Here is a 57,671-nt window from a genome sequence, read left to right as displayed (position 1 = left end):
CGCGACCATGCCCATCAACTCGAGCTGAAGGCAAAGTCAGGGGAGCTGGCTGATGCGGGCGGTATTTACGCTGAGCTGGAAGCGGAATACGCGGCCCTGAAAAACCACCTCAACAAGTATTTGGCCTAAATAGCCGCCGGTGCCCGGGCAGGCGGCTAATCCGCGACTCCCGCCGGCATGCCGCGCGCTGACCAGGCGGGATCATACATGGCGAAAAAAGTTCGATAAAACAGGATACGCATCACCTCCGCAGCGCTCAGGGGTTTCTGCGGAAGGCGGGCCATGGCGCGGGTGATTGGAATCTGCGTTTTAAGGATTTCCAGGGTTTTTAAAAATTCGATCACCTGGCCCTGATGGTTTGCGGCGCCTGCCTGGGTTTCGCGTTTGAGCCGGTTTTTGCGGATGTCCTCCGCCGTGGCATTGATCAGGGCGTCGCGGCTTTTTGGAAAAAAACTCTGGGTGCGGATGAGCTGATGAAGGGTTTCGTATAATACCGCGCTTTCCTCAATGGCTTCCGCCGCCAGGGTTTTTCGGATATGCTCGGGCAAATTGACCTTGAGCGTGTTTAAGCGGTCCTGGTGGGCCTTGATTTTTTCAGTCATTTCAGCCTCTGCCGTATGCCAGAAATTCCAGCTCACCCGCTTGAAAGTGACGGCCGGCTGGCTGGGGTTTTTTTTCTTAAGCCGGATGATTTCCGGAATCAGCTTGGCGGTCCGGTAAAACAGGTGTTTTCCGGTAACGATGTTAAAGGTGATGCCGATGGCGGCATACCAGTCCTGTATGTAAAAGAGCCGGAATATCCGCTTGCCGCAGATTTCATACAAAACCGGGTTGGAAAAGACCTGCGAGGGGGTCATAAACGACGGAGTGCCGGCCATCAAAGGCTGGTCCAGGTCTTTTGCGCGACGGTGCGGAAATGATACGGCGGTCTCCAGGTCAATCAGGCCCAGGTCATAGGTTGAGGGATCGCCTAAAATGTGGTCTGCGCCGTCGAAGTTTTGGGCCACGAATATGTTGTCCGGCTTTAAATCCCGGACCGCCACCGCCTTTTCCTTTAAGCGGCCGAGCAATTCAAGGGTATTTATGATGAGGGCCTGCATTTTTGACCGGCTGGCTTCAAACATTTTCTGCGTTACATGGTCCTCAACCAGATGGGCGTATCTCTGGCGTGTGTTTTCGCTTTTGTCGAGCTCAGCGGAAACGGCATTTTCAATATCTTCGGCCGTACCGGCGGAATACCCGGCGGACTGGATATCCGGCGTGCGCTCGGCCAGCCGGTCAAAGAACCATTCCTCCCGCAGGTAGTCCGGTATTGAAAGCAGCCCCTCCGTATATTCAACCACCCGGTCCAGATGCTTCATGTATTTGCCGTACAGCCGGTTGAGTTCGAAAAAAAGATCAGCCTGATCCGGGCCGTAAATGGTTTCAAAGGCATCCACATTGAATACGGCTTCGCGGTTTTTATAAATAAACTTGGGAACTTGAGATTTTATTTCATGAATCCCGTGGATCACCTGGTTGAGGAACGCGTATCTGGAGAGCTCCATGAAAAACGCCAGGCGATTGCCGATTTTCAGGTGGTTCTGAAGCCCGGGCTCCCGGAGAAGCAGCCGGACATAATCATCCTCGGTCTCTAAAAGCGTTTTCCTGGACTGCTGGACCTGGGGAATTTTTTTAAGAATGCCGGATATGGAAGGCGACAGGCAGGCCACATCCGGGGCCAGTTGGCTGGCGATCGCCTTTTCGGTCCGGATGAACTTAAGGTAGATATCAAAGTCCGGAAACGGGCGCGGCGGGATTTTTACCACCAGCAGGTCATCATAGATGACCTTAAAGCAGATGCTTTTGCTTTCAACCGATTCGCCCAGCTGACGGATGCTCATCCGTCGGGTTTTCAACTTGCCCCCGCATTCGGCCAAAAATTCATAGACCTGGTCGGCCTGGGTGTCATCGGCCACCGGCCGCAGTTCGCATGTCGCGTTTTGCTTTTCCACAAATTCGGTCTGCAGGCGGAATATATTGAGAAAAAATTTTACAACAGTTTCAATGTCAGCCATGTCGCTCGCCGGAGTGCTCTGCGATTAAGTGTTGGTTCAGGTTTTATACGCTCAATTTAGGATTAGCTTACTTGCCGTGGGGGTGAGAGTCAAATTGAATTTCCACAGAGACGCGCGCAGGCTGAGATAGGGTTTGAAAAGCTGTTTTTCATAAGATGTTTCTTTCGGTTATTTGCTTGACCCGGTTGGCGGGTTTTCCTATAACCAAAGCATTATCTGAAAAAAATAAAGAAATGAACCTCTTAACGCCTAACCCGCCTTTTAGGGAGGCATTTGCTTATGCCGGTACTCACCCTGTATGAAGGGCAAAAAAAACTGAAGGCCTTTCGCATCAAGCCGGATATGCCGGTCACCATCGGTCGGCTGCAGAAAAATACGATTGTGCTGGACAACCCGGCGGTATCGAATTTCCATGCGGAAATTGAAAACGAGGGCAAGCAGTTTTTTATTACCGACTATCAGAGCCGAAACGGCACCTTCGTCAATAAAGAGCTGGTGATTTCCCGGCAGCTCAATCACGGGGATCAGATTGCCATCAACCCCTACACCCTGGTTTTTGGGGTTCTCCAGGGGGAGGGTGTCGAGGCCGCAGAGCCCGAAGTCAGTCAGGCGACCATGCATATCGATACTTCGGACCACCGCTCCCGCCTGGCCAGGAGTCTTCCCGGGATGACGGAACCGGATGCCCGAAAAAACCGGGTCGGATGCCTGGCATTTTTAAACGGGGATCATGACCCCTATGTGCTGTCCGGTGCGCTGACCCGGATCGGCAAATCAGCGGATTGCGATATCGTGGCCAGGGGGTTGATGGTGGGGCATACGGCGGCTGAGATCGCCAAAACCGAAGAAAACGATTATGTGCTGAGGTTTGTCGGCGGCCCCAGAAAGGCGCGGGTGAATTATCGGGCTGTTTCCGCTGAAGTGCGGCTAAGCGAGTTCGATATTATCGAAATCGGGGCGACCGCCATGCAGTTTCATTACTGCAAAGCCGGGAGCGCTTCGGAAAGCTTGCAAACAAAGGAAATCTCACTTGATGATCTGGCAGATGCGCCGGATAAGAACGGCAAAAACCAATGAAAGCATGACGGCTTCGCAAAAAGTCCAATATCTTTGTTGCGCTGCATCCCTCAAAATTTCACGTACGAGTAAGTACGCTGCATTCCGCGGGATTTGCGCGCCGCGATCTTGAACTTTTTTCTTTGCCTTCCCAGAATCGACTTTTTACGAGTCCATCAAAGCATGGCTGGTTGAGATAAAATAGCGGGGATGCGGATGGCCGATCCACGAAAAAATGCGAATTCCGGCCGGCCAGGGGATAATACCGGGCGGTTGACCAGTTTTCAGCGGTTCTATGAAGCGCTCCTCTGGATTTTTATCGCAGGTATTTGTCTGACAGTTACCGGCCTGATGGTAATCCAGCGGATGCAGTTTGCCGGGGCGGCACAGTTGGGGGTGGTCCTATGGGCCGTGGTCATTCTCCTTAGCCTTGGGATGGCGCTGGTGCTTTATCGCTGGTTTATCGCGCCGGCCAAACAGATTATCTGGTTCCTCCTGGCCCGTCCCCGCACCGGGGCGCGCCAGCCCATGCGGGCGGTCCCTAAAACCTGGAAGCCATGGTTTCATACCATTGAGCGGCTTTATGCGAAAATCGACGAGCTGGAAGCGGAAGCCGCCGAAGCCAGCCATCACAAACAGTTGGAAAAGAATCTCCTCCGGCGTTTCTCCTGGGTGTTTGAAAGAAATGAGCAGTTAACCCGGGAGCTCACGGAAAAAAACAAAAACCTGCAGCAGGAAATTGAAAGCCACAAAAAGACCGCGCAAAAGTTAAAAGAGCATCATGACCGTCTGGATGAAATGGTCCGGGAAAGGACCCGGGCGCTTACCGAGGCCAATGAAGCCTTAAAATCCGAAAAAGTAAAGGCCGAAGAACTGGCCAAGCAGGCGGAAGCGGCCAACCAGGCCAAAAGCCAGTTTCTCGCCAATATCAGCCACGAGATCCGGACCCCCATGAATGCGATTCTGGGGTTTACGGACATGCTGATCGATACGCCGTTAAATGATAATCAGCTCGACTATGCCGGAATAATCCGGACCAGCGGGGAGACGCTTCTTGCCCTGATCAACAATGTGCTGGATTTTTCAAAAATCGAGTCCGGCGAGATCGAACTGGAGTCCGTTGATTTCTCCCCGGAACTGCTGGCCTATGATGTGTGCGAATTGATCCGGCCGAAAATCGGGGAAAAACCGATCGAGCTGGTCTGCAAAATTGATGAATCCATGCCGCCGCATCTGCGCGGCGATCCCTTTCGGTTTCAGCAGATTTTGATCAATCTGATGGGAAATGCGCCCCGTTTCACCGAATCCGGCGAGATTGCTTTGTCCATGTGGGTGGAGACGGAAAAAGACCATCAGGTGAAACTCCATGCCCGCATTTCAGATACCGGGGTCGGCATCCCGGAAGACAAGCAGGTTCGAATTTTTGAGCCGTTTCAGCAGGCGGACAACTCCATATCCAGAAAATTCGGGGGCAGCGGCCTGGGGTTGAGCATCTCCCGGCAGCTGGCCGAACTGATGGAAGGCACGGTCTGGCTGGAGAGCGAGCCGGAAGTGGGCAGCACCTTCCATTTTACCGGCTGGTTTGAAAAATCGGAAAAAGCCGCCCCCTGGTGGGATCTGACCGCCTCCCTGGTGGATCAACAGATCCTTATCGTAGACGACAACCAGGTGAATCTGGATATGCTGGCGCATGCGGTGACCTCGGCCGGCATGAAAGTCTCGGACTTAAGAAGCGGCATGGAGGTCCTGCCGACCCTGGAGCGCGCCTTGATCGCCGGAAACCCCTTCAACTGCGTGATGATTGATATTCATATGCCGGGCATGAGCGGATATGACGTGGCCCGGGAGATCCGCTCATCGAAAAATCCGAATATCTCCCGGCTGCCCCTGGTTGCGCTTTCCTATATCACCGAAAGGGACCCGGATCTCTGCCGGGAAGCCGGATTTGATGAATCCATCATCAAGCCGGTGCGGCGGGAGAAACTCTTTCAACTGCTAAACGAGCTGATCGGCACCGGCGCCGGCGCACAGCAGGCGGCCGGAAAGGCAGCAGAAAAAGGCCCGCAGGCCGGCGCTCAGGCCCCGGCCGCCGCATTGACGGACAATCGTCGGATTCTTGTGGCAGAGGATAATGCGGTGAACCAGAAGTTGATTAAGACCATGCTGGAAAAAGCCGGGTATGGGGTGGAAATGGCGGAGAACGGCCTTGAGGCGGTAAAGAAATTTTCTGAGCGGCCAAAAGATTTCTTTTTGATTTTAATGGATATCCAGATGCCCGAGATGGACGGTTTTGAAGCGGTCAAGGAGATTCGCGGCAAGGGGTTTGATCATATCCCCATCATTGCCCTGACCGCCCATGCGCTGGCCGGCTACCGGGATGAATGCCTGGCCGCGGGCATGGATAATTATCTGGCCAAGCCCATCAAACGCCAGGAGCTTTTTGAAATTATCAATAAACACCTGCCCTCCGGCACCTGATCCCCTGTTTCCGATTTCCAGGCTCTTGAATAGTTATTCCAGCCGTTTTTCAACGGGCAAAACGATGGCTTCCAGATGCTCATGGGCTGGTTTGGCGTATTTAAAGGCCTTCAAGTCCTCAAAAATCGCGTCCACCTTTTCATCCGGTACCTGGGCCTGATAAACGGTGGTATTTCCGGGAAATACCTGGGTGCCGTAGTGTTTGCCGTCCCGGTCCTTTCCTTCCCGCATGGCATATCTGGCAAAATCACGGATTTCATGATTGTCCAGGATGGCTTCAACGGAATCCGAGTGTTCAAAATGAACGGTTATGTGCATCAGCTTCATGGCAGCTCCATTAAATCAGATACAGTATAGTCCCTGCCGCTATGAGAATCAGGAAAAGCAAAGTGCTTATGCCCCGGTTGGCCAGAATTTTTCTCTGAAGCGCATCAAACAGGGTATAGACCGCGGGAATCACCAGCAGCGTAAGGGCGGTGGCCGCAAACATCCCCATGGAAATACATACCCCCATGGGCGCCCGGGCTTCCCCCCCGGCCCCAAAGCCCAGGGCAATGGGCATAATCCCCAAGATGGTGGAGATCGCCGTCATCAATACCGGCCGGAACCGCACCATGCCCGCCTGCCGGGCGGCTTCCATGACTGAATAGCCCCGGGCAACCAGCACATTGGCGTAGTCCACCAGCAGAATGCCGTTTTTGGTGACCAGCCCCAGAAGCATGATGACCCCGATAAATGAAAAGATATTCAGGGTCATGCCCAGCGCATACAACGCCCCGAAAGCACCGATGCCTGCCAGCGGCAGCGTCATCAGGATGGTCAGCGGGTGAAGAAACGATTCAAATTGTCCGGACATGATCAGAAAGATAAAGATCACCGCAAAAATGAGGGCAACCGACAGGTAGAAAAAGGATTCTTTAAAATCCTGGGACCGACCGGTAATGTCCGTGCTGAAATCCGCCGGGAGCTCGTTGTCCAGGAAGTTCTGAAGTTTGCCCAGGGCGGTCCCCAAAGCGACGCCGGGCGGCAGCTGGGAGCTGATGGTAAGCGCCCGGCCCCGGTTGAAGTGATGGATTTCACTCGGCCCGACCCCTTCCTGGATTTCAACCAGATTTTCCAGAGAGACCATGTTCCCCGATTGATTCCGCACATAAAGACGGTAGATGGCATCCGGCACGTTATGCTCGGTTTCGATTTCCGGGATGACTTCGTAGCGCTCCCCCATTTTGTCGATTTCCGATATTTCCGGTTCACCGAAAATGTAGCGCAGGGTGTTGGAGATCTCCGCCACAGTTACCCCCATCTCTTCCGCCTTTTCCCGGTTCACGAAAACCCGCACTTCGGGTTTGTCAAGCTTCATATTGGAACGTACCCCCACAAATTCTTTCTGGTTGCGCATCCATTGCATAACGGTTTCCTGCTGCCGGGCCAGTTCATCAATATCCGGGTTTTTTAGCACCACTTGCAGCGGTGCTTCCGCGCCCACCGGCCCGCCGGATTCGAGGACATATCCGCGGCCGCCGGCAATTGGGGCAATTCTTTGCCGCACCGCCTGCATGATGGCCTGTTGACTCCGTTCCCGTTCGGAATGATGGCTCAGCCGGACAAAGAAAATGCCTTCATTGGCTTTCCCCGGCCCTTGGCGGGACAAGCCGATGGCCATGAAATAGGAGCGGACCTCCTCGATATCGGCAAGGATATCCTCGATCTGGCTGCCGTACTTGTCGGTATTGCTGACAGTTGACCCCTCAACAGTTTCATAGGAGATCACGAATTTGCTTTTGTCAATATCCGGCACAAACTCGGATTCCAGCCGGTTTAGAAAGAAGATGCCGGCGGCAAAAGCCATTATCGCAATGATAACGGTGATCCATCGGAACCGAAGGGCGGCATTTAAAAGAACCCGGTACACCCTTTCGATTTTGCCGAACGCCCAGTCCGTGGCCCGGAGCAGCCGGGGCTTCCGGCCGATAGAGACCGCCTTAAGGTACCGGGAGCAGAGCATAGGGGTTAACGTCAGTGCTGTAAAGGTTGAGGCGATTACGGTGACGGTGACAGTGATGCCGAATTCAAAAAAGAACCGGCCGATCATGCCCGGCATAAAGGCCACCGGCACAAACACGGCGATCAGGGACAGGGTGTTGGCAATGGCGGCAAACGCGATTTCCGTGGTCCCGGTGCGGGCGGCCGGCTTGGCTTCCGCCCCGTATTCCATGTGCCGGTAGCAGCTCTCCAGCACCACAATGGCGTCATCCACCACCAGACCGACGACCAGGATAAAGGCCAAAAGGGAGAGCACATTTAGTGAAAATCCGGCATAATAAATGATGGCCATACCCGCAAGGAGCGAGATCGGAATGGCGAGGCCCGATATGATGGTTCCCCGCAGACTGCCCAGGAAGAATAGGATCACCAAAGCCACCAGCAGTGTGGCCATGAAAATGGTGGTGATCAAATCATTGACGTTTTCTTTCACATAAAGCGAATCATCCGAGGCAACGGCATGGGTCAGGCCGGGCGGAAACTCTTCGGCGATCCGATTCAGCTCGGATTTGATCCGCTCCACCACCTCGACCATGTTGGCGTCAGACTGTTTGATCACGCCCAGTCCGATGGATTTTTCCTGTTTGTATCGGGCGACGTTGCGGTCGTTTTCCACGCTGTCAACGGCCTGGCCGACATCGCTTAACCGCACCGGCGCGCCGTTTCGGTACGTGATGATAATGTCATTAAACGGCTCTGCCGAGGCAAACTGGCCCTCGGTTTTAACAAGAAATTCGCGTTCCCGGCTTTCGATGCGGCCGGACGGGATATTTACATTTTCGGCCTGGAGCTTTCCGATGACGTCCTGCACGGTCAGATGGTGGGCGGCCAGCTTATCCGGATTAAGCTTAACGCGGACCGCGTATATGCGCGCGCCGCCGATAAGAATCTGCCCGACCCCGGGCAGACGCTCCAGTTGATCCTTGATCACGGTGTCGGCGTACTCGGTCATCCGCACCGGATCCCACCGCGTATCCCCCCGCAGGGCCACCCACATGACCGACTGCGCGTCCGGGTCGACCTTTCGGATAATCGGCTCCTGAATGTCATCGGCCATATCCGGCCGCGCCCGGCTCACCCGGTCCCGCACATCCTGGGCGGCGAAATCAATGTCCCGGTAAAGCTCAAACTGCACCGTGACAATGCCGACTTGCTCCCGGCTGGTGGCGGTGATCTCCTTGATCCCCTCAATGGTATTGATTTCTTCTTCTAAGGGTTCGACCACCTCGGTTTCGATGACTTCCGGGTCCGCACCCGGCAGGACAACGGATACGTTGACAATGGGGAAATCCACATCCGGAAACTCCCGGACGGGCATCTGGTTGTAGCCGAATATGCCAAAGATAAATATGGCCAGAAACATGACCGTGGTCAGAACCGGCCGCCTGATGCAGAAATTCCAAATCATAAGGGATTATTCCAATCGTTTCGCATCTTGATCTCTATTTCAATTTTTCTCGCAGACTGTATCGCCTTCACTGACCGCGATGTGCCCGGATTGAATGATCGTATCCCCGGGTTCGGCGCCTTTTGTGATCTCCACGATGCCGGGCTGGCGAAGGCCGATGTCAACATCCCGGCCAACCGCCTTATCCGATTCGACGATATAGACCATGTAGCCGGTCCGGGTGGGGACCAGGGCCTCTTCCGGGACCACCGGCCGTTGTTTTAATGTATCCACAATCAGATCAACCGAGGCAAACCCGCCGGGCGCCAACATGCGCTTCGGGTTTTCCATGTAGGCTTTGACCATGAGGCTGCGGGTGTCCTGCCGGATGATGGGACTTACGAAATAGACTTCGCCCGCGAATGCTTTGTCCGGAAATGCCGGGGCGGTCAGCCTGATGGTTTGGCCGGGCCTGGCCTGGCCCAGATATCTTTCCGGGATGGTGAAGGCAATTTTAAGGCGGTCGGTTTCCACCAGCGGGGCCAGCTGGGTGCCCACATCCACCCATTCGCCCGGATCCACGAATCGCTCACCGATGAAGCCGGCAAACGGAGCCTTGATTCGCGTATCCGACAGAGTTTCTTCAATGCCTTCGATTTCCGCTTGAAGCCGATCCACCCTTGCCAGAAGCGCCTTGTACCGGGCCCGGGCTTCATCCCGGGATTCCTCCGTGCCCAAGTCCTGTTTGTATAAACGCAGGCGGCGGTCGTAGACAAGCTTGGCGTTTTCAAGATTCGCCTTGGCTTCTTCAAGGGCTGCCAGCTGCCCCTGCAGCCGGTCTTTAATTTTATCATCATCCATGGAGAAAAGCAGTTCTCCCTTGTCCACCCGGCTGCCCTCCTCGAAGTGAACCGCCTCGACAGTGGCATTGACTTCCGGCCGGATCATGACCTGCTGAATGGCCTCCAGGGTACCGATGGCCCGAACCTTTCGCTCAAGATCCATCGCTTCAACCGTTGTGGTTTGAACCGGCACGCAATCCTTGTCCGCGGCTGCCGCAGCAGCAGGCATCCAGGTGATAAGAACCAGGACGGTTATGCAGGCAAGGAGGGGTTTGGCTATTATATGGCCGACTGCCGGATGTTTTCCGGCAGGTACCGCTAATGCCGGCCCAATTGCTTTTTTAAATTGGATTTTCAAAAACTTAGTAGGTCTTGTCATCAGGCAGCTCCTTTGCCGCTAAATCGGTCTGAAATGTCCCCGTGGCCAGCTCAAGCCGGATCTGGCCAAGCTGATATGAATAATAGGCCTGGGCCAGCCGGTTTTCCGCCTCGTTTAATGCGGTAAACGCATCCACCTGGTCCACCGCGGTCACCAGACCCTGTTCGAACTGGGCGGTGACCTGCTGATAATTCCGCCTGGCCGCCTTGACCTGTTCCTCGAGTTGCTGAATTACTTTTTTCTGAGTGCGGATATCCAGATAAACGCTTCGCACCTGGTTGCGGATTTCCTTTTTCAGTCGGCTCATCGCCTCGTTGGCCTGGGTGAGCCCGGATTTGGCCTTATCCACCTCTGCGGTGGTCCGCCAGCCGGTAAACAGGGGATAGGACAGCTTCAGGGTGGCCTGCCAGTCGTCATATTCGCCGTAAAACAGCTCCGATTCATCGGTCTGCGTGTATGTGCCCTCCACGCTGATGTTGGGAAAATAGTCCGCCTGTTCGAAATCCACCCGCTTCTCTGCCACCCGCACTTCCTCTTCCGCCTGCTGAAGATCCTTTCTATGCGTGAGTGCGGTCTTATATAAGTCGGTCATAGCCGCCGGCGTGAATGTTTTTTCAGACGGTTCAATGAGTTCGCCCGGCACGTTTTCCAGCCCGATCTCTAAAGCCAGGTTTTCCAGGGCGATATCATACTGGTTTTTCGCCCGTTCCAGGTGCTCCTGGGAGGAGGCCAGCTGAACCTGCGCCCGCAGCACGTCGGTCTGGGTCAGGACCCCCACCTCAAATCTGGCTTTTGCCTGGGACAGCTGCTTTTCAGCCCGCTCCAATGCGCTTTCCGCGATTTCAATGGCCCGCCGGCCCAGTAAAACTTCATAGTAACGGGTGCTGACATTAAAGAGAATTTCTTTCACCCGGCGAATATGGCGGAATTTGGAGCTCTCAAAATAGTATTCGGCAATCTTTCGGCCGGACCAGACCTTACCCCACTGATAAATGTGCTGCTCCAGTTTTAATGTCAGGGTCCCGTAATCCCGGGGGGCGCCAAAGCTTCCCAGAGAGGTGCCGCCAACGGAGAAATCGGTCACCTTCTGGCGGGTGTAGCCGGCCTCCGCGGACAGTTGGGGATAAAGGTTGGATGTGGCCACTTTGATATCCTGCTTTTCCTGGACCAGCTGTTGCTCTGAAATGGCCACCTGCTCATTTTTTTGCAGCGCGGTTTGGTAGGCCTGCTCCAGTGTAAAGGGCGTTTTTTGCGCTTTCTTTTCAGCCCAGGCCTGGCCGGTCAGCAGCATGAAAAGTATCAGGCATGTGCCGGCCCGGCAGATTGTCTTATGCATTAAAGCCATGCTCTCCCCTTATTATTTTGATTGATTGGGTTTGACGGAATCATTTTCAGGTGCGAGCGCCTTGCGGCAGAATTCCTGCAAACTGTCCGCCAGCTCCGGAATCTCCAGCGGACTCAACAGATTCATGTGCATCAGACCGAAGGTCAGGCCGTTTAAAATATGGGCGGTGTTCTGGATATTGGATGTGGCTACACTGCCGTCCGCGATGCCGGTTTCAAGGCATTGTTCTATGATTTCAATGACCTGCTCTCCGACCGATTTCACCAGCGCTTTGAGTCGGCTCTCTTTTGAGGCCAGCTCTTCCGGAAAATCGCGGAGAAAAATCAGCAGCTGTTTGGAATGGGACCGGCTGAATGCGGTATTAAACCGCAGAACCGCTTCAATCTTTTCCAGCCCGATCCGATGCCGACCGACTGCCGCCTGCAGTTCAGACACATAGGTGTCACCGGCCAGCCGGAAGATTTCATAAATAATCCCCTCTTTATTTTTAAAATGATAAAATAAGGTCCCATGCGCCACCCCGGCGGATTCGGCAATATCAACGGTCGATGTCCGGAAGAATCCGTTTTCGGCAAATAGTTGCGTGGCGGTTTTGATTATGGCTTGTTTCCGGCTCAATAGTTTGGCCTTCCGGGTGCGGCGGCTTTCCAGGTAACTTGACGGTTTAAGGTATCGGGTATAAGGTGTAAGGTCAGTGAAATCAAGCATGTAAGGTCGGCACGGTGGCCGACCCTACAAAATGTCGGCATTGTCGCGTAGGGCGGGCCACCGTGCCCGCCTGAAAAATAGATAAAACAAATTTACCCTGCCTCAGTGCCCTTAAAGTGAATAAGGTTTATAAATAACCCCGACTGATTGAGCTGTCAATCAGTTTTTTCGTCTGGCAATTGATGAATCGCTTGAAATCACTGGGTCTATGGATGGGTTCGAATAGGCGGGCAAAAAAGGTTTTGGTGCTATCCGCCGATACTGATCATCTCGCCGCTGATGGCGTTTGGATCAAGCCTGACCGCATGCTGAAAAGGCTTTCGCCTGACCGCCCGGAAAAATACATCGGCCAGATCCGTGTCCAGGCGGCCGTTTCGAAGCGGTGTTTTAATATCTTCATGAATGTCGGAAAGCAGGCAGGAGCGGATGCGGCCGTCCGCGGTGAGCCGCAGTCGGTTGCATTGCTCACAGAAATGGTGGCTGACGGCGCTGATAAACCCGATTTCCCCGATGGCGCCGTTGAACTTGTAGCGCATGGCCGGCCCGTCATTGGGCTGCCGGGCAACCGGCAGGAGTTCGCCCAGTTTCTCGATCCGGGTCCGGATGTCGGGGTAGAGCAGCGGCGCCTTATCACACTGCCGGGTTTGCCCGATGGGCATGTATTCAATAAATCGGATGTGAAAGGGGCGTTGAAAGGAGAGGGCGGCAAGATCTGCCAGTTCATCGTCATTAATTCCGTTTAGAGCCACCACGTTGATTTTTATCGGATGCATGCCCTTTTCATAGGCGGCTTGAATACCCGCCCAGACGCGGTCAAAGGCATCCACACCGGTGATCTCCGCATATTTTTGTCGGTCCAGGGTGTCCAGGCTGATGTTTACGCGTTTGATCCCGGCGGAGACGATCCGGTCAATATAGTCAGAAAGCAGCACCCCGTTCGTGGTCAGCGATATATCATTTAATCCGCGGAGTTTTGCCAGAGTCTCCAGAAAATCGCAGCAGTCCGTGCGCACCAGGGGCTCCCCCCCGGTTATCCGGACTTTTGAAATTCCTAACCGGATGCCGATCCGCACGATCCGAAGGATCTCCTCATACCGTAGGATTTCTTCCTGATCCATTTTATGGCCCGGCCCGCTCGGCATGCAATAAAGGCACTTGAGGTTGCAGCGATCCGTAATGGAGATCCGCAGATAATTGAGCTGCCGTTTATACCGATCGATCAGGGCGGTGTTTGCCACTTTCATGTTTAGCCTTCGGGCTGGGGGGTTTTTTGAAATTTTTCACGGTACTCGGGGATTGTGATCATAGGGGGGCGCTCATGGCCCTCGATACGGAAAATTTGCGGCTGATACTCCCCGGCGACCCGTTTATACTGAATCATTTCTTTAAAAATCGGTTTGGTCAGATCAATATGGCCCAGTTTTTCAATCCGGTTTAAAAAGGTGTTTAAAATCACAAAGGGCATCCGGCCCAGGGCAGTGGTGTCCTGGTTGCGGTGCACCCGCCGGTCCAGGTCCACCTGGGCCATGACGTCCAGTCCCCATTTCTCGTAAATATCCAAAATCATGCTCGTTTCCACGCCATAGCCGATGGGAAACGGGATTTTTTCAAAAAGATCCCGATATCCGGCATACTCACCGGAAAGCGGCTGCAGGATCTGCGTAAGCTCCGGAAAAAAAGAGAAAATAAGGGGCGTACGATCAGTTCCGTCACCCGGGAGCGCGGCCGCTGGGGCAGATTCATGGCCAGAATTTCATTGATGACCTCGTTTAGTATCAGGAGGGCATTGGGCTTGTATCGCTGCTCCCAGTTGCCGGTGGCCGGAATTGTGCATTCAATTTCTGCCCGGATAATGCCTTCGGAGTAATAGTTTAAGCGGCCCAGCTTTTCGCCCTCCATAATGACCGCCCCCCGGATCGGGCCTCAAACCCCGGCAGCTGTTTGAGGATTTCATCCATCTGGAAATTTTGGGGGCCGGAACGGTTACGTGTATTCATGCCTTAATTTATACACCAAACCACAGATCCCGGTCAATATACTTGAGAAGAGGAAAAATACCGGCATATGGCATCACATAGGCCGGGGATGGTGTATTTTTCAGCCTCCAGATCAACGAAGAAACCGTTTTTCCGGGCGGTGTCCGCGGTGATCGGGCCGATGGCCGCAATGGCGACGCCACTTACAAGTTCGTCAAACCGCTCCGCCGGCAGCAGGGACTTGAAATTGGTCACTGTGGAGGAGCTGGTAAAGGTGATCATATCCACATTTTTTGCGGAAAGCGCCTCAATCAGCCCGGCCTGCTTGTCATCTGCCAATACGGTGTGATACGTGATTATCTCATCCACCCGGGCGCCCATTTTGGCAAGTTCCTCAGGCAGAACCGGCCGGGCTTCCGCGGCCCGGGGAAGCAGCACGCGGGCCTCCTTCACCGGAATATTTTTAAATGCTTCAACCACGGATTCCGCGTGGTAGCTTTCCGGGATGATGTCGCTGGAGACCCCGTAGCCAAGGAGCCGCTCCGCGGTGGCCGGTCCGATGGATGCGGTCCGGATATGGCCCAGGGCGCGGGCGTCCTTTTGATTGGCAAACAGCCGGTCAAAAAACATCTCTACCCCGTTGACGCTGGTAAATATCAGCCAGTTGTATTCAGACAAATTCGCAATGGCTGCATCCAGCGATTGAAAATCCTCCGGCGGCATAATTTTGATGGCCGGAAATTCCAAACAGTCGGCACCAAGTGCCGACAGCCGGGATACCATGTCGCTGGCCTGCTTTCTGGCCCGGGTCACCACAATCCGTTTGCCGAATAGCGGGCGGGTCTCAAACCACTGCATTTTATCCCGCAGGGTAACCACATCCCCCACGACGATAATGCAGGGCGGCTTAAGCCCTGCGGCTTCGACATTGTCGACGATCGTATCAAGCGTGCCGGTCACCGTCTCCTGGGATGGGGTGGTGCCCCAGCGGACAAGGCCCGCCGGTGTCTCAGGGGGCATTCCGTTTTCAATGAGCCGGCGGGTTATATGGGCCAAATTTTTAACCCCCATTAAAAAGACCAGGGTCCCCTGCGTGCCGGCCAGCGCGGCCCAGTTAATGGTGGAGGTTTTTTTGCCCGGGTCCTCGTGGCCGGTAATAAAGGTGACCGTGGAGGCGTATTTCCGATGGGTCAGGGGAATGCCCGCATAGGCCGGGGCGGCAATGGCGGATGTCACCCCCGGGACGATGGTAAATGATAGGCCCGCCTCGATCAGTTCTTCGATTTCCTCGCCGCCTCGGCCGAAAACAAAGGGATCTCCGCCTTTCAGCCGGGTGACGGTACTGCCCGAAAGCGCCCGGGCCACGATCAGCCGGTTGATTTCGGTCTGGGTGAGCGTATGATCCCCGCCTTTTTTGCCCGCGTAGATAAGTTCGGCCGATTCCCCGGCATAATTTAAGAGGCTTTCGGATGCCAGATAGTCGTAGACGATGACATCTGCGGCTTTGATCGCCTCGATGCCCTTCAGGGTAATCAGGCCGGGGTCCCCTGGGCCGGCGCCCACCAGATAGACGCTGCCTTTCATTATGGATGTGCCTCTTCACTTAACCGGGCGAGGATTTGATCCGCCCCCATGTCAATCAGCCGGCCGGCCAGGTCGTGGCCGATGGCCTCTGACTGCTCGATCGGCCCGGAGATGGTTTGATAGTGCATGACGGAGCCGTCGGTTTCCGCCACCATGCCGGCCAGTGTTAATGTGTCGGCATGAATCCGGCCGAATGCGGCCATGGGCACCTGGCATCCGCCTTCCAGGCGTTTCAGAAACGCCCGTTCGCTTTTGACAATCCGGTTGGTGGCGGTATGGTCTAAGGGAGCGATGAGTTCATGAACCGGCGGGTCCGCTTTTCGCACCTCGATGCAAAGCGCCCCCTGGCCGACCGCCGGCAGAATGATGTCCGGATCAATATATTCGGAAATCACGTGCTCAAGGTTTAGCCGTTTAACGCCTGCGCCTGCCAGGATAATGGCATCCAGGTTTTCAGCGGTCAGTTTCTTGATCCGTGTATCCAGGTTGCCGCGCAGGGGGAAGATCTCAATATCCGGCCGCATGTATAGGAGCTGTGAGGCCCGCCGCAGGCTGCTGGTACCGACGCGCGCCCCAGCCGGCAGTTCGTTGATCGGCTTGTCGCCCTGCGATATCAGCACATCATAGGGCACCTCACGCTCCGGGATTACCCCGATGCAAAGCGAATCCGGCAGATCCCCGGGCATATCCTTCATGCTGTGGACCGCGATGTCAATCCGGCCCTCCATCAGGGCCTGCTCGATTTCCTTGACAAAAAGCCCCTTGCCGCCGACCTTGGCCAGGGGTACATCCAGGATCTTGTCGCCGCTGGTTTTAATCACCTCGAGATCGATTCGGAGCTCCGGGTAAAGCCCTTCCAGTTTTGATTTAACCCAATTGGCCTGCCAAAGAGCAAGCTGGCTGCCGCGGGTGCCGATGCGAATGGTTTCAGCCGTCATACGCCGCAGCTGGAGCAGGATGAGGCAGCACATCCGGAGCAGGAAGTGCCGGCGGATGAGCTCACCGTCTCCCCGCCGCTGCCTTTGCTGACAAAGCCGCAGGCAGACAGCAGCCGCTTGACGGATACTGAGCCGCATTCCGGGCAGGCGGCCTGTTCATTGCCCCGGATCAGGGTTTCAAATTTTTTGTCGCATTTTTCGCAGGCATATTCATAAATAGGCATCTTTATATCTCCTTACTATAAAACGCCATTTCTTATCTAAATTTTACCAGATTGTAAATAGAATAAGCATCATGGGCACGGTAAATTTGTTCTATTTATTTTTCAGGCGGGCACGGTGGCCCGCCCTACGCGACAATGCCGACCTTACATGCGAACAACCCCATGGTTATGGGGTTGTTCGCCAGAACAAATTCACCGTGGCATCATGGGGGTGAAAACATGCTATGCCGCGGTTGTTAAATATGCTCAATGATCCCTGCCGCAATCAGCGGGAGCAGGATTTCGTGGTGGCCCACCAGATTGATGCCCCGGCCGTGATCCGCGGTCGGCCGGTTGACCACATTGGTCATGGGGCGATAGTGGCGGATGAAATCCATGTTCACCGTGGTGAGATCAGACACCGCATGGCCCAGATTCCGCACCAGGCTGACGGCTTTTAAAAAGATTTCCGGCATGATCACCGCAGAGCCGATATTAAAATAGACGCCCTGGGATAGTTCGGCCACAATCGCCGCAAACAGCCGGAAGTCATGATGGGTGGCCTTTCCGGCCGCTTCCGGGTCAAACGAGGGGTGCATGTGGATGATGTCCGTGCCGATGGCCACATGCACGGTGGCGGGTTTTTTAAGCCGCTCGGCGGCAGCCAGCAGGCTCTGGTCCGCATAGGGAAATCCGTTTTGGTTGATGTATCGGCCAACCGCTTCGCCAAGCCCGATATTCTCGTCTGCCGCCAGGCGAATGGCCGCCCCCAGATGTTCGCAGGTTTCCTTGGCCATACCGAAACTGCCGTCGCCCAATGCAGCGGCCACATCCTCTGAGGTCTTGCCGGCAAAGGCCAGTTCAAAATCATGGATAATCCCCGCCCCGTTCATGGCAATTCCGGTAAGGACGTTGCGCTTTAAAAGATCGATGATAATCGGGTTCAGCCCCACTTTGATCACATGCGCGCCCATGCCCGCTAGAACCACCTTTTGATTTTTATGAGCGGCTGCCACGGCGTGAATAACGGATTTAAGGTCTCTGCTGCCTAAGATGTCCGGCAGCGTATTAAGAAAGTCAGCATAGCTTTTGCCCTTCTGCCAAGGACTGGCAAAATCCTTCCGGCTGACCTTGCTTTTCCGGTCAGCCAGGGAGTAGGTGGTGAGACCTTTCAGTTTGAGCGGGGTGAAATCGTATGGCATCCTTTAAATCTTTCCTTTAAGGAAATTATCGTACTCAGTTCCGCGCAAGCGGGACGATTCTCGTACTCGTACTCGTATTCAAAAAAATTAAAAGCCGATTATGAGCACGAGTACGCGTACGAGTATGAATCAGAAGATAAGGTGTAAGGTTAATGAAATCAGGCATATAAGGTCGGCACGGTGGCCGACCCTACGATGGATCGGATTTTTCCCCATTCGTAGGGCGGGCCACCGTGCCCGCCTGAAAATTAGATAGAACAAATTTACCGCGCTTCAGTGCTTTAATGCATTAGGGCCTCAGTGCCTTTAAAATCACTTAACGGAATCGGCCTTTTTTGATAAGCAAATAGTCAGCATTTTTCGGGAAACAGCAGCCGATCCACCAGATCGCAGAGCATGTGGATTGTCGTAATGTGGGTTTCCTGGATGCGCGCGGTGGCGCCGGTGGCCACGCAGAGCAGGTGATCGCATTCTGCGGCCATAGTCCCGCCGTTTTTGCCGGCCAGGCCCATGGTGGCAAGCCCCTTTTCCCGGGCACGCATAAGCGCTGCCACAACATTTCCGGAGTTTCCGCTGGTGCTGATGCCAAGTGCGATATCATCCTTTTTGCCCAGCGCCTCGATCTGTTTGACGAAAACCTCGTCAAAGCTGAAATCATTGCCGATGCTGGTTAAAATCGAGGTGTCAGTGCTGAGCGCAATGGCGGCCAGCGGCGGCCGGTCAATCTCAAAGCGGTTCACGAATTCCGCGGCCATGTGCTGGGCGTCCGCGGCGCTTCCGCCGTTTCCGAATATCAGCAGTTTGTGGCCGGATGCAAGGCATGCGGCGATCCGTTCGGCGCATTGAATAATAAGATCGCTGTTATTTCTGATAAATTCGGTTTTAACCGCAATACTTTTCTCCAGTGTTCTGTCAATGATTTGTTTCATTGGGCCGCCCTTAAATGTTTCATGGTCTGTTCAATGTAATAGGCGGAGTCATATCCCAGATCCTGGGCTTTTTGGAATTCCTCCAGGGCCTCGTCCAATTGCCGGCGGTTATAATAGATCCGGGCCAGTCGATGCCGGAATAATCCGTTATCCGGTTCAAGCTGGCTGCTCCGGCGGCAGAACATCAGGGCAATATCGGCATTCTGGCCCTGTATCTCATAGATAAAGCCCAGTGCGGAAAGGGTGCAGGCGTCCTCAGAATTGAGTTTTAATGCCGATTTATAGGCGTTTACCGCATCGCTTAGCCGATCCAGCAAGTGGTAGCAGTCGCCCAGGAGCCGAAAAGCGCTGCACGCTTTCGGATTTAAGCGGGTGGCGGTTTCCAGATATTTGACAGCGGTCTGCGGGGCATCGGTGTTCAGATAGGCCCGGCCGGTTTGGAAAGCAAGCTCAAAAACTTCCGGATCAATTTTTTCCGCCTTTTGAAAATGCTCCAGGGCAGGGGCGTATTCCTTTTTTAAAAGATATACATACCCGGCATTGTAAATCGGCATGATCTCCTTGGGATCAAGCCGCATGGCGGTTTTAAATGCGGAAAGGGCCTCGTCGAGTTCCCCTTTAACGCCGTAGCAGACCCCCAGGCTGTTGTGCACATTTACATCCCCGTGGTCCAGAAGCAGGGCCAGGTTATATTCCTGCATGGCGCCGGCAATATCGCCCTTTTGATAATACTGATCCCCGCTGATATTTAAGCTCACCGCATCGAACGGCACACAGCTGTCCGGCCCGAAGAATTCGGCATGCACGACGGCTTTTTTTGCATTTTCCAGAATCCGGGATTTATCATAGGAGATGGTGGGATAGACAGCGATGCCGGCGGTCAGGGTCTTTCCGGTTTGTCTGGCGAATGCGGTTTTGATGCGCTCTGCGGCCTTTTTGCACGCGGCCTCATCCGTTTCCGGCAGCACGATCCCCACCTGAAAATTGTCCATCAGTCCCCATAATCCGCCGGATTCCCGGGATACATGGTCTGTCTGGCGCATCAGGGCGATCAATAGTTCATTGGGGTTTAACCGGTCCGCCATGTCGTCGATCTGGAGCAGCAGCGCCCCGAAGCGGTTCGCCTCCGCCATATGCGCCATGCTCTTTTCAAAGAAGTCCGCTTCCTGCAAAATCTCGGAAAACTCGGACTGGAGGGCGGCAAGGGATATATCCGCCGGTAAGGCAGTTTCAGGCGCAGGTTCGCTCTCTGATTTGGCCAAAAGAAATTGCGATGGCAGATCCTTTTCTTCAGTCAGATTGGTCATGTTCGGCCTCATTTAGGATTTCAGTGATAGCGGTGGCTATGGTTTCAAGTTCATCGGTTTGAACTGTGCGCATATCCAACAGGATCCGGTCGTCTTCGATCCGAACAATAACCGGGGGCGAGTGCCCTCGCAGGCGGGTGCCCAGGGTTTCGGCCGAAATCCCGGGCGCGCGAACGGCTAAGCATTTGCTGGGCAGCTCCAGAAGGGGCAGCGACCCACCGCCGGCCCGGGAAACAGCGGAGATCACTTCAAGCTGAATGCGGTCCTGGGTTTTTGTCTCCAGCATGGTTTTTAATTGACCGGCCTTTTTTTCCACATCCGTGATTGAAGCGGTGATCATCCGAAGCGTGGGAATGTCCTGAACGGCCCGGTATTCGTCCCGGTAAGCCCGAAGCGTACTTTCAAGGGCGGCAAGGGTCAGCTTGTCGATTCTAAGGGCCCGGGTTAAGGGATTTTTTTTGATCCGGTCGAGAATCGGTTTTTTCCCGGCAATAATCCCCGCCTGCGGCCCGCCCAGAAGTTTGTCGCCGCTGAAGGTGACAATATCGATGCCCGCAGCCACGGACTCCTGTACGGTTGGCTCTTTCATCAGCCCGTAGCCGGAAAAGTCGATGAATGTGCCTGAGCCGAGGTCCTCCATCACCGGCAGGTCATGTTTGGCCCCCAGTTCGACCAGCTCGGCCAGGCTGACCGCTTTGGTAAATCCCACAATGCTGAAATTGCTGGTATGGACTTTTAGGAGCAGGCCGGTATGGTCTGATATGGCGGTTTGGTAGTCAAAGAGATGCGTGCGGTTGGTGGTGCCCACCTCGTTTAATATGGCCCCGCTTTTGGCCATTACATCCGGAATGCGGAAGGAGCCGCCGATTTCCACCAGTTCGCCCCGGGAGACGATGACCTCTTTTGTGCGGGCGAGGGTGTCCAGGCTCAGCAGCACGGCCGCGGCATTGTTGTTTACCACCATGGCCGACTCAGCCCCGCTTATTTCACAGATCAGGTCTTCGACCGCAGAATACCGGGTGCCGCGTTTGCCGGTGGAAAGCTCAAACTCCAGGTTGGAATACCGGCTCGCCACGGTCTGCATCTGCGCGAGCGCCGCTTCTGATAAAAGGGAGCGGCCGAGGTTGGTATGAACAACCACGCCGGTGGCATTGATCAGGCGGTTAAGATTGAGCGCCATGGCGGATTCTACAGCCGCATGGACTTTTTTAAGAATGGCGTCTTCGGATAAGCGGTCGCTGCTGAATTTTTTCGGCCGGGAAAGGATTTCATCACGGAGCCGGCTGATGGCCTCGCGCACTGCCCGGGTAACAACCCGTCTGGGGGTATCCGGGAACAAGCCTTTTTGGGAAATAATATCAAGAACCGCGTCCACGCCGGGCAGCTGCCGGAGCAGATTTTGTTGGGATTCGCTGATAGCCGATTTTTTGGGGTTGCCCATGCCCGCCCGTATCAATGCCGGTGATCCGAAATGCGTTCAGGTCTTGAAATGGTCAGTTCTCCCACGGTGAATTTGTTCTGGCGAACAACCCCATAACCATGGGGTTTCTCGCATGTGCGGTCGGCACGGTGGCCGACCCTACAAAATGTCGGCATTGTCGCGTAGGGCGGGCCACCGTGCCCGCCTGAAAAATAGATAGAACAAATTTACCGTGTCAGTTGTCCTTGCCAAATTGATTATAATTTCATATCATTTCAGAATAATAGTTTTCAATAGGTTTTTATGTTAGGTATTAGGTATTAGGTATTAGGTATTGGGTATTGGGTGAATCCTTAGCACTGAACACTGAACACTGAACACTGAATCGGAGGTTCTTGTGCGGCAGCCCAAAGATTATCTGGTGTTTCCCCTGGATGTGACGAGCCTGGCAGCGGCTGAGGATTACGTGCGGCAGTTATCGGGCAGCGTGGGCATGTTCAAGATCGGGCTTGAGCTTTTTATTCAATGCGGGCCGCAGGTGATTTCTATGATCCGGGATAACAGTGATGCCGCGGTTTTTCTGGATTTGAAACTCCATGATATTCCGGCCACAGTGGAGCGGGCCATGTCCCGGGTTGCCGAACACCATGTCGATTTTGCCACGGTCCACTGCGGCGAGAGCCGGCGGATGCTTGAGGCGGCGGTAAGCGGGGCCGGCAATCGGGTAAAAGTGTTGGGTGTGACGGTATTAACCAGTGTTTCCGGTGAAGATATTGCAGATGCCGGTTTTCTGCCCGAATATGCGCAGGACGTGTTTCAGCTGGTGCGCCATCGCGCAGAGCGGGCCAGGGCTGCGGGATGTGCGGGCGTTGTGTGCGCCGGCACAGAGGTGGCGGAGATTAAATCCCAGTTGGGCAGGGATTTTCTGGCCATTACCCCGGGCATTCGGCCCGGCTGGGAAAAGACCGCCGGCGATGATCAGAAGCGGATCGTCACCCCGGCAGAGGCCATTTCGCGGGGGTCGGATTATCTTGTCATCGGCCGGCCGATCCGGGATGCAGCGGACCCGGCACGAGCCGCCCGGCGGATCGGCGATGAAATCGCCGCCGCGATCGGATGATAGTTACATCGCCACCAGCCGATAAATAATAATTCCTGCAATTACCGCCGCCAGGCAGAGGGCCACCAGCATCTGGTCAGGCTTAAAATGTTTTAGCGGCAGCACTATTCCGTGCCATCCAGGCCAAAAACGGTGTGCAGGGCGCGGACCGCAAGTTCCGTATATTTTTCCTCGATCACGCAGGAGATGCGGATTTCCGAGGTGCTGATCATCAGGATATTGATGTTCTCATCAGCCAGGGTAGCAAACATTTTCGAAGCCACCCCGGAATGGCTCCGCATACCCACCCCGATCACCGATACTTTGGCGATGTTTTCATCGCCCAGCACCTCTTCGGCCTCGATTTCTTTGGCGGTTTTCTGGGAGATTTCCATGGCCGCCTGATAGTCGCCTTTGGCCACCGTAAATGTCAGGTCCGTCATGTTGCCGGACCGGGTGTTCTGGATAATCATATCCACCCCGATGCCCGCGGCTGATACCGGGTTTAAGATCCGGGAGGCGATGCCGGGCTTATCCGGGACTTTTCGCAGGGTGATCCGGGCCTCGTTTTTGTTGTGGGTGACCCCGGAAACCAGAACCTGTTCCATATTCGCTTCTTCATTGACCACCATGGTACCTTCCTCCTCATGAAACGATGATCGCACGTGAATCGGGACGTTGTATTTTTTGGCGAACTCCACGGACCGGATCTGCAGCACTTTAGCGCCGAGGCTTGCCATTTCAAGCATTTCATCATAGGCAATCCGGTCAAGCTTGCGGGCTTTCTGGCATATATTGGGGTCAGCTGTATAGATCCCGTCAACATCCGTATATATTTCGCATTGGTCCGCTTTTATAGCCGCAGCCACGGCCACGGCCGAGGTGTCTGAGCCGCCTCTGCCCAGGGTGGTGATGTCGCCTTTGGCGTCTGCCCCCTGAAAGCCGGCCACGATAACGATGTTTTTCTCGTTTAGTAATTCTTTGATGCGATGGGCGCCGATATCCAGGATCCGGGCCTTGCTGGCCTTGCTGTCCGTCAGGATTTCCGCCTGATAGCCCAGCAGGGAATGCGCTTTATAGCCCAGTTCAATCAGGGTCATGGCCATCAAGGCCACCGTGGTCTGCTCGCCGGTGGCCAGAAGGACATCCAGTTCTCGCTTGTCGGGGTTTTTCGATATTTCCTCAGCCGTCTGTATCAGCTGATCCGTCACTCCGCTCATGGCCGAGAGGATGACTACCACATCATTTCCCTGATCATGGGTTTTTGCAATCCGCCGGGCCACATTGCGGATCCGGTCCACATTGCCCACCGAGGTGCCGCCGTATTTCTGTACAATGAGTCCCATAGTTATTCCTCATCCACATTAAATTTGGTTTTGAGCCCTCGTATCAAATTAGCCGGCGGCCGTCCATAGAAAAAAACCTGAAAACGCCGGGTGTCATCTCCTGTCATGGCAATGGCGACGGCTATATCCATTGATAAAACGCCTTCCGGCAGCCGGTCCGCCCATTCGATAACCATTACTCCGCCGGCCCCGGCAGCATCGTCAAACCCGATATCGGTTAAGTCATCTGCGCTGATAAGCCGGTAGAGGTCCACATGAAAAAGGGGCAGCCGGCCCGGATATTCATTGATAAAGGTATAAGTTGGGCTGGTCACCGGGTAGCGCTCGGGCACGGCCAGTCCCTTTGCCAGGCCCTGGACAAAGACGGTTTTCCCGCAGCCGAGATCGCCGGTTAAACCGATGATTGCCGGCGCATCCAGGGCATTGCCAAAGTAAGCCCCCAGGCCGCGGGTTTCTTCCGGTGAAGCGGTATGGATAGTCAGGTGCATAGGCGTTGACAGTCTGGATATTGGATTTCGCCATAAATGCCATCAGGCATTTATGGGCATCCGGCAGGTATACGCCTCGGGCAAGGGCGCCTCACCCATCAGGTGTTTTATTGTCATGGGGAGCTGGTTCATTACATCCGAGGCCAAATAGCCGAAAGGGCCCATAGTGTCGGCAAGGTCATCCGCGGCCGCCCCGTGGACAAAAACCCCGATCTGCGCGGCCGTCTCCGGCGCATACCCCTGGCAGACCAACCCGCTGATCAGCCCGGTCAACACATCGCCCATGCCGCCGGAGGCCATGCCCGGGTTGCCGGCGGGGTTGATATGGATATGGCCGTCCGGAGCGGCAATTACGGTTCGGGCGCCTTTTAACACCAGGTGGACTTTGTAGGATTCGGCAAACCAGCGGGCACAGCCCACGCGGTCCGCCTGCACATCCTTTGGCGTCTGCTTGGTCAGTCGGGCCATCTCCCCGGGATGCGGGGTTAAAATCACCGGTGAGTGGGCGTTTATAAGTATTTCCGGTTCAAGGGCCAGGTTGTTCAGCCCGTCCGCATCCACCACCACCGGAACCGGGCTTTCCTGAATCAGCCGATGCACCAGGCGGGCGGTGGCCGGATCCGTGCCCATGCCCGGGCCCAGGGCCAGGCACCGTTTATCCGATAGCAGATCAAGGATGGTATCCGCCGCATCATCGCTTAAGGCGCCGGCCGGGGTTTCCTGAAGACCGATGGTCATGGGCTCCAGGACCTGGGGCTCGATCACCGGGTTTAAACTCTCGGGCACGCCCAGGGTCACCAGGCCGGCGCCGGCGCGCATGGCGGATAAGGCGCTCATGGCCGCTGCACCGGTTTTGCCGGGCGCGCCCGCCACAATCAGGAGGTGGCCGGTGCCGCCTTTATGCATGTCAGTCGGCCGGGGCTCTATCTTTTGGCGGATATCCGCCGGGGTGATGAGGTGCTGCCGGGGATTGGTCTCCCGGGCGATATAAGGGGGAATGCCGATGTCAATTACGTGCAGCTCCCCCGTATATTCCGCGCCCGGGAGCTGGATATGGCCGATTTTGGCAAACCCAAATGTGGCCGTTAAAACGGCGGCAATACAGACGCCGCAGGGGCGGCCGGTGTCGGTGTGCAGCCCGGACGGGATGTCCACGGAAAAAACCGGCCGCCGGGTGCTGTTGATAAATTCGATGACTGTTTTAAAAAAGCCCCGGACATCTGAATTTAAGCCTGTGCCGAGGATGGCGTCCACCCAGATCTGCCTGTGGGCCATTTCGTTTCGGTGCCGGGCAAATGATTCTTCGTCCGGTATTTCAGCAACCGGCACGCCGAGTGCGGTCAGGAGATGGAAGTTTTCAGCCGCATCCCCCTGGAGTTTGACGCTTTTCGATAACAGGTAGACCCTGACATCCACCCCGTGCTGGTAGAGGCAGCGGGCGATCACAAATCCGTCGCCCCCGTTGTTGCCCCGGCCGGCGACCACGCCCACGGCGTATGAGGCAATGTCCGGATATCGGGTCATCAATACCCGGGTGGCGCCCTGTCCGGCGTTTTCCATCAAAATCCGGCCCGGCAGGCCGAACGATTCAATGGTCTGCCGATCCATTTCGCGCATTTCATCGGCGGTTAATAAGTCCATTTAATCAACTCCCGCATCTCGCGCACCGCCTTTTCCATTCCAACCAGGGCGGCGCGGGCCACGATGCTGTGGCCGATGCTGAATTCATCGATTTCGGTTAAGCCCTTGAACGCCTTGATGGTGTTGTAGCAGATGCCGTGGCCGGCATTGACACCCAAATTCAGTTCGCCGGCGGTTTTGGCCGCTTCCACGATATCGGCGAAGGCGTCATTTTTTTCATCCGGCGATTTCGCATCGCAGAACCGGCCGGTATGGATTTCAACCATGTCCGCATTCAGGGCCCGGGCCTGGTGGATCTGGTTGGCATCCGGATCAATGAAAAGGCTTACCGGAATGGATTCCCGATGCAGGATGTCAATGGCGTTGGCCACCGTGTCCGCCAGGGTGACGGCATCCAGGCCGCCTTCAGTGGTCAGCTCTTCGCGCTTTTCCGGCACCAGGGTGACCAGGTCGGGCCGGACATCGCCTGCAATGGAGAGCATTTCATCGGTTGCCGCCATCTCAAGGATCAGTCTTGAGAGCACCGTCTTTTTTAATAGATACAGATCCCGGTCCTGAATGTGGCGTCGGTCTTCGCGCAAGTGCACCACGATTCCGTCCGCCCCGCCAAGCTCCGCCAGCACCGCGGCAGCCACCGGGTCGGGGTAATCCGCCCCCCGCGCCTGCCGCAGGGTGGCAATATGATCAACATTGACAGCAAGTCCAGCCATGTTATTTATCCTCAAGCTCAATCGATTCAATCATTTCAAACAACTCCTCGCTCTTATCCGCCATCTCCTTAGCATCCGCCGCATCGGTTTCATGATCATAGCCGAAAAGGTGCAGGATGCCATGGATCAGAAGCTCTTTAAAGCGCGTCTCTATCGTCGTTTCGAGCATTTCCGCCTCCCGGGCGGCGGTATCCAGGGATATCACCACATCGCCTAAAAGATCCGGGTTGATATTTACGAATTCACCCTCGGTCATGGGAAAGGCGATGACATTGGTCGCGCCCTGCCGGTTTAGATACCGGTAATTTAAATCAGCGATTTCCGTATCGTCAAGGAGCAACACGGAGAGTTCGCCGTCAGGACTGTCCAAGGCGTCTAAGAGGGTTTGGGCTGTTTTCCGTATCTGTTCCGTTGATAGTTTGAACCGGTTCTGGCGGTTGTCGATTAATATCGTCATGCTTGACCTTTGATGTTTCCGGCATTCCCTGTTTGTCCGGATACTCCACCCGGTGGTGATAGATGCCGTTTAGGATTTTATTGAAGCTTTTGGCGATCTTATGAAGATCCGCCAGGGTCAGCGGGCACTGGTCCAGCTGGTTGTCGGAGAATAATTTGTTGATCAGCTGCTGCAAAAGTCCCTGGATGCGCGAGGGGGTGGGGTGCTCAAGGGACCGGGCGGCCGCCTCCACCACATCGGCCAGCATCACCAGGGCGGTCTCCCGGGTCTGGGGTTTGGGGCCCGGGTACCGGAAGTTGTCAATATTAATGGCCTCATCTTTTTTCTGTTTTTTGGCTTTTTCATAAAAATAGGCGATCAAGGTGGTGCCGTGGTGCTGCTTGATGGCATCGATGATTTCCCGGCCCAGTTTTTTCTCGCGCGCCAGCTCTACGCCGTTTTTGACATGGGAGATCAGAATCAGGCAGGACATGGACGGGGCCAGTTTGTTGTGGATGTTTTTGCCGTTCTTCTGGTTTTCTATAAAATAAAGGGGGTTTTTGAGTTTGCCGATATCGTGGTAGTAGCCGCAAACCTTGGCAAGCACCGGGTTGGCCCCGATTTCTGCGGCTGCCGCCTCCACCATGGAGCCCACGATCACGGAATGGTGGTAAGTGCCCGGCGCTTCCAGCATCAGGCGCCGAAGCAGCGGCTTGTCCAGGTTGGCCAGTTCCAGAAGCGTGCTGTTGGTGGTGTAACCAAAGGCCATTTCCATCATCGGGGCCACGCCCGCGGTAATCATCCCGGCGATCATGCCGCCGGCAAAGGCAAAGATCCAGTCCCAGATCAGCTTGAATCCGGAGAATTCAGCCATGTAGATACTGACCACGGTGGCAAGCAGCATATTTAATACCCCGAGTTTGACACCGACCCGGATAAAACTCTTGTGCTCCTTGCAGTCCTGGCTCCAGTAGGCGCCCATGATGCTGTTTAAGAGAAAATAGAGGCAGAAACCGTAGCTGTTTTCAAAGGCCATGGCGGTTAAAAGCCCCATGACAATGGCAAAGGGGAAGGCTATGGTAAATCCCAGGAACTGGCAGATGCTCATGGCCCCGGCCGCAATCGGGATGGCATAATAGATGGATGCCGCTGAAATGGCAAACGGGGCTTCCGGCGCAAGCATCTGGGAGAGGGATATGGAAAGCTGCAGAATCAAAAGCCCCATCACGATTACAAAGCTGATGAAAAAAAGATTCTTGTTCTGATACTGAAGCAGCTCCCGCTGATATTTGAGATGGATAAAATAGGTGATCGTCAAGAGGGTCAAAATGATGAGCGCGGTACCCATGCCTTTTTTCAGAAGCTCCTGCCTGCCCACCTGATCCTTCAGGGCTTTGAGTTTGAGCATGTGCATCGGGGTCACGCGCTCGCCTTCCCGCAGGATCATTTCCCCTTTTTTGATTTTGTAGAGGATCGGTTTGACGAGCTCTTCCGCCTGCGCGCGACGTTTCCGGGTTTCGCTGCGGTTGAGGGTGATGTTTGGTTCGATGAGCCGCTGGGTGAAATCAACGGTAAGGTTTAATAGCGAATAATCCAGACCTTTAAGCAGGGGTTCGCCCACAATCCGGACCATGGTCTTGGATTGATCCAGTCCGTAAAATTGTTTGAGGTTTTGGACCGTGGTTTCCTGCTCCGTGTCCACGGTTTTTAAGATAATGCCCTTATCGCCCTCCCTTAACAAAAGATCCTTGTTGGCCACCACGCCGTTATCTAAAATCCGGGAGAGGATCTCTATGATCAGCCCGGAAATCTCGGTTGAGAACTGTTCCCGCTGCAGAATGCGATAGGCCCCGTTGTTTACGGCAATACCCAGGGTTTTTTCAAACTCGGGCTTAAGCTCCCAGATCCGGTCGTGCAGGGCATCGATTTGAACGGGCGAGTCGGTGTCTGCGGCCGTTTCATTGGCTTCGTAGACGCCGCGGATTAAAGCGAATGCCTGTTTGACCTGCCGGGCCAGATTATCGCCAAGCGAGCGGTCATAATCATAGACCGTTAATATCGATTCTTTGGCCTGCTCGCGTTTTGTCCGGGTGGCGGCTTCATCTTCGACCAGGAAGTCATGCGGCGCTTTGATGTTCTTATCCGCCACATCGCCGGGCTCATAGGAGGGGTGGTAGATGATCAGCTTGGGGTACAGGATCAGGGTGGCAATCACGGTGACCGCCAGCAAAAGGGCGATCAGGGGGCCGGTATCCGTGATAAAGCGGTTTTTCAATGAAATATCCGTGCGCTTGACTGCCATACACCCTCAACCCTAATCTTCGGCGGTTTTTTGCTCATAGGCGTTGATGATCTTCTGGACCAGTTTGTGCCGCACCACGTCCTGCTTGGAGAAAAAGATAAAGCGGATGCCGTCAATGTCAGAGAGGAGCTCTTTGGCCTCGATCAGCCCGGAGGCCCGGTTTTTGGGCAGGTCGCTCTGGGTGATATCCCCGGTGATCACAGCCTTGGAGTTAAACCCGATGCGGGTGAGAAACATTTTCATTTGTTCCGTGGTCGAGTTCTGCGCCTCATCCAGGATAATGAATGAATCGTTTAAGGTGCGGCCCCGCATGAACGCAAGCGGCGCCACTTCAATGATGCCCTGGTGCATCAGGTTCGAGGCTTTTTCAAAACTCATCATGTCATGCAGCGCATCATAGAGGGGGCGCAGATAGGGATTCACCTTTTCCGCCAGGTCGCCGGGCAAAAACCCCAACGCCTCGCCCGCCTCCACCGCCGGCCGGGTTAAGATAATCCGGTCCACTTTTTTTTTGGTGAGCGCGGCCACGGCCATGGCCATGGCCAGGTAGGTTTTGCCGGTGCCGGCCGGGCCGATGCCGAATACAATATCAAAGTTGCGGATGGCTTCTATATAGGATTTCTGCACCGGGCTTTTCGGCGTGACCGTCCGCTTTTTGGACGTCACATACACCGCATCCATGAAAATATCTTTGAGATTGATGCTGTGATCCCGGGAAAGCATGTTGGCCGCATAGTCCACGTCATTGGGGTATAAGGGGTAGCCCTCCTTGATCAGCCCGTAGAGCTGGTTGAGAATGTTTGTCGCTAAATCCACGGCAATGGAGTCGCCCCGGATAAACACGGCATTGCCCCTGGCCTGTATGGCGACCTCTGCGGCCTCCGCCACCCGTTGGAGGTTGCTGTTATGCTCGCCGAAAAGTTCTCTGGCCAGTTGATTGTCAGAGAACGTGAGTTCGGTTTTGATGTCTTCTTTGTAACTGCTCATATTTGGGTATTAGGTTTTGGGTTTTGGGTATTAGATGTTGGGTATTGGGCATTAGCGCCTCAATTTGTTTTTTTTAAAAATTTAACATTAATTTTTATACGCAATGAATACAAGAGTTTTCTTGACCAGAATTTTCTTGACCGCCGGCCGCGGAATCAGTAATTAACAGCTTGATAAATATTTAAATCTTGACCAATAGGAATTAACCTGGGCTAAGGGCCAAAACCCAATACCCAACACCTAATACCTAACACCTAACACCTGGAAACTATTTATGAATCCGTTTGACATGGTGATCGCGGTGATTCTGGGCTACAGCCTGATCGTCGGGATTTTCAAAGGGTTTATCAAAGAGGCGGCCTCGATTATCGGGGTGGTCGGCGGCTTTTATGCGGCCTATGCCGGCCATGAACTGCTGGGCCCGGTGGTGGCCGGCTGGGTTGAAACACCGGCTTATCGGGATATCATCGCTTTTATCCTTATATTTCTTGGTTTCTGCCTGATCGTGAATTTACTTGGCTTTCTGTTGCGCCTGCTTATCAAGCTTGTGCTTCTGGGGGCGGTGGATCGCTTCTTTGGCGGAGTTTTGGGGGTGTTAAAGGGCGCGCTGGTGGCATCCTTATTATATGTGCTGTTAGTCGCTTTTCTGCCCATCGGGGGCAAGCAGATGGTGGCCGAATCGCAGCTGGCCCGGCCGGTCAATGCGGTTTCAAAAATGATTGTCCATGTTGTCCCGAAGGAAAAGCGCCGGGCCTTCATGCGCAATATGGAAGAACTGAAAAAAGAGTGGTCAGGGGAGAAGGAGCCTGAAAGTCCGAATTAAATTGATCGTACTCAGTCCCGCGAAAGCAGGGCGGTACGCGTACGAGCACGAATCAAAAGAACAAGTAGGGCGGATAAGCGATAGCGCATCCGCCAAATACTGAATCCTTTATGCATTTGATGCCTGGGTTTGTGCATAGGCGGTATAATACTGGCTGATAAACCGCCGGTGGCTGTCAAAGGCGATTTCCGGTAAATCCGGATAGGTAAACCAGTCTGCGGCATCCGCGTCATCACCGGCGATCAGCTCGCCCTCATAGGATGTAACCAGAAAGCCCACCATCAATACCGTATCATACTGCTGGCTGTTATTGGTGGTCACGCCCAGAAGGCGATCGATTTTCCCTGTCAGCCCGGTTTCTTCATGGAGTTCGCGTAAGCCGGCCTCTTCGGGGGTTTCCTGGAGTTCCATGAATCCGCCGGGCAGGCACCAGTAGCCTTTTTTCGGGGCCACGCTGCGCTTGACCAGCAGCAGCCGGTCCGCATCATCGATGGTGACGATACAGGCCGCGGGCACCGGATTCTCATAAATCGGGATGTCGCAGTTTTGGCAGAAAAGCCGCGCATGGCCGTCTACAGTTTTTTCCGTCAGGGGATGGCCGCAGAAATGGCAGAAGCGCTTCTTTTGCATCAGTCCTCAAAATCCCCTTCAGGCCCCCGGTCGCGTTCAATGGCAGCGGCCCGCTCGGCAATCTTGTCCGCTGTCCATTCCGCCGGGTCTTCCAGCTGCTCGGCCTTTATCCCGGCGTCAAAGGAGCCGGCCTCAAGTATGGCCTCAATCGCCAGGGGCGCGGTGTTGCTGCTGTTTAAGACATTGGCGATCAGGTTGTAGGCAAAGTCCTCAACCGCTTTGACCATCCGCTGCCGGACGCTTCTGGCCTGGGCCAGAAGGCTGTTTTCAAACGGGAGATTGAGTTTTTTGTAGTCGCCTTTTTTAAGCCCCTGGGCCTGGGCATATTCGCTCATTTTCGCCCACATCTCCTCGGTCACGCCATCATCCTTTAGCTTGATGAAGTCTCCCGTCTCATCGAGCCGGGCGTTGCCATAGTCGTTGACCTTGAGGCCCCAGGATATCATCTGAAGGGCGGTGGCCACATTGGCTTTTGTGGTGCGCGTCTGCCCGGCGATTTTTTTGAGCCGCTGGCTGCTGTTGCCGGAGGTGCCGTGCTGGGCGCCGGAAACGTTGTATTTTTCGATGGCTTTGTGGATTTCTGCGGTCAGGTCCACCTGAATGCCGTCCTCACCCGCTTCAATGCCGTGGGTGGTGCCGTTGTTTAAGGCAATCCAGTCCGGAAAGATGCCGTGTGCGTTTAACCCCTGGATGAGGAAAAGGGCCTCTTCCGGCGTTGAAATGCCGGATTTTCCCTTGATTTCCCCGATTTCGGTCTCATAGCCCGCCCAATCCGGCACATAGGGGTTTAAATCGAGGCTGGCCAAAAGGTTTTCATCATCCGGCAGATGGGATGCGTCAATGGCCACGGACGTCATACCCGCATCAAATATGGAGGGGATTTCGGTTTTGGCGGTCTCAATGTCTTCCTTTTTTTTTATGCCGTAATGGTCGGCATGCACGGCCACCGGTACGGTGATATTTAATTCATTGCAGATGGCATCCACCTGCCGGGCGATGTTCCAATAGCTGACCGCGCAGTAGGCATTGGTGCCGCCTTCGGATTTGGCGATCTCGATGATAATGGCCGCATTGGCCCGCTGGGCGGCCTTTAATGCGCCGCGGATCACGAAATAATTCCGGCCGTTTGCCGCCATCGCAATGGCCTTTCCTTTTCGCAGCATGGCCCGGTCGATAAATTTGCCGCTTACGATAAGCGCCCGGGAGTTGGGGAAAAGTTTGACGATATTGGGAGGGCGGCCAATTTCTAAGGCTTTTTCAAACTGTTTGAATGCTGTCTGCCGGCGTTCGACCATGAGATGTCTCCTTCGTCACTTATCGATTGCCATTATTCCGATGATGCCGTATCCGCTCGAATTTTCTCCAGGATGTCAAGGATGCTGTCGCGGTATTTTTCCGGGGCTGTGATCTCGCCCCAGCCTTTCTGAAATTGATACAATCCGTCATAGGCCGTATCATGAAAAGAATGAATCCGATGGGGGATATCCTGATCGGTTAAAATGGAGCCCATCAATTGGCCTTCAATGGCGTTTTCAATGGGGGCGATATGGATGTATTCAAAGTTTTCGGGATTTTTCGTCTCGGGCATTAAAACTGTCCTTTTTAAATGGAATTAAAAATGAAATATAAACCTAAATTGAGCGAGTTTAAAAATACCCCCATGCTTCCGATAATGTCAAGCCTATTGCCAAGAGATCAATTTTTCGGTTAGATGGAGAGATCATGTTTTGTTTAAAAGAGTATGTTTGGCATGGAATATGCTTTTGTAATGCCGTAACATCTGAAGTTTTGTTAGCGGCCACTTAAGTTAGATTATCAGAACAGGCTTGATGTAAAAGTTTGGTCAGGATATCATCCAAACTCTGTAAAAAAAACAAACAGCAATATCTTATTAAAAGGTTATATAATTTTAAAAAATGATTTCAGATATAGCGGAATATATTTCCCCTGATCAATTCCCGATGGAACCGGTATTACTGGATAACCTTTCAGTCAAATTCATGAAGGAATCCAAGTTCATGCCGCTAAGGCTGGAAAATGGGACGTTAAGTATTGTCATGGCTGAGCCCGATGATTTCTCTATTCCGGATACCCTGAAATATACCTATGATGTGGACGTTAAGGTCTTTCAGGGCAACGAGGCGGATATTTTGGATTTCGTGGAACGATTGTATGGCGCCGGCGCCCAGAGCCTTGAAATGATCATCGAAGAAGCGGGAAAAGATACATATGAGCTGACGGACAATCTTGAAACGGATGTTAATTATTTAAAAGATCTTGCGTCTGAAGCCCCGATTATACGTCTTGTCAACCGATTGATTTTAAAAGCAATCGAGCTTCGTGCCAGTGATATTCATTTTGAACCGTTTGAAACTGTTTTTAAAGTTCGGTTTCGAATTGATGGTGTGCTTCAGGATATTGAGTCGCCTCCGAACCGCCTTCAGGCAGCTATTATATCCCGTATAAAAATTATGGCCAATTTGGATATTGCGGAACGGCGTTTGCCTCAGGACGGCCGTATTAAACTGAAGGTCACCAACCGGGAAATTGATTTTCGGATTTCAACGATTCCCACCCTGTTCGGAGAAAGTCTTGTCATGAGGGTTCTGGATCGGGAAATGTTAATTTTGGATTTGGAAAAAATTGGTTTCCCGGAGCATATGCTTTCCCGATTTCTCGATGTCATACATCAGCCCTATGGCATGATTCTGGTGACAGGTCCGACCGGAAGCGGCAAAACCTCAACGCTTTATACAGCGCTGGCAAAAATCAACACTTCAGAAAAGAAAATTATCACACTTGAAGATCCGATTGAGTATTATCTGACAGGTGTCAATCAGATTCAGGTCAAGCCCAAAATTGGGATGACGTTTGCCAATGGCTTGCGATCTATTGTCCGGCAGGACCCGGATGTGATCCTCGTGGGTGAGATCCGTGACAAGGAAACGGCCGAGATTTCTGTTCAGTCCGCCTTAACCGGGCATTTAATTTTCAGCACCTTGCATACAAATGATTCGATAGGGGCGATTAACCGGCTTTTGGATATGGGGGTAGAAGGATTCCTGTTAAGCTCTACACTCCTTGGCGTACTTGCGCAGCGACTGGTAAGGGTGATATGCCCGCACTGTAAAACACCTGTTCAACCGGATTACCGGTTGTTGAATGCCATTGGCGCCACTGAGGAAGAAATTTCAAATATTGTGTTATATAGCGGCGCGGGTTGCGAAACATGCCGCTACAGCGGATTTTTGGGGAGAACTGCCATTTTTGAATATCTTCCGGTAGATGCCGATTTCCGTCAAGCAATCAACCGGGGCGCCGATGCCGAGAATTTAAAAGAGGTGGCCGGTTCGAAAGGAATGAGATCGCTGCGGGAAAACGGCTGGGATAAGGTAAAAGAGGGGATTACCACCATTTCAGAAATATTACGAGTTACCCTGGAAAAGTAATATGATAAAATATTATTATAAAGCGGTTGATGACTCCGGGCAACTCGTGAAAGGAAATCTTGAGGCGGAGGAAGAAAAGGCTGTTGCCGCCCGTTTACATGCCTCTGGCTACATTCCCGTGCAAATCAAGCCCCATGGTTTTTTGCAACGGGGATGGCGCCTGGATTTTTCCGGGAAACTGCTGCCTGATTTTAAGAACGTTTCGTCAAAGGATATACTTTTTTTTACCCAGGATCTCAGGGCGTTGCTGGAAGCGGGGCTGCCTGTGGATCGGGCTCTCATCATGTTGCATGATACCGCCGAGAATGAAAAATTAAAGGATATCATTCAAGGGGTTATCAAATCGGTTCAAGGCGGCAACGCTTTGTCTGAGGCCATGTCAAAGTATCCCAAAGCGTTTTCTTCGCTATACATCAATATGATAAAAGCCGGGGAATCCGGCGGCATTTTACCCGAAGTACTGGGTCGGCTCGGCGATTTTTTGGAAAATATTCAAAAGGTTAAAGATTATGTCAACTCTGCCCTGATTTATCCCGTGTTTCTTCTGCTGGTGGGCGGAGTTTCCATTATTATCATGCTTACCTTTGTTATCCCCAAGTTTTCAGTCATTTTTGCGGACATGGGCCAGGCCATTCCCTTATCCACCCGGGTGTTGCTGGGGTTAAGCGATTTTGTCCGCTCTTATTGGTGGGTCTTTACAGCGATGGCCGGGCTGGGGATTTTTTTAGGCCGGCAATATGCGAACACGGATAAGGGGCGCTTGCAAATTGATGATTTGAAAATTCGCCTGCCAATCTGGGGGGATTTGATAAAATCCGTGGAGATGGCCCGTTTTTCCAGAACCCTTGGCACACTGATACGAAGCGGTGTCCCCATCCTGCAGGGGTTGAACCTGGTTCGGGTTATTATTACCAACCGGGTTGTTGCTGATTCCGTGGAAAAGGTGCACGATCGGGTCAAAGAAGGAGAGAATTTGACTGTCCCCTTAAATCAGTCGGGGGTTTTCCCCACGCTGGCTATTCAGATGATTTCCGTGGGAGAAGAAACAGGGAACCTTGAAGCGATGCTTCTGCGGGTAGCCCAGTACTATGAAGACCGGGTAGAAAATAAGATCAAGCGCTTGATCAGTTTATTGGAGCCGGTGTTGATATTAAGCATGGGGCTGGTGATCGGGTTTATTGTCATCTCCATGTTAATGGCTGTGTTTAGTATTAATGAGGTGGGATTTTGATCGATACGGATAATTTCCCAATAGTGGCAAGAATTCTCAATAATGGTGAGGATCGGTGGTAATGAAAAGAAACAAAGGCTTTACGCTTATCGAATTGTTGATCGTTATGATTATACTCGGCCTTTTGGCGGCGCTGGTGGGGCCGAGAATGTTTGGCAAGATCGGAACATCAAAGCAAAAGGCAGCACGTGCGCAGATATCAATGTTTGAAACCGCATTGGAAACCTATCGGCTGGATGTGGGGGCTTTTCCCACTGAAGCGCAGGGGCTTGAGGCTTTGCGAAGACAACCGGCCGGCACAGAAAATTGGGATGGCCCGTACCTGCCCAAGGAGATCCCCAAGGATCCATGGGGACATAACTATATATATCGATATCCGAGTGAAAACAGCGATTTTGAAATCATCTCTTATGGAGCGGACGGGCAACCCGGCGGAAAAGAGGAAAATGCCGATATCGTGAACTGGAAAAATCCTGAATAATGAAAAATGGATTCACGCTGGTTGAATTATTGGTGGTGCTGCTCATCATCTCTATTGCCTCAGCCTGGGTAATCCCGCGGTTTGTCCGCCCACTCGGCGGCTTGGAAGTGAAATCTGCGGCCAGGCACGTGCTCTCCAGTCTGAGGTATGCCAGAAATCTATCGGTTTCCCAAAAATCCGTCATTCTCGCTCATTTCGATTTGGCCGGGCATCGGTTGATAATTGTTGCAGAGGAAGCGCAAAATCCAGGAGCCCCGGGTTTGCGTCGCACCGATTTTTTGCTCCAGAATAAAAATAGATATCGAATGCTTGAAAACTATGATTTTTCGGAGGATGTCGAAATCAAGAATGCCGGAGCTTACCAGCCGAGAAATGAGACAGATTTTTTTCAGATCCGGTTTTTCCCTTCAGGCCGCAGTACCGGCGGCGGGGTGGTTTTTGCCGGTCAATCAAAAACACGATACCGGGTGAATATCGATTTTATAACTGGCATGGCCAGTTTATCCCAGGTGGATTAGGGGCGCATGCGGGTGGCTGCCGTGGATAGTGAAACAAAAGATCACTCCGGGATGCGAAAAGGGGCCATTGATTGGGTAAACCAGAAGGGGTTTACCCTGCTTGAAACCCTGGTGGCATTTATGGTGTTGTCCATTGTTCTGGTTGTGATCCTGCAGGTGTTTTCAGGCGGCATCAGATCGCGCCATAAATCCGACCGATATCTTAACGCCACATTTCATGCCAGGGCAAAGATGGAAGAGTTGATGGCAACCCGCACGAGGCCTGGTTCTTACAGCGGCGCTTTTGATAATGGCTACCAATGGCAGGCCGAGATAGGAGTGATTGATAATCCCGACGATTCTGCATCGGATATGGAAACCGTCCGTATGTCGATATCGGTTAAGGTGAGTTGGCGGGCAAACGGTCGACGCATCGGCATTGAACTCCATTCGTTGAAACTTGTTCCTGAGCAAAGTTGAACCTAAATTCAGGTTGAAGCATGCTTATCCCGAAAAACAGAATCCCCCGCAAGACATCGTTTCGCCTTACGATTCGAAATGACCGGGGGTTTACATTGATAGAGGTGTTGATTTCCATAACCCTGATCGGGGTCATCATGGTCATTATTTTCGGGGGACTGCGTATCGGCATAAGAGCCTGGGAAAGCGGCGAGAAAAATATTGAGGCCAGTCAGCATCAGCAAATCGTGCTGGATTTGATGCGTCGACAGCTGGCTTCGATGCGGGCCAGAGCCTTTGAAACTCCCGATGAACGGGAAATTTTTTTCAGCGGCAAGCCGGCGAGCATGGCCTTTATTTCCGGATACTCGCTGGTGCCGGGTCATCCCTACGGGGATGTATATGTGCGGTATTGGGTTGAATCCGAAGGGGATCAATATGTGTTAAAAATATATGAAAACAATACATTATTTGAGGGTTTCGCATCTTCTTCCGGTAGAAATCCGGGTGAAAGTAATACCTATGAGTTAACCGATGTTCAGAATTTGGGTTTTTCCTATCTGGTCGAGGAAGAATCGGAAAGTTACTGGACAGATAATTGGCAGCCGGATGAGCCTAAAATTCCGTTGGCCATTCGTTGTGTATTCCAAAAAAATACCGGGATGCCTCCCGTTGAGATTTTTGTTGCAACGCACGAATCGCCCGCCGACTAAGGCTAAGTGAGCCAACAATCATTCTTGCAATATGAAGTCATCTTTATGCGGATTTACCAGATTCAAAACAATAGCGGCATGGCTTTATTGATTGTGCTGTGGGTTCTTGTCTTATTATCCGTCATGGCCGCTGAATTCAGTTACACCATGCGCAACCAAGTCCGGGTGGTGAACAATTTTAAGGAAGGCGCACAGGCTTATTATATGGCGGTTGGCGGCATCAATCAGGCCATTTTTAGCATTCTGCGCACTGAATCCCGGCCGCCGGGCGATCCTAAAGCCGAAGCCCTGCAGACCGGCGGCGCGACCTTAACCGGTCAATGGCGCACGAATTCAATTATCGGTCCCATTCCTTTTGGTGAGCAGGGGGCTATCAGGGTGCATATTCAGAACGAGGGCGGCAAGATTGATATCAATCAGGCGGATGAAAAGCTTCTAAATATCATGCTGGAACCCTTCAATCTGGATGAAAGCCGAAAGGCGATTATCGTCGGCTCCATTCAGGATTGGCGGGATGAAAACAGCCTGCATCGCGCAAACGGTGCGGAGGACGACTATTACCAGTCACTTGCAGAGCCATATGAATGCCGGGATGGTGATTTTGAATCAAAGCAGGAGCTGCTCCTTGTCCGGGGAATATCGTCGGCTCTCTATTATGGCGGATTGCAGGATTTTGTTACGGTGATTTCAGAGGATCAGCAAAGAGATTCGGGTCTCGGCGGATTGTTGTCAAGATTTAGCAATACCGGCCAGAGCGGTGGTCGCTCTGGCAAATTAAATATCAATGCAGTACCGACCCGACTGCTCAGTGCTTTGCCGGATATCCAGGCAGAGACGGTGGAAATCATCGATTCGCACAGAAAAAAACATAATTTTAATTCGTTATCTGAGTTGCAGCCGTTGCTAAGCGACGGACAATTTCAAGTTATCCGCAGGTACTTAACCGCCGACCCATTGCCTTATTATCGAATTTGGGTTACGGGGTATACACAAAACAACACGCAGGAAACCGTTGAAGCGCTGGTGAAAATCCAGGGGGCCGGCGACCAGAAACCGTATCGCATTCTTGAATGGAAAGATTCGGTGCAGGAATAAGGGGGCCATTGGGCAAGTTACGGGTTTACAAGATAAGGGATTTCTGAGAATGGTAATCGGCGTTGATGCGCGTCCTCTGAGCTACCGGTTGACCGGTATCGGCTATTATTTAATGCATCTGCTGGAAATGCTTCAAAAGGTGGATCGGGCCAACACCTATGTCCTGATATCCAACAAAAGCATTCCATTCGAGCTGAATAACCGGAATTGGCAAAAGGTAGAAGGGCATATGGGCGTACGGCTGTTAAGCACCCTTTGGATGCAGACATTCGGGCCATACTTTGCCGGACGGCACCAGCTGGATTTGTTCTGGGGGCCCAGGCATCACCTGCCGGTCTTTTTGCCGGAGAAAATTAAGACAGTGGTGACGATTCATGACCTTGTTCACAAAAGATGTCCGGAAACCATGGCCCTTGAGAATTTTTTGGTGGAACGGCTCCTTATGAAGCGTGCCCTTGAAAAAGCGGATGCCATCATAGCTGTATCTCGATCCACGGCCGCCGATATTCGTTATTTTTATCGACTGCCGGGCCGCAAGATAAGCACGATTTATCCGGGCGTGCCGACATTTGCCTTACAGGAGCAGTCATGTGGGGCAAAACAAACGGATCGATCACTGCCCCAAAAATATTTTCTTTTTGTGGGTACGCTTGAACCGAGAAAGAATTTGCTGACCGTTTTAAAGGCATTTGAAAAGCTGGAGCCGGAAAAAAATGATATTAACCTGGTCATTGCCGGCAATATCGGGTGGCACGCCAAAGACTGGTTATCCGGATTGATGCAGAGTAGTGCAAAAGAGCGGGTTTTTTTGACCGGCTATGTTTCGCGGCAGGTGCTCAAGCATCTGTATGAAAATGCCTTTTGTTTAGTTTTTCCTTCAATTTACGAAGGGTTTGGGATGCCCGTGCTCGAAGCGATGGCCGCTAAAGTGCCGGTTATTACGGCCAATTTTTCGGCGATGGCTGAAGTCGCTGGAGATGCGGCGCTGCTGGTCAATCCGGAAAGCGCCCCGGACATTGCGGGGGCCATGCAAAAGCTGTTGAGACAGCAAGATTTGAGAAATGATCTTCTGAGAAATGCGGAGAGTCGATTGATAAAGTTTTCGTGGGAGACAGCTGCTAAAAAGACCGTCAATCTGTTTGAGCAGGTATGTCGAAATTGAAAGTCCTCCAGATTTATAAGGATTACTATCCCCCCACCCAGGGTGGTATTGAACGCCATGTTAATCGGCTGGCCAACGGACTCCAGAAAAGAGGCATAGAGGTTGTGGTGCTGGTTTCCAACACAAAGCCGATGTATGAGGATGTCAATATCGAGGGTATCCGGGTCGTCAAGGCGCCGCAGTTATTGCGTATCTCTTCAGCCCCGATCAACATGAGGATGGCTTCGCTGTTTTACCGACTCGGGTGTGACGCTGATATACTCCATTTCCATCTGCCAAATCCCACCGCAGATATGGCTTATTTGTTTTCCAGACTTTCCAGGCCCAAAATTATCGCCACCTATCACAGCGATGTCGTGCGGCAGCAATTTTTAAACAGACTCTATGCACCTTTTTTTAGACACTTTTTGGACAAGGCGGCTGCGATTCTCGCAACCTCTCCGAATTATGTGAAATCTTCTAAATTTTTGTGCGGTTATAAAGAGAAGTGTCACGTGGTACCATTAGGCATCAATATTGCAAGGTTTAACGCTTGCTGTGACGATGGGAGAATCGGCAGCATTCGCCAGGACTATGGACCGGAGATTGTCTTATTTATTGGAAAATTTAGATATTATAAAGGATTGGATGTACTCATCCGGGCTATGCGAAAAACCGGGGGAAAGCTCCTGCTGATCGGTTCCGGCCCTTATGAACCCCAGTTAAAGAAATTAACAGCCGATATGGGGATGAGTGGGCGCGTGTTTTTTCTGGGGGAACGCGGGGATGAGGAGGTCAACGCCTTTCTGAAAGCCTGCGATATTTTTGTCCTTCCGTCAATTTACCGGAGCGAGGCGTTCGGTCTGGCCCAGCTGGAGGCTATGGCTTGCGGCAGGCCGGTGATCAGCACAGAGCTTGCGACCGGCACTTCATACGTGAACAAGCACAATTCAACCGGTATCGTTGTGCCGCCGGGAGATACGGACATGCTTGCGCATTCCATCAACACGTTGATGAAAGACCCATGCCTCAGGGAAAAGTACGGCACAGCCGGGATGTGCAGAGTGCAAGATTATTTTAATGAGGAGCAGATGATTGACAATGTTTTAGAAATATACCGTCGGGTCTCGGATTTCCGGGAGACAGCCGGGCCGGCGCCTATGCCTTCATTTCACCGCCAATCCGTATATAAGGATTGAACATGTTTAATCCTTTCAGCATAGGGGTTTCATTGGAACCCGGGCGCGTATCTGCAGTATTGCTCAAAGAGGGCCTTTTCGGGGTGAAGCCGATTGATTGTAAAAGTCGGGAGGTTCCGGAAAACTATGGCCCCAGGGAAACTGTCGGCATTATAAATGGCCTGCTCCAGGAGATGGTTGATCGAAACAAGGTTCGGTATGCTTCTGTCTGTCTGGGGTTGCCCGAGGACATGGTGACATTCCGGTTTATTGAAATGCCCAGTGCGGTAAAAGAAAATTTAAAAGGGGCGCTTGGTTATGAGTTGGATAAATACGTCCCTTTTCTGCCGGAAGCGGTTTATTATGATTGTCAGATTGTTGATGAAGACAAGGAAAAGGCAATCATTAAGGTGCTGCTCTTGGTTGTTAAGAAAAGTCTTCTGGCGCCGTTTTTGGAGGTCGGCATAGGAGAGAGCGTCAGTCTGTCCCGGATTGAGATAGCAGCAGCGGCAGTTGGCTCTTTCCTGTTTCACAGGGGGGGGCGCGGAAAGACAGGGGCCCTATGTGTGTTGACTGTATCAGGCAGTCACGTGGTTTTTAGCGCTGTTGAAAAGGGCCGGCTGAAACATATGGTCAAAATTGGCACGTCGGCTCCGGTGTCTGCCAAAAAGGCTGTTCAGGCTGGTCTCGGGGAGATGGGCACCGTCGACGGGCCATTCGATAAGTGTTATTATCCGTTCTCGGAGCTGCCGGCGACTGCTGAAAGGCTGCTTGCCGATATTAATTTGTCGGCGGCCCCCATTGATCTGAATGCTATCAGTCTGCCTGATGCGCAATATATCACCGCCTATGGCCTTGGCGTCGATGCTTTCGGAACAGCCCCCAATGAGATCAATCTGCTGCCGGATGCACTCAAGAAAAAGAGCGGCAGAACCGGATTTTATATCATGATCGGCTTGGCGGGCATGCTGGTGATATGCGCCATGTTTTATGGGGGCAGCCTTTTTTACCAAAAAAAATCGGCCATGGATGAATTGGAGGCAAAAGCCGGAAGGCTCAGGCAGAAAATCGAAGCCGCCGGTCAGATTCAAAAGAAATATGATCGGATCGCATCAGATTTGCGTTTTCTAAATGATTTTTCCGGAAGGGCCCCGTTGATCGAAATATTGACCGAACTGAGTGATATAATTCCCCGGGATTCATGGATACATGAATTTAATTGTTCCGAAAGTGAAATTAAAATTCAAGGCTCCTCGGATTCGGCTTCAAAGCTGATCTCCTTGCTGGAGGGGTCTGTCCTGTTTGACAATGCCAGTTTCTTATCAACCATCCGCAAAATCGGAAAAGGCAAGGAACGGTTTCACATCGGGGTTGAAATTGAATCAGAGTGAATTTGAAGACGATACGAGCAGACCAATAGATGGATAAACGAAAACGAAATTTACTGGTATTCGGCGCAATATTGCTGGTATTCGGCGCAATATATCGTTTTTATCCGCTGGTGGGCGATCTCTGGCCCGGTGGCACTGACCTGGAAGCACAACAGAACCAGATATTGCAATATAACAAGCAGCTGCAGAAAATAAATGCGATGAAATCGCGGCTGAGCACCTTGGAAAAAAAGCTGAGCGAACTGGAATCTCAGCTTTTCACAGGTAAAACCCCTTCACTGGCAGCCGTTTCGATTCAGAAAATATTAAGGGAAATTTCCGAAAAAAACGGGGCGCAGATCGAGTCCGTTGAAGTGCTATCGGTCAACACGTTCGAAAATGTTCCTTATGTCGAAATTCCGGTCCGGTTTGTCATATTGGCCGAGATTGATCAGTTAAGGCATATTCTGTATGGTATTGAGGGACATTCCCGGTATATGGTGGTTAAAGACGCACAGGTAAAGCCAAGGAAAGTTAAAGGCAGCGATGACGGGGTTTATGCGAGGCTGACCGTTACCGGACTCATGAAGGAAAATGGGTAGCTAATTTAAATGGTTATAAGGATTCGCCATAAGATTTGGTTGATTAATGGGCTGTTGATCATCGGTATTATCATGGTATGCACTGAAATCCATGCGGTTTGGCAGTCAGGCACGGGGCTGCCGGTTGAAGCTCAGAGCCCGGAAGCAAAAGGGGAAAAGGCGGAGGCGACTGATGCGGATCCTGTTGCTGAAAAAGTCAGGGTTAAACAGAAAGAGCGCATTAAGGCCGCAAAAGCCTACAGTACGATAGCTGAAAAAAATTTATTTTCGCCGGATCGTCAGGGCCCGGTAATCGACCCGGCAGAAGAGCGCCGTAAGGAATCCAGGCCGGAAAAGAAAAGCCCTCGTAAACTGGTAAAGATTGATCTCTATGGGGTTATTTTCACTGATCAGTACCAGGCCGTCTTGATCAACAACCCCTTTGCCGATGATGCGGATAGGCCTTATAAGTGGCTGAAAAAAGGCGATACCATCGGCCCGCCGGATGAGGCCAATCGGGTCAGAATCGAGGCAATTCATGAGGATTTTGTTGTTGTATCCATACAATCAGAATCCCATGAATTGCATCTTTATAAAAAGGATAAAGATGTGGAGGTCAGCGTGTCTGGCAAAGGTGGCGGTGAAGCAAAAGATTCAGATAACGCCGAAAACGGACAGCAGCAAGAGCAAGAGGTTGAAATCAGCGAAGATGGAAAATATAAAATAATCGACACCCCACTTGGCAAAATCAAGCGAAGGATAAGATAACCGATGGCATTGAAAAGCGACGCAAAAAGACGACTTCCGATTATTTTTATTGCAATGGTGTTCGCTTTGATGAGTGGTTGCGCCACCCAAAGCGGGCCACAAAAGAGGGATTTCCAGATAGAAGTGGGCGGAGACGCTGAGGAAGTCTCCTCTCAGGATCGGGACCTGGCTCCGGGCAAAGGGGAGGAGACTGTATCGACAGTTCAAAGTGATGCTTTGGTCTCCGCCCCTGACCCATCTGAGCCCCCTTTAGGGGGCGGCGAGCCGAGGCGGCAGCAATCAAGCCCGGATGGCGAAACGTCCGCTGAATCTCGTATTAAAGCATCCGCGGAAGATGAAAAATCCAATTCGGATGCGCCGGTCCATTTTTCTCAACGGCAGCAATCGGGTGAAAAAAAATTCCTGTTAAACTTTGAAGAGGCTGAATTGATTGAGGTGGTCCGCCATTTTTCACAGATTCTGGAGATTAATTACATTCTGGATGCACCGGTGAAAGGAAAGGTTACGATACACAGCGCCGGCAAATTAGACCGGTCTGAATTGTGGCCGGTTTTCTATCAATTATTGGAGATCAATGGATTAACAGCGGTAAAACGCGGCGAATATTTTCATATCGTATCCGCAGAAGACCTCACCCGCCTGCCCCTTTTTTCGAATGTGGGGCGCGACCTGGATGCCGAAAAAACCAGGGGCGGGGTGATTGTTCAAATTATCCCGTTAAACAGCATCAAATCTGATGAAATATTGAAATTATTGAAGCCTTTTACCAGCAAGGCGGGTGAGATCCTTGCCCAATCGGAAACCAATACTTTGATTGTTGTCGATTACCGTGACAACATTGAAAAGATTTTGCGCCTGGTTAATGCCTTTGATGTCGATTTTTTCGAGCAAATCGATTATGCGTTTTATCCCCTCGACCATATGGACGCCAAGGAGATGGCGGATGTGCTGGAAAAGATTTTTCAGTCGCCAATTAATAAAAATAAATCCTCAAATACAATGTTTATCCCCATCCAACGGTTGAACAGCATTCTGTTGATAAGTCCGGCCGAAGACACCTTTCAATCCGTTGAACAGTTTATTGAACAGCTTGATGTCCCCAGAAAAGGCATGTCGTCCCAGATTTACGTCTATTCTGTCAAAAATGGCCAAGCCGGAGAAATTGCGGATTTGCTCAATGAAGTGTTTCGTTCTGAGAAAAGGGCCGAAGGGCCGGGCGAATCTGCCGGCATATCAGGCAATCCGTTTGCGGCGGATGCTAAGCGGGAAAAGCGGGATGCGGCGGAGACGGTAAAAGCCAAAGGTGATAGGAGTGATGCCGATGCCGATGCCGATTATAATCAATCTTCGGGCCAGGAGTCAGAAGCTCAAAAGCCCGCCCAGGAGATCGCTTACTCCAATACACTGCGCGATCATGTCAAGATTGTTGCGGATGAAACCCGCAATTCGCTGATTATTGAAGCGATTCCCCCGGATTATGCACTGATTTCAGAGCTTTTGAAAAAAATTGATGTCCTGCCCAGGCAGGTTTTAATCAAAATGACCATTGCTGAGGTAAATCTTGATGACAAAACCGAAATGGGGGTGGAGTGGTCTTACGTGAAGGGAGAGGGAGGAACTCCCGGCACCAGTCTGCTGAGTGCCTCGGCCGGAGCCAATGGCTTTAAGTATACGATCGGCGAGATCGATCGGTGGACTTCGGCCCTGTCAGCTTTGGCTTCAAAAAATATGGTAAATATTCTCTCATCCCCCACCATTCTTGCATCCAACAGCCAGAATGCCCAAATTGACATTTCAACCGAGGTGCCTGTGGCCAGCTCCGAGTTTGAATACACATCAGGGGATAACCCTGTGGTATCGACCAATATAGAGTATCGGGATACAGGCGTGATGCTTTCCGTGACCCCTCATATCAATGAAGTCGGCCTGGTTACGATGGATATTGAGCAGGAAGTCAGTGAACTGGCAGAGAATGTGAGTGTGGGCGGGCAAACCTTTCCCTCTTTTTTTAAGCGCCGGGCCCGGACGACGCTTTCTGTGAAAAGCGGCCAGACTATCGTTATCGGCGGATTGATTAAAGAGACGCAAACCGACAGCAGATCAGGCACACCATGGTTTGTCGATATCCCAATATTAAAATATATTTTCGGAAAGTCTACGGATTCGGTCTCCAAGACCGAGCTGATTATTTTCATCTCGCCACAGGTCATTACGAGTCTGGCGGATGTGGATGCGGTAACCAGTGAATTCAAAAAACAAATGAAGGGCATCCTGGATTCGGAGCCATAAAACCGTCGGGAATTGATAATTGACCGATACCTTCGGCTGTCTGACGGCAAAAGAGGATGACTTGAAGAAATTTAGAATGCGCCGTGAAATTTTACCGTCACCTGATTTTTAGTCTCATTATGATCCTGGCGCTTCCAGCGGCCTCAGCGGCTGGTCCGGCCATGTCAGGAAAGACGGCCATTGTTGTTTCACGGCAGATTCGCCCGTTTATTGAGGTTTTGGAAGGCATCCGCAGCGTCTTTAAAGATATCCCGGGGGCTGCTGCGGAAACTTATTTTCTGGATCAAATGGATGAGGCGCGCCAGGATCAGGCGCTGGCGAAATTTGGTGACGGCGGCTACCGCATTTTTCTGGCAATCGGACCGGAAGCCGCGGAATTGCTTTGGAACCGTCTGCCCGCTGCGGATGGGGGGAAAATATATTCCGTCGTGCGCAATCCGGAAAAAAATATTTCAGCACTGGATCGCGAACAGTGCGGCGTGCCTTTGAATATCCCTCCCGCCGAGCAAGTCCGGCGAATCCATCAGGGTTTGCCCGGTATTGAGCGTATCGGCATAATTTACGATCCGGCTCATAATGAAGCTTTTTATGAAGCGGCGCAAGCCGCGGCCGCTTCATTGGGAATTTTAATTAAGCCTTTGCGAGTCAATTCCCGCCAGAGTATTTCCGAGATACTTCGGGCCCACCTGGATTCGATTGATTGCCTATGGATGATCCCGGACCAGACGGTGATTTCTGAAACCATTATCCACTATGTGATTAAAACCTGCCTTGTGCAGGGGAAATCTGTTATAGGTTATAATAAATTTTTTTATGAAAGCGGGGCCTGCCTGTCATTTGTTTTTGATTTTCATCAGATCGGCCGGCAAACTGGTGCCATGGTGGCGGATCTATATCAGGGGAAGCCTTGCGGCAGGCAAACCCCGGCATATGAGGTGTGGTTGAATAAGCGGGTATGCAAGCGGTTGGAAACAGAGCTGCCTGAAAACCCCCCTCCGATGATTAAGGTGCAGCCATGAAAAGCTTGGGTATACATGCCCGGCTGGTTATTGCCGCCGTCATGGTTTTGTGTATCACGGCATTTTTGCTGGGGTTTATCGGGGTAAAAATTTTTCAGGATTTTGCCTTTGACCGATTTCATGGGCGAATGGATTTTTTGGCCCGGTATCTGGCGATGAACTCAGAATTGGGGATACTTATTGATGAGCCGGATATGCTTGAAGATCTGGCCGGCAATTTGATTGCTGAACAGGACGTGGCCGAAGTAACCATCAGCAGCAGCCGTTCGGGGATTCTCGCAAAAAAGGCCAAGCAGATCAAGGGGCCACTGCATGATATTGAAAAGCCTGTACGCTTAAAAACCAATCCGGAATATAATCGGCTTTTCGAGATCAGCGATACATCTGAGGCTGAAAAGAATATCGGATCAGTAAAAATTATTTACAGTACATCCGGGATTAAACAGATTCTGGAAGACATCCAGACGCTTTTTTTCTGGGTCGCCGCAGGCCTGGCCTTGATCTGTGTGATTCTTTTTTACTATATTTCCCGATCCATCGTGGCGCCTTTAAAGAACCTCTCCGATGCCGCACAGCGGGTAAGTTGCGGAGAGCTGCATATCCGGCTCCGGCCTGGCAGTGTACCGGAGACCCGGGAAGTGGGCGTTGCATTTAATTCCATGCTCGATTCCATTGAAAAAAACCGCCAGGCGATTGAAAATGCGCATATGAAGATGGCCCGGCAGCAGATACTGGCGGAAATGGGGAAGTTTTCCATGATGGTGGCCCATGAAGTCAAAAATCCCCTGGGCATTATGAAAAGCACTCTGGATGTGCTCAAGCGGCGCATTCCGTCCGCTGAAAACAATGATAATCTGGTGGGCTATATTGAGGAGGAAATAACCCAGCTAAACAAGCTGATTGAAGATTTTTTGACATTCGCCCAGCCGGCGGTTCCGAGCTTTAAGGAGGTAGAGGCCAACCAGATGCTCGGGGAGCTTATTGAACGGCTGGAGACTCAGCACGGTTTACTTGAATTCGACACCCACATTCCTGAGGAACCTTGCGAAATCTATGCAGATAAGGGATTATGCGATAGAGCGCTTTTTAATATCTTAATCAATGCGGTCTCGGCCAATAAGGAAAAAGGCATTATCACGATAATCGCCGAATGCCTGCCGGATAAGTGGCGGGCAGTTATCGCTGATCAAGGACCGGGAATTGCCGAGGCGGATATGGAAAAGATTTTTGAGCCCTTTTATTCCACCCGCTCCAAGGGCAGCGGTCTGGGCCTGACATTCGCGACTCAAGTCGTAAAAGCCCATGGCGGAGTTGTTTACGCAGACAATTACATCAAGGGCGGGGCAGTTTTTACTGTTGAGATACCCCGAAATAAATCCGAGAATCCAATCCTATAAATAATTCGGAGCTTGGACGCATAAACCATGGCTTATATTCTGGTGGTTGAAGACGAAAAAAAAATGCGGCATCTGCTGAGCATCATGCTCACTGAAAGCGGATATCAGGTGGATCAGGCAGCTGACGGGGAGGCGGCGCTGGAAATGATCCGGGAAAAGGCCTATGATATCGTTATTACTGATATTAAAATGCCCTCCATGGATGGTATGACTTTGTTTCGAACTGTTCGGGAACTCAATATTCAATGTTCCTTTATTTTCATCACCGCTTTTGCCACTGTGGATTCGGCGGTGGAGGCCATGCGGGAGGGGGCGGTCGATTATATAACCAAACCCTTTGAAGAAGAACGGCTCCTGCTGACGGTTGAGCGTGCCCTGGGAATTTCCCGGATTATGGCCGAAAACCGGGAATTGAAAGAGGAGCTGCAGGAGAAGGCGGGTCCTGATGAAATTATCTATAATTCACAACCCATGGCCCAGCTCATGGAGATCGCCGGGCAAGTGGCCAAAAGGGATACGGCCGCACTGGTAAGGGGGGAGTCCGGAACCGGCAAGGAGCTTGTCGCAAGGTATATCCATAAAGTCAGTCCCCGAAGCGCACAGCGGTTTGTACCGGTCAACTGCGCGGCCATTACCCCCTCCCTGGTCGAGTCGGAGTTGTTCGGCTATGAAAAAGGGGCCTTTACCGGCGCGGATAAGCGTACCAAGGGAAAGTTTGAGTATGCCTCCGGGGGGACCCTGTTTCTGGATGAGATCGGGGATATGCCGATGGAGGCCCAGAGCAAACTTTTGCGCACCCTTGAAGAAAAACGGATTCAGCGTGTGGGCGGCAACGCGGAGATACCTGTGGATGTGCGCATCATATGCGCGACGAATCAAAACCTGGAAGATCTTGTTGAAAAGAGGCTTTTTCGCCGGGATTTGTTTTACCGCATTAATGTGTTTCCAATTGATGTCCCGCCTCTGCGCAAGCGCACGGAGGATGTGAGCGCGATTGCTGAATACGTTTTAAAGCGTACCGGCGAGGGACGGGATATTCAATTAACTGAAGGCGCAAAACGGGTTCTCTGCCGCTATTCCTGGCCGGGCAATGTCCGGGAGCTGGTCAACGCCATGGAGCGCGCCGTCATATTGTGCCGGAAAGAGGGGGTGGTTACAGCGGAAACATTATCTTTTTTGCAGGTCGATAACGTTTGCGGTGATGGTAGCTTTGCCCTGCCGCCGGAAGGCCTCTCGATAGAAGAACTAGAGGCCAATCTCGTCAGGCAGGCGCTTGAAATCACACAGAACAATCAGTCCTCGGCAGCCAAGCTTCTTGGATTGACAAGGGCTAAATTCAGGGTGTTAATGAAGCAGGCGGGCATTAAATAAATATTCAAGTTAAGCCAGAAATGTTCATGAATCGACGATTTGAAAGGGTTTTGGTTGTTTGCCTGGGTGTCTGGATCGCTTGGTTGGCGGGGCTTGTTCCACCCATCGCCCCGAAGGCGCTATCGGCTGAGACATCAAATCAGGTAGCCGATGACACCATGCTGATGTTTGTCGGCCTGGACCTGGAGGTTTTGACGATTGCCTCCCGAAGGGAGGAAAGCGCCTCCCAGGCGCCGGCTGTTGCAGATGTCATTACAAGGGATCAGATAGAAAAATCAGGTTATTCGACATTGGCTGAGTTGTTAGGGATGACGCCGGGGTTTTATATGGCGCCCAAGGAGTGGGGAAGCCAGCCATACCTGCGCGGTTTGCCGAATTCTGCGCTTTTTTTGTATGATACGGTCCCCATGCATTCCAATATTCGAAAATCGGTTCATCCTTTGGATCACGAACTCTCTCTGGCGCCTGTAAAGCGAATCGAAATAATTCGGGGGCCTGGTTCCGTGTTGTGGGGCCCGGACGCATATGGCGGCATCGTCAATATTGTGCCCATGACCGGGAAAGATATAGATAAGGCTGAAACCGGCGTTTTATATAATTCCCATGGGGATCAGGCAGGTGGTTATTTGAATGCCGGTCATAACAGCGGGCCGTGGGATATGTTTTTCTCTGTTTCCGGCCGGTACGGCAAGGAAGATGATCGCCATTTTGATATCGTGAGGTTCTGGGGGGACGGAGAAAATCCGGTTTCGCCGGAGGCGCGCTTCGGAAGGCGCCGCCCGGATGAAGCCAAATATCTGGATATGTCAGGCCGCTTGGCTTACGGGGACCAATTCGCCCTGACGGCTCGTTTTTCCGATTTTGAAAAGCCTTATACTATTGAGGCCCGGAATGCCGGTGTTTGGTCAGAGTCCAGGAGTACGCCGTTTAGTTTTGTCAAGGCGGAAAGCAAGACAGATTTGGATGCGCACTCAGCCATCCGTTTGATGGGGTATTACAGTACGGTTCACTCGGACTACGAAGTTATTGATAAATCCTATTCCCCGGATGAATACGCCTATTACACAGAAGTGATTTATGATCGCCGGCTGTTTTCCGGTCAAGGGCTTTTGACCGGGGGGGTGGCATACAGAGACCGGCGGGTGGAGGACGCACCGGTCTGGGATAGCTATTTGCCTGAGTATTTGGGGCCGGAAAACCAAACATTTCTTCCAAGTGTCCGGCAAATCGATTATGACAACAGCTTGCGCTCTGTTTTCGGACAATATTCTCATAAAATCGGTAAAATTGATTTGTTTTTGGGCGGCCGCTACGACGATCACGAGGCTTACGCAGACAACTTCAGTTTCAACACCGGCATGGTCTGGCCTTTTCATCAGGACTGGCAGCTGAAACTACTTTACGGCACTGCCTATCGCACCCCTTTTGCCAAGCAGTTGATCGAGGATGAAACCCCGCCGCTGGAGGAGATCGATACGTTCAATGCCCAGTTGAGCTGGCAGCCGAGCCGGCGGGCGACCATCAATTTATGCGGATTCGTTAGCCGCATCTCCGACCACATCATGCAGGATCCATATGCCGGTCTTTCCGATCCCAACCATCAAACCATTAATGGCGTGGAAATAGGGAGCGAGGTAAGATTGCGGGAAAATTTAACCCTGTCTGGAAATATAACGATGCTAAACAACAGCGGCCCCTCGGAAAGGTATCATTTCCTGGCTTATTCTTTCATACGGCCGGATGGAACGGTTGAGGAAGTGTTCGAGGATGTCACTTATCCTTTTGATGTGGGGCCTGAGATATACGCCGATTTTATGATTCAGTGGCAACCCACAGACAAGCTGAGTTTTTTTGGCCGGCTGGCGTATGCGGACGCCTGTAGTTTAGTTTTCCCAAGGGGTGAATCGCAAGTGGCGGGTGAAGATCAATGGTTGGTGGATATGAATGCTTCGTATAGTGATATTGCCGCCAGTGATATGGATCTGAGTATTACGCTTAAAAATATGCTGGACCGGGATGAAAGCCTGCCGGGAACATATGAAATGATTCGCGCTGCGCCTATATCTGTAGAGGTGCTGCTTCGCAAGCACTGGCGTTAATACCTTTGGAGATTTGCCGGGGTTATTTCGCCTGATGGTTATATGTAACCAGGGGTGACTAAATTTGACCAACTTCAGCCGTGTGTTTTATGGGCAGGGGCGTCCGAGCCAATAATTCATGGAAAAAGAAGTGGCGGCAAGGCCTTCACTTTGGTATCTATTTTGCATGTTTAAATACCCAAAACCTGTTTTAATGTTTCCGGTTGTCATTGGTTATTGATGAGCAGGAAAGCAAGCAACCTATTTGAGATATAAGTTTTGAAATGAAGACGTATCAACGCAATAAATTGAGGTACCGGTTATTCACTGCCATAGCTGTGCTCAGCCTTTGTTGTTTTTCCGTTGGCTCGGCTGAGGCTGATTATTCGGCTATGGAAAAACAGCTGGTGGAGTTGATTAATCAGGCCCGCCGCAATCCTGTAATGATGGCGGAAATGATTGATATTGATATAAAGGCGGAGCCGGCTTTTTCCCAAGAGCGAAGAGCGATTTTAAACCATGGGGTGCGGTCCCTTTCTGTTAATCGCAAGTTGCAAAACGCCGCCTTCAGCCATGTCTCGGATATGCTGATGCGTAACTATTATGCCCAAACCTCCAGGGATGGCCAAAGGCCTGAGGACCGTATCCGGGCTGAAGGGTACCTGCCCATTGCCAGTGGAGAAAGTATCGGCATGGTATCATTTAACAATTTTATGAGTGAAGAGCAGGCTGTTTGGGAAATATTCAAGAATATGCTGCGGGATGAGTTGTCTTCCAGGCCGGCGGAACCCTGGCATATTCTCGGTTCGCAATTTTCGGAGATTGGGGTCGCTGTTCAAAGCGGAAGCATGAATTTTGAAGGCACACCGGTTAATGTGTATATTGCCGCATGCGATTTCGGAGCCAGTCAAGAAGGCAGCTACGCAGCTGAGAGAAAACTGTTGCAGCTGATCAATACGGTCCGGGCCAATCCGGATTTCATGTTGTGGGCGCTCGGCATCGATCATGATACGGCATTTAAGGCCCTTGGGGTTAATGGCTGGGTTCTTGGTGAGGGGCTGCCCCCCCTGTCGGCAAATGAAAAGCTCTTTGATTTCGCGGAAAGGCGGGTAGATGTTGACCGGAAAAATCGGCCGGAGGGGACAAACCTGCTTTTTTTAACTGATGTCCGGCAGGTATTGGAAGAAAAATATGATTATGATGCGATTACGGCCGCCGAGCTTTTGGTGTCAGGGTCGCCTGACAAAGCAGGAAAATCGCTCGATGCCTGGGAAGGGGCATTTATGGCTTTTCTTCGGATGCTGCAATCCGGTCTGAATGCTTCCGGAAAAGGGTTTGAGGCGATTTTCAACCCGGATTTTACCGAAATCGGGATTGCATACAGGGAGCCGCCCCCATCGGGAAATAATCTTGCACCGGAAGGGGTCGGCGGGATGCTTCTGTGTACCCTGGCAAATCCTGCTGATGCCAAGAGGCATATAGTTGGTCGTGTTTCAAGGGAGAGGGCGGAAAACCCGCCTGAAAGCGAGGCCCGGGTGGAGCCATCTGAGTCATACTCGCCAAACGGGCTTTTGGTTGCCGTTTACAGGGATGCCGCCCGGCAGGACAACGGGAATATCCCTTATGCTGCTGCGTTTACAGATCCGACAGGGGGCTACTGTCTTCGGCTGCCGAATTGGGATAATAATACAGGCCCTTACCGGCTATCCGTAAGCCGCATGAACCCTGGAACAGGTGTTGAGCCGCTTTATACGGAAGTTTTTGCATTTAATGAAAATAAGAATTTATTTAAAAATCTTCGCTTGCAGGACAAAGGAGAATAGATGCGGCATTTTTATTTGACGGGGGCGGTTGTGTTGGTTACAATGTGTTTATTTAGCAGTGGATGCACCTTGTTCACTAACGAAAAATTGTCAGCAAGGGATAACAAACCTGAATTTGAGCTTAACATCACCAACCCCGATAGTTTAGAATTACCGCCGCAATTATATGATCAGTTTAAGGCGTATTGGAAATTGCGGTATACGGATGAGTTCAAAGCCGCGTACGCGATGGAGACCCCGGATTTCAGGGACAAAGTCAGCTTTGAAAAATACAGGCTCTACATTGAACGAACCTCCGAGCAGCAGCTTCTGGAGTTGGAGCTTGTGCGGATGGAGCAACGCGAGTCTGACCTGGCGGAACAAGTGATTGATATAGAGGGAAAATTTTACCTTAAGAAAAAAACCTCCGAGAAACGGATTCAGACCCATTTGCCGGATCGCTGGGTGCGAATCGATGGCAAATGGTTCCATGTGGCGCGGAATAAGCTTATTTTCCCGGATTTAGGGTTTTAATTGATAAAATATAGTTACGTTTTTTGTTGGAACAAATATTGCATAAGTTAAAATGCCAATGTCAAAAAAACACAGAAGTTCATGAAAGGAGGTGGCGAAAGCAATTTCGGTTAATTGATTCAGTATTGATTCAGTAAGGTTTAATAGCCTAAAAGGAAAAATGTTTGAACACGTAATGGCAAAACCAAAAATTTAGGAGGATGAAATGAAAAAACTAACAAAAATTCTTGTACTGTGCGTTCTGGCCACTTTTGTCGCCGGCTCCGCAATGGCAGTGACGCTGTCTGATGACAATACCGGTGATTATTTGATTTTCCCGGCATATATCGCAGACGGGCCGTTTGAAACCCCCATTCAGGTGATAAATACCAGCGACACCCACTCTGTCGTGGCCAAGGTTGTTTTTCGGGGCTCTGCCTTCAGCATTGAGCTCCTGGACTTCTTTATCTACCTCTCTCCCAATGATGTCTGGACCGGAAAGCTCGTCTTTCAGGGAGGCAAAACCTATGTCCAAAGTGATGATGACAGCATTGCCACTGGGTGGAACGTGGATCTGGAAGAGCCGATCTGGGGCGATGAGCAAGCGCTGAACCGGGCGTTAGTCGAAAAAGACTGTGAATATGAACAGTATGGCTACATTGAGGTATTTGAAGCCTGGAACGGAGAGCTTCCAAAAGATATCGATAATACTGTAGATAAAGATGAAATCTATGATGCGTATGACGCTGCTTCGACAGCGGAGATCGCCCAAAGGGATCTGATTAATAGTCTTTATGGCAGTTTCGAAATTAATCTGCCCTTGCAGGGCCTGAGTGCTTCTGAAAATGCGGTTTCCTTTAAAGATGTTTTTATCAATAATAAGCTTGACTTCTCAGAAACCTCTTTGGCCGACGCTTTGGCTACAAACGCAGATATTGAACAATTGTTAAATAAAGTGCAGGCCTTTATGCCCTATTATCAGGATCCGGATGAGGAGGGAGTCACTGCGCATATGTTTACATTCCCGACAAAACGAATCAATCCTAATAGCAGTTGTAATGCAGCGACGACCACGCAAGGTACGGGGCCGTTTTGGATGAACAATGGCCTGGCGGATCAGGAGGACCCTTACTGTGTTGAATACGGCCTGACCTATTACGATCTGAAGGAAAATTCGCCCGGTAAGGATCAGGACCTCTTCTCTCCGGTCTCTGAGAAGCAAAAATCGGAATTCTGCGACGAATTAAACATCAACCTGAGCTATGACCTGGATGATGAATATGAAGCAGGCTGGGTCCGATATGAATTCGAGGGTTTTGCAACGCCTTATAGCGAGGTGTGCACCATGACCGGCGCGCCGGTGATTCCTTTGGTGATGAATTTCGGCCCCAAAGGGATGTCCCTTTATGATGCGGCTTATGAGTTCGGAACTTGCTTAGGTGATTAATATAGCTACTAACCACTATAGATAGCAAAAAAGCCCCTAAGAGCTGTATAAAAACGCTCTTAGGGGCTTAAATTAGAATCATAGCCGGAATTAGCTATGATTTATTGTTTAAAGAATTTTTAATTTTAACGATGAAAAATAAAATCAACTCAGTATGGCCAATCCACCTTCTGTCAGCAGTTATCGTTTTTGTCTTACTCGCCCAAAGCGTTTTTGCTGCTGCACCGGAGTCTACATATGTGCCCGTTTATAACGACGGTTGGGTCGTGAATTACAAAGATGATGGTGGTGACAACACCAGCAAAATTTTTTACGGGTTTCATGACTTGTTTAATCCATACGATCCGATCGTTTATTACGGAGATGAAAACAAAACCCCTGTGCCGCCAACATCGGAAGACCTGTACTGGGGTCTCTCTTCAAAGGCGACCACCTGGGAATACGGTTATCCGGCCCTGGATCACGCGTATTTTAAA

The 57,671-nt window shown here is 51.9% G+C and carries 52 protein-coding genes (2 of these 52 running past the window's edge); 26 read left to right on the top strand and 26 right to left on the bottom strand.

The features are described 5' to 3' along the window. Window positions 1-129: the end of an Hpt domain-containing protein gene (locus U5L07_15260; GenBank protein MDZ7833106.1), read on the top strand. Its footprint begins 237 nt before the window's first position; only the last 129 of its 366 coding nucleotides appear in the window; the start codon falls outside the window, past its left edge; it ends in the stop codon at window positions 127-129. 26 nt (window positions 130-155) lie between these two features. Here the strand turns inward: U5L07_15260 and U5L07_15255 are convergent, their stop codons facing one another. Then, window positions 156-2,057: a hypothetical protein gene (locus U5L07_15255; GenBank protein MDZ7833105.1), complete on the bottom strand. Its 1,902-nt coding sequence runs from the start codon at window positions 2,055-2,057 to the stop codon at window positions 156-158. A gap of 279 nt (window positions 2,058-2,336) precedes the next feature. Between U5L07_15255 and U5L07_15250 the strand changes: the two genes are divergently transcribed. Both U5L07_15250 and U5L07_15245 read left to right on the top strand, forming a co-directional pair. Continuing rightward, complete coding sequence (locus tag U5L07_15250; protein MDZ7833104.1) at window positions 2,337-3,134, top strand: FHA domain-containing protein; 798 nt, start codon at window positions 2,337-2,339, stop codon at window positions 3,132-3,134. 195 nt (window positions 3,135-3,329) lie between these two features. Continuing rightward, window positions 3,330-5,591, top strand: a complete 2,262-nt coding sequence (locus tag U5L07_15245; GenBank protein MDZ7833103.1) for a response regulator — start codon at window positions 3,330-3,332, stop codon at window positions 5,589-5,591. A gap of 33 nt (window positions 5,592-5,624) precedes the next feature. Here U5L07_15245 and U5L07_15240 read toward each other — a convergent pair whose 3' ends face one another. From U5L07_15240 to selA, 15 genes are all read right to left on the bottom strand, one after another. Then, a complete protein-coding gene (locus tag U5L07_15240) occupies window positions 5,625-5,918 on the bottom strand; it encodes a hypothetical protein (protein ID MDZ7833102.1) in 294 nt (97 codons plus the stop codon). 10 nt (window positions 5,919-5,928) lie between these two features. Then, window positions 5,929-9,042, bottom strand: coding sequence for an efflux RND transporter permease subunit (locus tag U5L07_15235; protein ID MDZ7833101.1), 3,114 nt, complete (start codon window positions 9,040-9,042; stop codon window positions 5,929-5,931). A gap of 39 nt (window positions 9,043-9,081) precedes the next feature. Further along, window positions 9,082-10,242, bottom strand: a complete 1,161-nt coding sequence (locus tag U5L07_15230) for an efflux RND transporter periplasmic adaptor subunit (protein ID MDZ7833100.1) — start codon at window positions 10,240-10,242, stop codon at window positions 9,082-9,084. Further along, the gene (locus U5L07_15225) at window positions 10,226-11,578 is read right to left on the bottom strand and encodes a TolC family protein (protein MDZ7833099.1); all 1,353 of its coding nucleotides are present in this window, start codon (window positions 11,576-11,578) and stop codon (window positions 10,226-10,228) included. The genes U5L07_15230 and U5L07_15225 overlap by 17 nt, the downstream gene beginning before the upstream one ends. 21 nt (window positions 11,579-11,599) lie before the next feature. Beyond that, complete coding sequence (locus tag U5L07_15220) at window positions 11,600-12,205, bottom strand: TetR/AcrR family transcriptional regulator (protein MDZ7833098.1); 606 nt, start codon at window positions 12,203-12,205, stop codon at window positions 11,600-11,602. A gap of 338 nt (window positions 12,206-12,543) precedes the next feature. Next, window positions 12,544-13,539: a GTP 3',8-cyclase MoaA gene (moaA, locus tag U5L07_15215; protein MDZ7833097.1), complete on the bottom strand. Its 996-nt coding sequence runs from the start codon at window positions 13,537-13,539 to the stop codon at window positions 12,544-12,546. A 2-nt stretch (window positions 13,540-13,541) separates the two neighbouring features. Then, window positions 13,542-13,862: a hypothetical protein gene (locus U5L07_15210; protein MDZ7833096.1), complete on the bottom strand. Its 321-nt coding sequence runs from the start codon at window positions 13,860-13,862 to the stop codon at window positions 13,542-13,544. Further along, window positions 13,859-14,194 carry a hypothetical protein gene (locus U5L07_15205; GenBank protein MDZ7833095.1) on the bottom strand — a complete coding sequence of 112 codons (336 nt, stop codon included), beginning with the start codon at window positions 14,192-14,194 and terminating at the stop codon, window positions 13,859-13,861. Before U5L07_15205 ends, U5L07_15210 begins: the two co-directional genes overlap by 4 nt. A gap of 131 nt (window positions 14,195-14,325) precedes the next feature. Further along, the gene (cobA, locus tag U5L07_15200; GenBank protein ID MDZ7833094.1) at window positions 14,326-15,855 is read right to left on the bottom strand and encodes a uroporphyrinogen-III C-methyltransferase; all 1,530 of its coding nucleotides are present in this window, start codon (window positions 15,853-15,855) and stop codon (window positions 14,326-14,328) included. Further along, window positions 15,855-16,793, bottom strand: a complete 939-nt coding sequence (gene hemC, locus U5L07_15195; protein ID MDZ7833093.1) for a hydroxymethylbilane synthase — start codon at window positions 16,791-16,793, stop codon at window positions 15,855-15,857. The genes cobA and hemC overlap by 1 nt, the downstream gene beginning before the upstream one ends. After that, window positions 16,790-17,017: a zinc ribbon domain-containing protein gene (locus tag U5L07_15190; protein ID MDZ7833092.1), complete on the bottom strand. Its 228-nt coding sequence runs from the start codon at window positions 17,015-17,017 to the stop codon at window positions 16,790-16,792. Before U5L07_15190 ends, hemC begins: the two co-directional genes overlap by 4 nt. A gap of 236 nt (window positions 17,018-17,253) precedes the next feature. Beyond that, a complete protein-coding gene (locus tag U5L07_15185; GenBank protein ID MDZ7833091.1) occupies window positions 17,254-18,198 on the bottom strand; it encodes a hypothetical protein in 945 nt (314 codons plus the stop codon). 350 nt (window positions 18,199-18,548) lie between these two features. Next, window positions 18,549-19,127 carry a D-sedoheptulose 7-phosphate isomerase gene (locus tag U5L07_15180; protein MDZ7833090.1) on the bottom strand — a complete coding sequence of 193 codons (579 nt, stop codon included), beginning with the start codon at window positions 19,125-19,127 and terminating at the stop codon, window positions 18,549-18,551. After that, a complete protein-coding gene (locus U5L07_15175; GenBank protein MDZ7833089.1) occupies window positions 19,124-20,434 on the bottom strand; it encodes a tetratricopeptide repeat protein in 1,311 nt (436 codons plus the stop codon). The genes U5L07_15180 and U5L07_15175 overlap by 4 nt, the downstream gene beginning before the upstream one ends. Then, window positions 20,418-21,890 (bottom strand): L-seryl-tRNA(Sec) selenium transferase, encoded by a 1,473-nt coding sequence (gene selA, locus U5L07_15170; GenBank protein ID MDZ7833088.1) that lies wholly within the window; start codon window positions 21,888-21,890, stop codon window positions 20,418-20,420. Before selA ends, U5L07_15175 begins: the two co-directional genes overlap by 17 nt. Window positions 21,891-22,251: 361 nt before the next feature. On the opposite strand from selA, the gene pyrF reads away from it, so the two are divergent. Beyond that, the gene (pyrF, locus tag U5L07_15165) at window positions 22,252-22,974 is read left to right on the top strand and encodes an orotidine-5'-phosphate decarboxylase (GenBank protein MDZ7833087.1); all 723 of its coding nucleotides are present in this window, start codon (window positions 22,252-22,254) and stop codon (window positions 22,972-22,974) included. A 104-nt stretch (window positions 22,975-23,078) separates the two neighbouring features. Here the strand turns inward: pyrF and U5L07_15160 are convergent, their stop codons facing one another. Genes U5L07_15160 through U5L07_15130 form a run of 7 tightly spaced genes read right to left on the bottom strand, consistent with a single transcriptional unit; the run spans window position 23,079 to window position 30,863 of the window. Beyond that, window positions 23,079-24,299 carry an aspartate kinase gene (locus tag U5L07_15160; protein MDZ7833086.1) on the bottom strand — a complete coding sequence of 407 codons (1,221 nt, stop codon included), beginning with the start codon at window positions 24,297-24,299 and terminating at the stop codon, window positions 23,079-23,081. A gap of 2 nt (window positions 24,300-24,301) precedes the next feature. Further along, window positions 24,302-24,787, bottom strand: coding sequence for a tRNA (adenosine(37)-N6)-threonylcarbamoyltransferase complex ATPase subunit type 1 TsaE (gene tsaE / locus U5L07_15155; GenBank protein ID MDZ7833085.1), 486 nt, complete (start codon window positions 24,785-24,787; stop codon window positions 24,302-24,304). Between the two features lie 42 nt (window positions 24,788-24,829). Further along, on the bottom strand, window positions 24,830-26,428 hold the full coding sequence (locus tag U5L07_15150) for an NAD(P)H-hydrate dehydratase (protein ID MDZ7833084.1): 1,599 nt from the start codon (window positions 26,426-26,428) through the stop codon (window positions 24,830-24,832). After that, entirely contained in the window at window positions 26,416-27,138 is a 723-nt protein-coding gene (locus tag U5L07_15145) for a pyridoxine 5'-phosphate synthase (protein ID MDZ7833083.1), read from the bottom strand. The genes U5L07_15150 and U5L07_15145 overlap by 13 nt, the downstream gene beginning before the upstream one ends. A gap of 1 nt (window position 27,139) precedes the next feature. Beyond that, complete coding sequence (gene ybeY / locus U5L07_15140; GenBank protein MDZ7833082.1) at window positions 27,140-27,595, bottom strand: rRNA maturation RNase YbeY; 456 nt, start codon at window positions 27,593-27,595, stop codon at window positions 27,140-27,142. Beyond that, window positions 27,495-29,876, bottom strand: coding sequence for an HDIG domain-containing protein (locus U5L07_15135; GenBank protein MDZ7833081.1), 2,382 nt, complete (start codon window positions 29,874-29,876; stop codon window positions 27,495-27,497). The genes ybeY and U5L07_15135 overlap by 101 nt, the downstream gene beginning before the upstream one ends. A gap of 12 nt (window positions 29,877-29,888) precedes the next feature. Beyond that, window positions 29,889-30,863, bottom strand: a complete 975-nt coding sequence (locus U5L07_15130; protein MDZ7833080.1) for a PhoH family protein — start codon at window positions 30,861-30,863, stop codon at window positions 29,889-29,891. A 274-nt stretch (window positions 30,864-31,137) separates the two neighbouring features. Here U5L07_15130 and U5L07_15125 point away from each other — a divergent pair, with 274 nt between their 5' ends. Continuing rightward, entirely contained in the window at window positions 31,138-31,686 is a 549-nt protein-coding gene (locus tag U5L07_15125; protein MDZ7833079.1) for a CvpA family protein, read from the top strand. A 108-nt stretch (window positions 31,687-31,794) separates the two neighbouring features. Here U5L07_15125 and U5L07_15120 read toward each other — a convergent pair whose 3' ends face one another. From U5L07_15120 to U5L07_15110, 3 genes are read right to left on the bottom strand one after another with little or no spacing between them, the layout of a single operon-like run. After that, window positions 31,795-32,316 carry an NUDIX domain-containing protein gene (locus U5L07_15120; protein ID MDZ7833078.1) on the bottom strand — a complete coding sequence of 174 codons (522 nt, stop codon included), beginning with the start codon at window positions 32,314-32,316 and terminating at the stop codon, window positions 31,795-31,797. Continuing rightward, the gene (locus U5L07_15115; GenBank protein ID MDZ7833077.1) at window positions 32,316-33,611 is read right to left on the bottom strand and encodes a class II fructose-bisphosphate aldolase; all 1,296 of its coding nucleotides are present in this window, start codon (window positions 33,609-33,611) and stop codon (window positions 32,316-32,318) included. Before U5L07_15115 ends, U5L07_15120 begins: the two co-directional genes overlap by 1 nt. 32 nt (window positions 33,612-33,643) lie before the next feature. After that, window positions 33,644-33,904 carry a hypothetical protein gene (locus tag U5L07_15110; protein ID MDZ7833076.1) on the bottom strand — a complete coding sequence of 87 codons (261 nt, stop codon included), beginning with the start codon at window positions 33,902-33,904 and terminating at the stop codon, window positions 33,644-33,646. Window positions 33,905-34,232: 328 nt separating this feature from the next. On the opposite strand from U5L07_15110, the gene gspE reads away from it, so the two are divergent. The 21 genes from gspE to U5L07_15005 all read left to right on the top strand — a co-directional run. Further along, a complete protein-coding gene (gene gspE / locus U5L07_15105; protein MDZ7833075.1) occupies window positions 34,233-35,765 on the top strand; it encodes a type II secretion system ATPase GspE in 1,533 nt (510 codons plus the stop codon). Window position 35,766: 1 nt separating this feature from the next. After that, a complete protein-coding gene (locus U5L07_15100; protein MDZ7833074.1) occupies window positions 35,767-36,996 on the top strand; it encodes a type II secretion system F family protein in 1,230 nt (409 codons plus the stop codon). A 61-nt stretch (window positions 36,997-37,057) separates the two neighbouring features. Beyond that, window positions 37,058-37,477, top strand: coding sequence for a type II secretion system major pseudopilin GspG (gspG, locus tag U5L07_15095; protein ID MDZ7833073.1), 420 nt, complete (start codon window positions 37,058-37,060; stop codon window positions 37,475-37,477). Further along, complete coding sequence (locus tag U5L07_15090; GenBank protein MDZ7833072.1) at window positions 37,477-37,995, top strand: prepilin-type N-terminal cleavage/methylation domain-containing protein; 519 nt, start codon at window positions 37,477-37,479, stop codon at window positions 37,993-37,995. The genes gspG and U5L07_15090 overlap by 1 nt, the downstream gene beginning before the upstream one ends. Window positions 37,996-38,007: 12 nt before the next feature. Further along, window positions 38,008-38,454, top strand: coding sequence for a type II secretion system protein (locus U5L07_15085; GenBank protein ID MDZ7833071.1), 447 nt, complete (start codon window positions 38,008-38,010; stop codon window positions 38,452-38,454). 20 nt (window positions 38,455-38,474) lie between these two features. Further along, window positions 38,475-39,146 (top strand): prepilin-type N-terminal cleavage/methylation domain-containing protein, encoded by a 672-nt coding sequence (locus U5L07_15080; protein ID MDZ7833070.1) that lies wholly within the window; start codon window positions 38,475-38,477, stop codon window positions 39,144-39,146. Window positions 39,147-39,191: 45 nt separating this feature from the next. Beyond that, window positions 39,192-40,241, top strand: coding sequence for a type II secretion system protein GspK (locus tag U5L07_15075; GenBank protein MDZ7833069.1), 1,050 nt, complete (start codon window positions 39,192-39,194; stop codon window positions 40,239-40,241). A gap of 49 nt (window positions 40,242-40,290) precedes the next feature. Continuing rightward, the gene (locus U5L07_15070) at window positions 40,291-41,403 is read left to right on the top strand and encodes a glycosyltransferase family 1 protein (GenBank protein MDZ7833068.1); all 1,113 of its coding nucleotides are present in this window, start codon (window positions 40,291-40,293) and stop codon (window positions 41,401-41,403) included. Beyond that, a complete protein-coding gene (locus U5L07_15065; protein MDZ7833067.1) occupies window positions 41,391-42,581 on the top strand; it encodes a glycosyltransferase in 1,191 nt (396 codons plus the stop codon). The genes U5L07_15070 and U5L07_15065 overlap by 13 nt, the downstream gene beginning before the upstream one ends. A gap of 2 nt (window positions 42,582-42,583) precedes the next feature. After that, window positions 42,584-43,951, top strand: coding sequence for a PilN domain-containing protein (locus U5L07_15060; protein ID MDZ7833066.1), 1,368 nt, complete (start codon window positions 42,584-42,586; stop codon window positions 43,949-43,951). 29 nt (window positions 43,952-43,980) lie between these two features. Next, on the top strand, window positions 43,981-44,532 hold the full coding sequence (gene gspM, locus U5L07_15055; protein ID MDZ7833065.1) for a type II secretion system protein GspM: 552 nt from the start codon (window positions 43,981-43,983) through the stop codon (window positions 44,530-44,532). A 39-nt stretch (window positions 44,533-44,571) separates the two neighbouring features. After that, window positions 44,572-45,279 (top strand): hypothetical protein, encoded by a 708-nt coding sequence (locus U5L07_15050; GenBank protein ID MDZ7833064.1) that lies wholly within the window; start codon window positions 44,572-44,574, stop codon window positions 45,277-45,279. A 3-nt stretch (window positions 45,280-45,282) separates the two neighbouring features. Continuing rightward, on the top strand, window positions 45,283-47,568 hold the full coding sequence (gene gspD / locus U5L07_15045; GenBank protein MDZ7833063.1) for a type II secretion system secretin GspD: 2,286 nt from the start codon (window positions 45,283-45,285) through the stop codon (window positions 47,566-47,568). 161 nt (window positions 47,569-47,729) lie between these two features. Next, the gene (locus U5L07_15040) at window positions 47,730-48,587 is read left to right on the top strand and encodes an ABC transporter substrate binding protein (GenBank protein ID MDZ7833062.1); all 858 of its coding nucleotides are present in this window, start codon (window positions 47,730-47,732) and stop codon (window positions 48,585-48,587) included. Beyond that, complete coding sequence (locus tag U5L07_15035) at window positions 48,584-49,984, top strand: HAMP domain-containing sensor histidine kinase (protein MDZ7833061.1); 1,401 nt, start codon at window positions 48,584-48,586, stop codon at window positions 49,982-49,984. Before U5L07_15040 ends, U5L07_15035 begins: the two co-directional genes overlap by 4 nt. A 27-nt stretch (window positions 49,985-50,011) precedes the next feature. After that, window positions 50,012-51,355, top strand: coding sequence for a sigma-54 dependent transcriptional regulator (locus tag U5L07_15030; GenBank protein ID MDZ7833060.1), 1,344 nt, complete (start codon window positions 50,012-50,014; stop codon window positions 51,353-51,355). 26 nt (window positions 51,356-51,381) lie between these two features. Continuing rightward, the gene (locus tag U5L07_15025) at window positions 51,382-53,454 is read left to right on the top strand and encodes a TonB-dependent receptor (GenBank protein ID MDZ7833059.1); all 2,073 of its coding nucleotides are present in this window, start codon (window positions 51,382-51,384) and stop codon (window positions 53,452-53,454) included. Between the two features lie 371 nt (window positions 53,455-53,825). Then, window positions 53,826-55,256 (top strand): CAP domain-containing protein, encoded by a 1,431-nt coding sequence (locus tag U5L07_15020; protein MDZ7833058.1) that lies wholly within the window; start codon window positions 53,826-53,828, stop codon window positions 55,254-55,256. Continuing rightward, window positions 55,257-55,769, top strand: a complete 513-nt coding sequence (locus U5L07_15015; protein MDZ7833057.1) for a hypothetical protein — start codon at window positions 55,257-55,259, stop codon at window positions 55,767-55,769. Window positions 55,770-55,974: 205 nt separating this feature from the next. Continuing rightward, window positions 55,975-57,195 carry a hypothetical protein gene (locus U5L07_15010; GenBank protein ID MDZ7833056.1) on the top strand — a complete coding sequence of 407 codons (1,221 nt, stop codon included), beginning with the start codon at window positions 55,975-55,977 and terminating at the stop codon, window positions 57,193-57,195. 104 nt (window positions 57,196-57,299) lie between these two features. Beyond that, a protein-coding gene (locus tag U5L07_15005; protein ID MDZ7833055.1) for a hypothetical protein crosses the window boundary here: on the top strand, window positions 57,300-57,671 show its 5' end (the start). 552 nt of this gene lie beyond the right edge of the window; the window shows 372 of its 924 coding nt (coding positions 1-372); the start codon lies at window positions 57,300-57,302; its stop codon lies beyond the right edge, outside the window.

The organism is Desulfobacterales bacterium (assembly GCA_034520365.1).
Lineage (GTDB): Bacteria > Desulfobacterota > Desulfobacteria > Desulfobacterales > Desulfosalsimonadaceae > M55B175.
Note: the sequence above shows the minus strand (reverse complement) of the source record. Positions and strands in the feature narration are given on the sequence as shown.

Excerpts from the sequence above, each read along its gene's own strand:
- U5L07_15015 (MDZ7833057.1), top strand. The coding sequence starts at position 55,257 with ATGCGGCATTTTTATTTGACGGGGGCGGTTGTGTTGGTTACAATGTGT.
- U5L07_15065 (MDZ7833067.1), top strand. The coding sequence starts at position 41,391 with ATGTCGAAATTGAAAGTCCTCCAGATTTATAAGGATTACTATCCCCCC.
- U5L07_15225 (MDZ7833099.1), bottom strand. The coding sequence starts at position 11,578 with ATGCATAAGACAATCTGCCGGGCCGGCACATGCCTGATACTTTTCATG.
- gspG (MDZ7833073.1), top strand. The coding sequence starts at position 37,058 with ATGAAAAGAAACAAAGGCTTTACGCTTATCGAATTGTTGATCGTTATG.
- U5L07_15060 (MDZ7833066.1), top strand. The coding sequence starts at position 42,584 with ATGTTTAATCCTTTCAGCATAGGGGTTTCATTGGAACCCGGGCGCGTA.
- U5L07_15130 (MDZ7833080.1), bottom strand. The coding sequence starts at position 30,863 with ATGAGCAGTTACAAAGAAGACATCAAAACCGAACTCACGTTCTCTGAC.
- tsaE (MDZ7833085.1), bottom strand. The coding sequence starts at position 24,787 with ATGCACCTGACTATCCATACCGCTTCACCGGAAGAAACCCGCGGCCTG.
- U5L07_15180 (MDZ7833090.1), bottom strand. The coding sequence starts at position 19,127 with ATGAAACAAATCATTGACAGAACACTGGAGAAAAGTATTGCGGTTAAA.
- moaA (MDZ7833097.1), bottom strand. The coding sequence starts at position 13,539 with ATGAAAGTGGCAAACACCGCCCTGATCGATCGGTATAAACGGCAGCTC.
- U5L07_15010 (MDZ7833056.1), top strand. The coding sequence starts at position 55,975 with ATGAAAAAACTAACAAAAATTCTTGTACTGTGCGTTCTGGCCACTTTT.
- U5L07_15245 (MDZ7833103.1), top strand. The coding sequence starts at position 3,330 with ATGGCCGATCCACGAAAAAATGCGAATTCCGGCCGGCCAGGGGATAAT.
- U5L07_15100 (MDZ7833074.1), top strand. The coding sequence starts at position 35,767 with ATGATAAAATATTATTATAAAGCGGTTGATGACTCCGGGCAACTCGTG.
- U5L07_15075 (MDZ7833069.1), top strand. The coding sequence starts at position 39,192 with ATGCGGATTTACCAGATTCAAAACAATAGCGGCATGGCTTTATTGATT.
- U5L07_15135 (MDZ7833081.1), bottom strand. The coding sequence starts at position 29,876 with ATGGCAGTCAAGCGCACGGATATTTCATTGAAAAACCGCTTTATCACG.
- U5L07_15205 (MDZ7833095.1), bottom strand. The coding sequence starts at position 14,194 with ATGGAGGGCGAAAAGCTGGGCCGCTTAAACTATTACTCCGAAGGCATT.
- U5L07_15210 (MDZ7833096.1), bottom strand. The coding sequence starts at position 13,862 with ATGATTTTGGATATTTACGAGAAATGGGGACTGGACGTCATGGCCCAG.
- U5L07_15020 (MDZ7833058.1), top strand. The coding sequence starts at position 53,826 with ATGGAAAAACAGCTGGTGGAGTTGATTAATCAGGCCCGCCGCAATCCT.
- gspM (MDZ7833065.1), top strand. The coding sequence starts at position 43,981 with ATGGATAAACGAAAACGAAATTTACTGGTATTCGGCGCAATATTGCTG.
- gspD (MDZ7833063.1), top strand. The coding sequence starts at position 45,283 with ATGGCATTGAAAAGCGACGCAAAAAGACGACTTCCGATTATTTTTATT.
- U5L07_15120 (MDZ7833078.1), bottom strand. The coding sequence starts at position 32,316 with ATGCAAAAGAAGCGCTTCTGCCATTTCTGCGGCCATCCCCTGACGGAA.
- U5L07_15190 (MDZ7833092.1), bottom strand. The coding sequence starts at position 17,017 with ATGCCTATTTATGAATATGCCTGCGAAAAATGCGACAAAAAATTTGAA.
- U5L07_15145 (MDZ7833083.1), bottom strand. The coding sequence starts at position 27,138 with ATGGCTGGACTTGCTGTCAATGTTGATCATATTGCCACCCTGCGGCAG.
- U5L07_15240 (MDZ7833102.1), bottom strand. The coding sequence starts at position 5,918 with ATGAAGCTGATGCACATAACCGTTCATTTTGAACACTCGGATTCCGTT.
- U5L07_15090 (MDZ7833072.1), top strand. The coding sequence starts at position 37,477 with ATGAAAAATGGATTCACGCTGGTTGAATTATTGGTGGTGCTGCTCATC.
- U5L07_15235 (MDZ7833101.1), bottom strand. The coding sequence starts at position 9,042 with ATGATTTGGAATTTCTGCATCAGGCGGCCGGTTCTGACCACGGTCATG.
- ybeY (MDZ7833082.1), bottom strand. The coding sequence starts at position 27,595 with ATGACGATATTAATCGACAACCGCCAGAACCGGTTCAAACTATCAACG.
- U5L07_15110 (MDZ7833076.1), bottom strand. The coding sequence starts at position 33,904 with ATGCCCGAGACGAAAAATCCCGAAAACTTTGAATACATCCATATCGCC.
- U5L07_15250 (MDZ7833104.1), top strand. The coding sequence starts at position 2,337 with ATGCCGGTACTCACCCTGTATGAAGGGCAAAAAAAACTGAAGGCCTTT.
- U5L07_15175 (MDZ7833089.1), bottom strand. The coding sequence starts at position 20,434 with ATGACCAATCTGACTGAAGAAAAGGATCTGCCATCGCAATTTCTTTTG.
- U5L07_15150 (MDZ7833084.1), bottom strand. The coding sequence starts at position 26,428 with ATGGACTTATTAACCGCCGATGAAATGCGCGAAATGGATCGGCAGACC.
- hemC (MDZ7833093.1), bottom strand. The coding sequence starts at position 16,793 with ATGACGGCTGAAACCATTCGCATCGGCACCCGCGGCAGCCAGCTTGCT.
- U5L07_15160 (MDZ7833086.1), bottom strand. The coding sequence starts at position 24,299 with ATGGGACTCATTGTACAGAAATACGGCGGCACCTCGGTGGGCAATGTG.
- gspE (MDZ7833075.1), top strand. The coding sequence starts at position 34,233 with ATGATTTCAGATATAGCGGAATATATTTCCCCTGATCAATTCCCGATG.
- cobA (MDZ7833094.1), bottom strand. The coding sequence starts at position 15,855 with ATGAAAGGCAGCGTCTATCTGGTGGGCGCCGGCCCAGGGGACCCCGGC.
- U5L07_15125 (MDZ7833079.1), top strand. The coding sequence starts at position 31,138 with ATGAATCCGTTTGACATGGTGATCGCGGTGATTCTGGGCTACAGCCTG.
- U5L07_15230 (MDZ7833100.1), bottom strand. The coding sequence starts at position 10,242 with ATGACAAGACCTACTAAGTTTTTGAAAATCCAATTTAAAAAAGCAATT.
- U5L07_15070 (MDZ7833068.1), top strand. The coding sequence starts at position 40,291 with ATGGTAATCGGCGTTGATGCGCGTCCTCTGAGCTACCGGTTGACCGGT.
- U5L07_15035 (MDZ7833061.1), top strand. The coding sequence starts at position 48,584 with ATGAAAAGCTTGGGTATACATGCCCGGCTGGTTATTGCCGCCGTCATG.
- U5L07_15025 (MDZ7833059.1), top strand. The coding sequence starts at position 51,382 with ATGAATCGACGATTTGAAAGGGTTTTGGTTGTTTGCCTGGGTGTCTGG.
- U5L07_15185 (MDZ7833091.1), bottom strand. The coding sequence starts at position 18,198 with ATGCCATACGATTTCACCCCGCTCAAACTGAAAGGTCTCACCACCTAC.
- U5L07_15115 (MDZ7833077.1), bottom strand. The coding sequence starts at position 33,611 with ATGGTCGAACGCCGGCAGACAGCATTCAAACAGTTTGAAAAAGCCTTA.
- U5L07_15080 (MDZ7833070.1), top strand. The coding sequence starts at position 38,475 with ATGCTTATCCCGAAAAACAGAATCCCCCGCAAGACATCGTTTCGCCTT.
- U5L07_15255 (MDZ7833105.1), bottom strand. The coding sequence starts at position 2,057 with ATGGCTGACATTGAAACTGTTGTAAAATTTTTTCTCAATATATTCCGC.
- U5L07_15030 (MDZ7833060.1), top strand. The coding sequence starts at position 50,012 with ATGGCTTATATTCTGGTGGTTGAAGACGAAAAAAAAATGCGGCATCTG.
- U5L07_15040 (MDZ7833062.1), top strand. The coding sequence starts at position 47,730 with ATGTCAGGAAAGACGGCCATTGTTGTTTCACGGCAGATTCGCCCGTTT.